Genomic DNA, 57,321 nt, shown 5'->3' on the forward strand with positions numbered 1-57,321 from the left:
GCCGGTCCGGGCATCGACACCACCCTGTCCGATGCGACCTTCATCGGCGAGACCTTCCACTTCGCGGTGACGACCGGCTGGGGGGCGCAGGTCAATGTCCGGCTTCCCGCGGGCGCGCCGATGGCCCATGAGCCGGTCATCGGCGAACGCGTCCGGCTGAGCTGGAACGCCGCCGACGCCCGCCTGTTCGCGGACTGAGTGCCGCGCCAGGACGCCGGTAGATCCCTGGTTAAAGGGGCGGGCGTGCCCGCCCCTCGCGGGCCTACGCCAGGGTGGGCGAGGTCTTCCAGTCGCGCAGCTTGTAGACCGTGCCGGGGCGCGGGCGTGGGGTATCGCCGCCTTCGCGCATGCGGCGCTTGAAGGAGTGGATGGGCGTGGCGAGATCGTCGATGCGGAACTCCACCACCGAGGGGCCGTCATAGGCGAAGGCCGCATCCAGAGCGGGGCCGATCTCGTCCGGCTTCTCCACATAGAACGCCTTCAGCCCCAGCCCGGCCGCCGCCTCGGCGAAGCTCGGGTGGCAGCTCTGGCTCTCCAGCAGCGCCGACTGGACGTTCTTGAAGAAGATCTCCTGCCAGAGCTGGATCCAGCCCAGCCGGCCGTTGTTCAGCACAATGTTGACCACGCGCTGGTTCTGCTGGACCTGCGTCGCCAGCTCGCCGATCGTGTAGGAGAAGGCGCCGTCGCCGGCCACCGTCACGATGCGCGCGTCGGGCCGCGTCGCCGCCGCGCCGATGGCCGCCGGGGTGGAATAGCCGAGGCCGCCCTGCCCGCGCGCATAGAGGAACTGGCGGCCGGCCTTGCGCGCCGGCAGGAAGTTGGCGATCCAGCCGGCCGAGAAGCTGGCGTCGGAGACCACGATGTCGTCCTCCGACAGCCGCTCGGCGAGCGCCGCCATGACGCGGGGCGGGTTGAGCGGCAGCTGCTCGCTGGCGATCTCCTCGCGCTTCTGCGCCTCGCCGGCTTCCTTGACCTCGGCGATGCGCGCCATCCAGGCGGGGTGGCTCTGCGGTTCGAGCGAACGGTCGATCAGGCGCAGGGCCTCGCGCACGTCGCCGAACAGCGAGACGGTCGGCCTGAAGGTGCGGCCATGCTCGTTAGGGTCGGCGTCGATGGTGATGGTCGCCTGCTCCGGCAGCGGCAGCGTCCAGTTCATCGCCGTGTTCTGGCTGGCCTTGGAGCCGCACCAGATCACCAGATCGGCTTCCTTGATCAGCTCGATCGCCGCCCAGGAGCCGAGCGGGTTGAGCGTGCCGGCGGCATAGGGCAGCGTCTCCGGCACCGAGCCACGCCCGGTCAGGCTGGTCACCACGAGCCCCTGCAGCTTCTCGGCGACCCGCCCGACCTCCGCCGTGGCGTCGGCCCCGTGGACGCCGCCGCCGCAGACCAGCGCCGGGCGCTTCGAGCGCGCGATCAGCGCCACGGCGTCGGCCACCGCCTCGCCGGTCGGCGCGGCGCGCACGAAGGGCGCCTGGATCGCCCTGTCGTCGATGGCGACCTTGACGAGGTTCTCGTCCCATTCGGCGTCGAAGATGTCGTGCGGGATGATCAGCGCCACCGGGCCCGGCCGCGGCGAGGTCGCTACCCGGAAGGCGGTGCGGATCATCTCCGGCAGGGCCGTCACCGAGGGAACCAGCCAGGAATCCTTGGTGATGGTCTTGAAGAAGGAGAGCTGGTCGAAGCCCTGGCTGGCGATGCCCTTCTCCTTCAGCGTCAGCCAGTCGAGCGGCAGCTCGCCGACGATGCCGATCATCGGCACCGAGGCGTTGAGCGCCTCGATGAAGCCGGCCGGCAGCAGGTTGGCGCCGGGACCGACGGTCACGTCGCACACGCCGGGCTTGCCGGTGAGCCGCGCATAGGCGTCGGCGGCATAGGCGGCGTTGCGCTCGTCGCGCATCAGCACGTGGCGGATGCGGTTGCTCCGCCGCGAAATGCCGTCATGCAGCGCCGTGGTCTGCCCGCCCGGCATGCCGAAGACCAGCTCGACGCCGTATTGCGCCAGCATTTCGGCGACCAGATCTCCGATGTGAGCCATGTGTCCTGTACTCCAGATAGGGACCGTTGCCGTCCGGGTCGGACGGGAGGGATAGGGATGGGCGACGCCGGCCGGGAGGGGCCGGAGGGATCAGGCCGGCACGGCGCGCTCGCGCACCTTGGCGTGCATGAGCGGGGCGAGCGCGACATGGGTCGCCCGGTAGTCCTCGAAGATCGAGGCGTAGCGCGCGCCGGCCTCGCGGTCGGGCTCGATCACGAAATCCTCGCGGACCATCGCTCCGGCGCCTTCCGGCAGGTCGCGGAACGCGCCGCCCCCGACCGCCGCCACGATGGCCGAGCCGAAGGCCGACGCCTCGCTCACCTGCGGCACGTTGATCGGCACGCCGCTGACATCGGCGTGCATCTGCAGCAGGAAGCGGCTGCGCACCGTGCCGCCGCAGGCGGTGAGGGAGCTCACCGCGATGTCGTTGGCCGACAGCGTGCGCAGGATGTTCTCGGTGCCGTAGGCGACGGATTCGATCAGCGCCCGCAGGATGTGGTCGGGCGAGTGCTTGAGCGTGAGGCCCCAGATGGCGCCGCGCAGGTCGTAGTCGGTGTAGGGGTTGCGGTTGCCCTGCCAGAAGTCGAGCGCCACCAGCCCCTCGGCGCCGATCGGTATGCCGGCGGCGCGCGCGATCATCGCGGTGTAGGGATCCTCGCCATGGCACAGCGCGGTGCCGAAATGGTCGTGCCACCACTTGATGATGGAGCCCGAGGAGACCTGCCCGCCCTCCAGCACATAGAGACCGGGAACCACGCAGTCGGGATGCGGGCCGAACAGACCCGGCACCTCGCCGGGCTGGTCGGTCACGCTCAGCACGAGATGCGACGATCCGGTGATGAAGGCGGTGCGGCCGGGCCGGCACACGTCGAGCCCGACCATCGCCACATAGGCGTCGGTGCCGCCGCAGACCACCAGCGTGCGGCGGCCCAGCCCCATGGTCTCGGCGACGTCGGCCGCCACCGGCCCGATCGGCGCGCCGAGCGCCAGCACGTCGGAAGGAAAGCGTTCGGTGATGCCGGCGAGCCCGATGCGCTCGAAGAAGCCGGTCGGCCAGCCGCCGGCGAGGCCGCCGTGGAACCAGCGGTTGCTCGCCTGATTGAGGCCGAGCGTCAGCCGCCCGGAGAGACGGTAGGCGATGTAGTCCGCCATCTCGACGAACCAGCGCGTGCGCGCGAACAGCTCCGGCTGGTTCTCCTTGATCCAGAGGATGCGGGGGATCATCCACTCCGCGCTCACCCCCGCCCGGCAGCGGGCCAGGGCCGGATCGCCGCATTGGGACATGCGGCGGGCCTGGGCGGAGGCGCGGGTGTCCATCCAGAGAATGGCCGGGCCGAGGGGCTGGCCGGCTTCGTCGAGCGCCACGAGGGTGCTCGACGTGCCGTCGGCCGAGATGGCGAGGATGTCGTCCGGTGCGGCGCCGGCGCGCGCCACCGCCTCGCGCACCGCGGCGCAGGCGGCCTCCCACCAGTCGGCGGGGTTCTGCTCGGTCCAGCCCGGCCTCGGGTGGGTGGTGGGATAGTTGCTCGTCGCCGTGCCGCGCACATGGCCGGCGAGATCCGACACGATGGCGCGGGCGCCGCCGGTGCCGCAATCGAGCCCCACCACGAGGGGACCGGTCGCCCGGGGATGCATGTTCATGACCGTCCCCCCTTGGCGAAGCCGTCCAGCGCCCGCCCCATGCGTACGGCCATGGCGACGCCGGCGAGCAGCAACGCGCCCTTGATGATCTCGCGCTGATAATCCGGCCATCCGAGCAGGGCGCCGCCGCTCACCAGCACCGCCAGCAGCAGCACGGCGGTGGCGGTGCCGATCACGTTGGGCCGGCCGATGCGGATCATCATGCCGCCGAGGAAGACGGCGGTGAGCCCGTCGATGAAGTAGGAACTGCCGATCATCGGCTGGCCGGAGGACAGGCTCGCCGCCAGCAGCACCCCCGCGACCGAGGCGCAGACGCCGCTGATCAGATAGACAAGCACCAGCAGGCGGTGGACGGGGACGCCGACATCGACCAGCGCCTCCTCGTTCTGCTCGGCGGCGTAGATGTAGTGGCCGAAGGTCAGCCGCTCCTGCATCCACCACGCCACCGCGTAGAGCACGGCGACGAAGAGCGCGATGAGCGGCACCGGGCCGAGACGGGCGGCGAGGAAATCGCCGAGCAGCCCGGTATCGTCGATGCGGATCGAGGTGCCCGCGCCGATGGCCGCCGCCGCGGAGGCGCACACGCCGCCGGTCGCGATGGTGGTGATCAGCGGGGAGAGGCGCATCCGGCCGACGAGGACGCCGTTGACCAGCCCCACGACGGCGCCGATGGCGATGCCGCACAGCGCCGCCAGCGCCCAGCCGCTGCCCTGCGCGAGCAGGCCGGCAGTCGTCATGTTGGCGAGGGCGGCGATCTGCATGAAGCTGACGTCGATCTTGCCGGCCGCGATCACCCAGGTCAGCCCGAGCACCATGATCGCCATGATGCTGGCACTGCGCAGGATGGTGACGATGTTGCCGCTGTCGAGCATCTGCGGCCGCCCCGCCGCGAAAGCGAGAAGGCTGGCGATCAGCGCGAGCAGCAGCCACCAGCGGCCGATGGCTCTGAAGCCGGCAAAGGACATCTGCGGACGCATGGGCGAGGAAATCTCGGTCACGGGTGTGTCTCCCCGATCTTTCGGCCGAAGCCGAGGAAGGTCATGAGGAAGGCCGCCTCCCGCCGCAGGCGCTCGTCGAACAGGACGACACCCGCGAGCAGGATCAGGCTCACCACGCCGTCGCTGTAGTAGTAGGGCACGCCGAGCAGCGAGAAGCCGTCGAGCAGGATGGTGATCAGCGCGGTGCCGGCCAGAGTGGCCGGGATGGAGGCGCCGCCGAGCAGCGCCGCGCCGAGGAAGACGGCGGCATAGGCCGGCATGAGGAAATTGGCGCCCTCATTGGTGTCGGCGGTTCCCGATTCCGCCAGGATCAGCACCACGGCCAGCACGGCGGTCGCCGCGCAGACCGCGAAGGCACCCATCGTGTAGAGCCGGACGGGGATGCCCGACAGATGCGCCGAGACCGGGTTCTCGCCGGCGGCGCGGAACGAGGCGCCGAACCGCGAATGGTGCAGCACCAGATAGGCGACGCCGTAGATGGCGATGAGGAAGTAGAACGAGGCGTTCAGGCCGAGGAAGCGGATATCGTTGAGGTCGATCAGCCCCGAGGTCATGAAGTTCTGGAAGATCGTCCGCCCGCCCGTATAGAGGAAGGCCATGCCGCCGACGATCGAGCCGGTCGCGATGGTGGTGACGATGTCCGGCAGCCGGCCATAGGCGACCGCGAAGCCGTTCACGAGGCCGACCGCGATCCCGACCCCCAGCCCCGCCGCGATGGCGGCGCCGAGCGAATATCCCCCGGCGATCAGGAAGCCGATGGTCATCGCCGCGAAGGAGGCGATGCCGGGGAAGGACAGGTCGTATTTGCGCACCACCACCACGAAGGTGAGGCCAAGCGCGGCGAGCCCGTTGGCCGCCATGTGCCGGGTCACGGCGGTGAGGTTGCGCATGGAGAGGTAGCGCGGCTCGATCAGCGCGAAGATGGCGACCACCGCCGCCACGAGGGCGAGGAAGGCCAGCACGCGGTAGAAGCCGGAGGGAAGGCGCGAGGTCGCCGTCATCAGTGCAGGCTCCCCATGATCCCGGCGGCGAGGAGCCGGCCGCGGGTGATGTCGCCGGAGGGCTGGCCGATCTGCCGGCCCTTGTAGAGCGCGAAGGTGCGGTCGGAGAGACCGTGCACCTCGTCGCAGTCGCTGGACATGACGATGACCGCCGCGCTCTCGGCGAGGTCGCGCATCAGCCCGTAGAGGCGCGAGCGGGCGCCGATGTCGACGCCGACCGTCGGCTCGACGAAGATGTAGAGGTCGGCCCCGGCGAAGAGCCCCTTGGCGACCACGATCTTCTGCTGGTTGCCGCCGCTGAAATCGCTCACCGCGCGGTCAAGCAAGGGCGGGTGCAGCGTCACCTTCTCCGCCAGCGCCGCGCTGGCGCGGCGGTTCCGCCCACGGCGCAGCAGGCCGGCGAGGCCGGACGCCTTGCCCAGATTGGCGAGCGTCATGTTGAAGACCGAAGCCTGGCTGAGCGTCAGCCCCTCGGTGCGCCGGTCGCCCGGCACCAGGAAGATGCCGTTCGCCAGCGCCTCGCGCGGCGTGCGCGGGGCGATCTCCCGCCCGCCCAACCGCATCTTGCCTTCCGCCGGCCCCATGGCGCCGAACAGCACCTTGGACAGTTCGTCGAGCCCGGAGCCGACGAGCCCGAAGACGCCGACGATCTCGCCGCGCCGCACGTCGAAGCGGATGTTGTCGAGCACGCCCGGCAGCCGCAGCCCCTCGACGGAGAACACCACCTCGCCGGCGCCGGCATCCTCGCGCCGGGGCGGATAGACGTGATCGAGCGTCTCGCCGAGCATCAGCTCGGCCAGGGTGACGCCCTCGGCGCGGGCCGCCTCGACGCTCATGGTGGTGATGCGCCGGCCGCCGCGGAAGACGGTGAGGCGGTCGACGATCTCCATCACCTCCTCCAGGCGATGGGTGATGTAGATGATCGAGATGCCGAAGGCGCGCAGATGCGCCATCAGGCGGAACAGCACGCCCTTTTCCACCTCGGTCAGCGTCGAGGTCGGCTCGTCGAGGATGAGGACGCGGATGTTCTCGCGCGACAGCGCCTGCAGGATGGCGACGATCTCCCGCTCCACCACCGACAGGCTGGAGACCCGGCGCGAAAGGTCGATCTCCACCGGGAAGCGGGCGAGCAGCGCGTCGGCGCGCCGGCGCATGGAGGCGCGGTCGATGCGGCTCCAGAAGCCGCGCCGCCCGCCTTCCATGCCGAGGAAAATGTTCTCGTAGCCGGTGAGGTCGCCCACCAGCTCGGGATGCTGCTGGACGGCGGCGACCCCGTGGGCGATGGCGTCGCGCGGCGAGCGGAACTCCACGCTGCGGCCGTCGATCTCGATCGTGCCTTCGTCCTTGGTGTAGACGCCCGACAGGATCTTGATGAAGGTCGACTTGCCGGCGCCGTTGACGCCGAGCAGCGCGTGGATCTCCCCCTGCTCCAGGGTGAAATCCACCTCGCCGAGCGCCTGCACGGGGCCGAAGCGCTTGGCGAGCCGCGATATGGTCAGGACGGGTTGGGCCACGACAGGCCTCCTCACGGATATCGGCATCGGTGCCGGCGGAAGCCGGGGGCGTGGCCCGCCCCCGGCACGGCGGACGGTCAGACGGCGCGTACCCAGCCCATCTGCTCGGCGCGGCCCGGCACGTCGTAATCGTCCGGCAGCCCTTCCTTGAGCATGTCCTGGGTGACGGCGTAGGCGGGGGTGATGACCGTGCGCGGCGTCTTGCGGCCGGCGAGATGCTCATGGGCGTAGAGCACGTCGAGATAGGCCATCTCGTAGAAGGACTGCGCCATGGACAGCTTCAGCTGCGAGCCGGCGGCGATGTAGTTGAAGGCCTGCGAGCCGCCGTCGATGCCGGTGATGATGAGGTTCGGGCGGTCGGCCGCGCGGGCGGCGAGGGTGCCTTCCACCGCCGCCCCGTCCCAGGCGCACCACACCGCCGCCAGGTCGTCATGCGCGGTGAGGATGTTGTCGACCGCCTGCCGGGGCGTGACGTTGCCGGCGAGCGCGAAGGCCCAGCTCGTCACCACCTTGATGTCGGGATAGCGGCGGAGCGCCCATTCCATGCCGAGCGTGCGCTGGTCCCAGCTCTCGTTCTGCGGCAGCAGCACGCGGGCGATCGGGCCCTTGCCGTTCAGCTTCCGGGCGATGAAATCGCCGGTGTAGAAGCCCATGCCGAAATTGTTCGACATCGCCGTGGTGTTGACGGCGACGCCGGGGATCATGCTGTCGGCGGCGAAAACCGGGATGCCGGCGCTGATCGCGCGCTGCACCGCCGGGGCGATGGCCACCGCGTCGGCCGGGGTGACGAACAGGGCGTGCGGCTTGGTGGCGATGAGCGAGTCGATCTGGTCGGACTGCTTCTTGGCGTCGAAGCCGGCATCGGTGGTGGTGAGCGTACCGCCCAGCTCCTTCACCGCCGCGGTGAAGCCGTCCTGCAGATGGCGGCCGGAATCGTAGGTCGTCCAGCCCAACGCCGCGGCGAACTTGTAGTCGGCGGCGAGGGTCGGGCGGATGTTGAGATACTGCGCCGCCATCAGCGTCGTGCCGGCGGTCAGCAGCATGCGGCGCGACAGCTTGAAGCCGCCCTCGCCCGCTCCGGCGGGCGCCGCGTCGTTCGATGCGAAATCCGTCATTGGGTCGTTCTCCCTGGTCGAAGATGTCCTGGTCCACCGTCGGGGGCGGAGCGGCTCTTTCGTTTTCGAGTGGCTCCCGACCGAAGCGCCGGGAGGCTGGCGTTGGTTCAGACGTGGTCGGCGTCAGGCGTGGCCATGCAGCGCCATCGAGGCGTTACGGACGGGAGCGTAGAGACCCCGCCACTGCGCGAAGGCGTCGCGGTAGCTCCCGGCGAGCGCCGGATCGGGCTCGATCGTGCGGGCGATCTTCGGCCGCCGCAGCACGTCGCGCGGCGGCGCGTTGGTCGCCGCGATCATGCCGAGGCGGGCGGCGCCGAAGGCCGCCCCGAGCTCGCTCGCCTCGGGAATGTCGATGACGCAGTCGAGCGCGTTGGCAACCATCGACATCCAGAGCGGCGAGCGCGACCCGCCGCCGATGCCGAGCAGCCGCTCGAAGCGCGCGCCATTGTCGTGGAAGCCGTGGGCGGCGTCGGTGAGGGCGAAGGCGACGCCCTGCAGCACCGCATGGGTGAGCGCCCGCGCATCCGTGCCGTGATCGAGGCCGACGAAGGCGCCGCGTATCTCGGCATCGTCCTGCGGGCTCCAGCAGCCGTCGAGGAAGGGCAGGAACAGCAGGGAGCCGGCGGGCCGGGGCGTGTCGCCGAGATCGCGGACGAGTTCGGCCGCCGGTCGCCCGAGCAGTCCGGCGAGCCAGTTGAGGCAGGAGGTCGCCGAAAGGATCACCGACATCTGGTGCCAGATGCCCGGCACCGCGTGGCAGAGCGTCTCGATCGCGTGGTCGCGGCTCGGCCGCGCCTCGTTGGTGGCGACGAACAGCACGCCGGAGGTGCCGAGCGACACCGTGCCGGCACCGGGTTCGATGATGCCGCTGCCGCAGGCGCCGCAGGCATTGTCGCCGCCGCCGCCCGCCACCGCCGGCCGGTTCACCATGCCCCAGCGGTCGGCGAGGCCGGGGGTGAGCAGGCCGCTCGGCTCGGTGCCTTCGACGAGGCGGGGCATCTGCGAACGGTCGAGATCGGTCGCCGCCAGCAGCCGGTCGGACCAGGCCCGGCGGGTGACGTCCATCCAGAGCGTGCCGGAGGAATCCGCCATGTCGGATACCTTCTCGCCGGTCAGCTTCAGGCGGATGTAGTCCTTGGGCAGCAGGACGGTGCGGATGCGGGCGAAGTTCTCCGGCTCGTGCCGCTGCACCCAGATCAGCTTGGGCGCCGTCACGCCGGGCGTGGCGCGGCGGCCGGCGATGGCCCGCAGGTCCGGCTCGCGCTCCTCGAGCCGGCGGCATTCGGCGGTGGAGCGCGTGTCGTTCCAGAGGATGGCCGGCCGGATGGGCCGGTCCGCGTCGTCGAGCAGCGTCGCCCCGTACATCTGCCCGGAGAGGCCGATGCCGCGCACGGCGGCCATCTCCCTGGGGTGACGATGGGCGAGGTGGTCGAGCGCCTCGCAGACCGCGTCCCACCAGATCTCGGGGTGCTGCTCGGACCAGCCGCGATGCGGCCGGTCGACCGACAGCGGCCGCGACGAGCCCTCCGCGAGGATGCGCTGGTCCTCATCCATCAGGATGGCCTTCACCCCGGACGTGCCGAGGTCGATTCCCAGATACATGTCGTCACCCGCTGTTACGGTGTGAGTGACCTGGGGAAATCCCCAGGGGCGTCTTCTCCCGTGGCTCCGGCCTTTTTGGCCGTCCGCCGATGGGCGGCTTGTGCCGCCCTTCTTGTGTCGTCACGGCTGGCTGGGCCGCGTAGGCGTGGTGTCTGCGTCTTCCTTCTGCGTTCAGGCACGTTGTCTTGCAGGCCCGCTCTTGCGAAGCGTGTTCCTGCCGTCAGGCGACCTGCGAAAGGCCGCCCATGTACCGGTCCATGTCCCGGACCTGCTCGCGTGTAAGATGCAGGCCCAGCTTGCTGCGCCGCCAGAGAATGTCCTCGCTGGTCGTCGCCCATTCGTTGCGGCGCATGTGCTCGATCTCCGCCTCGGTCAGCCCGGCGCCGAAATGGCGGCCGAGATCGGACGGCTTCGATGCCTTGCCCAGGATCGCCGCCGCCTCGGTGCCGTAATAGCGGGCGAGGCGCTCCGCCTCGCGCGGCGCGAGGAACGGATAGTCCTCGCTCAGCTCGCGCCGGAGCGCGTCGAACCCCTGCATCGGGAAGTCGCCGCCGGGCAGCGCCGCGCGGCCGGTCCAGCCGCGCCGGGCGGTGATCTGCGCACGCTGCGGCGGCGCGTAGAGCGGGGCGATCCTGTCGAGGACGGCTTCGGCGAGGCGGCGGTAGGTGGTGATCTTGCCGCCAAAGATCGACAACATTGGCGCTCCGCCGGCCGCATCGAGTTCGAGCACATAGTCGCGGGTCGCGGCCTGCGCCGCGCCGGCGCCGTCGTCGTAGAGCGGGCGCACGCCGGAATAGTGCCACACCACCTCGCGCTCCGACACCGGCCGGGCGAAATAGCCGCTCGCCGCCCGGCAGAGATAGGAGACCTCCTCCTCGCTCGCCCGCACCTGGGCGAGGTCGCCGGTGTAGTCCCGGTCGGTGGTACCGATGAGGGTGAAGTCCTGCTCATAGGGAATGGTGAAGACGATCCGCCCGTCGCCGTTCTGGAAAATGAAGCAGCGGTCGTGCTGGTAGAGCTTGCGCACCACGATGTGCGAACCCTGCACCATACGCGTCCGCCCCTTGGGTGAACGGCCGGCGAGGTGCCGCACCACGTCTCCCGCCCACGGCCCGGCGGCGTTGACCAGCACCGGCGCGCGAATCTCCCGCCGCACGCCGCCTTCGCCCTCGACGGTCAACGTCCACCCATGAGCATCCGAGCGCACCGCCGTGCAGGCGCTGCGGGTGACGATCTGCGCGCCCTTGCGCTCGGCGTCGCGGGCGTTCAGCACCACCAGACGGTTGTCCTCCACCCAGCAGTCCGAATATTCGAAGCCCACGGACAGACCCGGCTTCAAACCCTCGCCGATCGGGCTGGAGGCGAAGTCCACCGTGCTCGTGCCCGGCAGCGCCTTGCGGCCGCCGAGATGGTCGTAGAGGAAGAGCCCCGCCCGCAGCATCCAGCGCGGGCGCATCTGCGGCACGTGCGGCAGCACGAAACGCAGCGGGCGGACGATGTGCGGGGCGATGCCCCACAGAACCTCGCGCTCCTCCAATGCCTCGCGCACCAGCCGGAACTCGTAGTGCTCGAGATAGCGCAGTCCGCCATGCAGCAGCTTGGTGGAGGCGGAGGAGGTGGCGCCGCCGAGATCGCCACGCTCGCACAGGAACACCTTCAGCCCGCGCCCCGCCGCGTCGCGCGCGATGCCGCAGCCATTGATGCCGCCGCCGATGATGGCGAGGTCGTAGACGTCCGTCCTGCCGGTGAGCGCCGCCTCAGCCATGGCCGTGCACTCCGGGAGCGCGGGTACCCTGCGCGCCGTCGCGGGCCGCGAGAACCAGATCGGCGACCTCGACGAAGCCCTCGCCGCCGCGTCCGCGGGCGACGAAGCTCGGCAAATGGGGCACCGCGTCCTTGAAGTCGAGCACGTTGGCAACGCCGAAGGAGAGCGGGAAGAAGTCGAACATCGGCCCGTCATTCGGGCTGTCGCCGACGAAAACGATGCGCTCGCGGTCGTCGTCGAGGTCAAGGCCGAGGATGTCGTGGGCGAAGATCCGGCTCATCGCCAGCTTGTCGTAGTCGCCGAACCAGCCATTGACGTGGATCGAGGACAGCTTGGCGATGGCGCCCGCCGAGGTGAACAGGTCCAGGACCCGGTCGACCGCCTCCTTCGGGAGCGGGGGAACGTCCTCGCAGACGTCGATGGCGAGGTCGGCCTCGCGGTAGAGCTGGTCCGAGGCGATGCCGGTGCCCGGCACCTCGCGCAGGATGATCTCCCGCAATTCGGAAAGCCGGGCGCGGTTGCGTCGGCGTTCCTCGTCGGTGGCGAAGAAGCGCTGGACCATGCGCCTCTCTTCCCGGCGATAGGAGAAATAGAAGGCGCCGTTCTCGCCGACGACGCCGGCCACCGGCCAGAACCGGGCGATCATGTCGCACCAGCCGGCGGGGCGGCCGGTGATCGGCACCACCGCGAGGCCGGCGGCGTCGAGCCGCTCCAGCGCCTCATAGGCGGCGGCCGGCAGGCGGCCCTCGCAGGTCAGCGTGTCGTCGATGTCGGTGAACACCGCGGCGATGCCGGACAGGGACGAGGCATCGAGGGTGGCGAGCGGGCGCAGGCTCATCGTCCCTCCTCCGCGATGAAGTCCTCGAGGATGCCCATACCGGCCGCCAGATCGAGGAAGGAGTAGCGGTCGCGCATCTCCGGGCTGTAGCGCAGCGCGTCGCGGTAGAGGTCGAGGTCGATGCCGAGCTCGCCCGCCGTCGCCGCCCCGCCCGCCGCGTGCATGTGCCCGGCGAGCACGGCCGAGGGGACGGCCATGTCGAGAAGCCGCGCCCGCAGGTCCGGCCAGAGCAGAGCGAGGCGTGCGTTGAAAGCCTCGCACCCGGCCTCGTCGAGCGCCTTGGCGCGGCTGGCCGCGATACAGGCGTCGACCGCCGCCGCCGGATAGCGCCGGCGCAGGGCCTCCTCGTCGACGGGAACGGGACGGACGACCGGCGCCTGCTTCTGAGACAGGATCCGCTCCTGCAGCCGCGCCATGGTGACGGAGGTCACGCCCACCTGCTGACCGTGCACCGTGCCGGGGTGGCGGTCGCCGGCGAAGCTGTCGATCCAGTGGGAAATCTGGTGCTCGCCCATGGAGCCGGGGTGGCTCATGCGGGCGACGGAGATGCCGAAGCCGGTGAGGGTGAGCACGCGGTGCAGGTAGCCCACCGCCTCGCGGTCGCCCTGCGCGAGAGCGGCGGAGCGGGCGAGAAGCGCGCTCTCGTCGGCATCCTGCAGCGCATAGGGCGCCTCGCAATAGGTGGTGCCGAACATCCGGTTGGAGAAATACCAGTCCACCTGCGCGGTGGAGCGGCACAGGCTGTCGCCGAGCCCGGCGGCGATCAGATAGGCGGGCGCCGCGGCGTTCACCGCCAGATCGATGAAGACGCCGCGCGCCGCGTGGGCGTTCTGCGTGGTCTTCAGGCCGGAAGCCAGGGTGATCGAGGCCGTCGTCGAGGTGTAGCCGTTCATCGAGGGCGCGGTGCCGAACACGCAATAGGGCCGGCCATCCCGGGCGGTGGCGTATTTGCAGAGGTCATTGATGGTGCCTGAGCCCACCGCGACCAGCGCATCGACGCCGCGCGTCTTCTCCTGCAGGGCGGCCACCTGCGCCTCGTCGGCGTGGGGGTGGTCGAGCACGACCGCGCGGGCCGAGGAGCCGAGCGTGGCGGCGACGGCGGCGCCTTGCGCGTCCCAGGTGTCGCGGTCGGCCACCACCGCATAGCTCGCCGCCGGCATGTTGGTGCGGACGAGATCGGCATGGGCGCCGTCGAGATCGTCGGCGATCACCACGCAGGCGAAGGGAACCTCGGCGGGACGGCCGGTATCGGGGCTGATCCAGCGGCCGGCGATCACGTCGTCGATCAGCTCGGTCCAGGGCGCGCGCGCGGTCTCGCGCACCATAACGGGGCGATTCATGCCGGTGTTCCCTCCCAGGGAGCGTTCTTGTCTTGTTGTTGGCATATTTCAATTGACTATGACGTTTGTCAATATCGTTTTTCACGACTATCTGACAAATGCCGGAACGGTGCCGAAAGGCCGGAAATCCGTTAGAAGAAGCAGCAAGGAATCGCGACGCCGCCGTCACCCGCCGGGGGATGACGGCGCGGCGCGGCAAGCGAGGGGGCATAGATGGGCGAGCCACATGAGACGCAGCTGCGCCGTCCGCGGCGCCAGCCCGCCGTGCCGGCGGAGTTCGGCCTCGATCCGGTCCTGTGGGCGGCGTGGCTCTATTACGAGGAAGGGCTGAAGCAGGACGACATCGCCGAAAAGCTGGGCGTCTCGCGCGCCTCGGTGTTCAACCTGCTGCAGCGCGCCCGCGACGAAGGCGTCGTCAACATCAAGATCGACCCCTCGCGCATGGAGCGGGTGAGCCTGGCGCGGGACATCGAGGCCGCCACCGGCATCGACGAATGCTTCATCATCCCCGACGAGGGTGCCGACGAGCCGCTGCACGACCGCATCGGCCGCTTCGGCGCGCGGCTGCTGGAACAACGCCTGACCGGCGAGGACGTGCTCGGCGTCGCCTGGGGCCGGACGGTCATGTCGCTGTCGAAGGCGCTGACGCCGCTGCATCTGCCCGGCGCCTCCATCGCGCAGGTCACCGGCAGCTCCATCGCCACCTACGACTTCTCGCCGGAGCTGTGCACCTCGAACATCGCGATCCGCGTCGGCGGGCGCTGCATCAACCTGCACGCGCCCGGCATCGTCTCCAGCGCGAAGATGAAGCAGCTCCTGATGGAGGAGCCGATCATCGAGCAACATTTCAAGCTGCTGCGCACCTGCACGCGGACGCTGTTCGGCGTCACCCATGTCGGCAGCGAGACGCTGCTCAAGGACAGCGGCTTCATGTCGGAGCCGATCCTCGCCGAGTACCAGCGGCGCGGCGCCATCGGCTTCGTCTCCGGCTACTTCTTCGACAGCCAGGGCAACCCGGTGCTGACCGAGATCGACGCCCGCCACATCGTCATGCCGCTGGAGGACTTCCTGAAGGTGCCGGAACGCATCTGCATCGGCGGCGGCATGGAGAAAGTCGAGGCGATCTCCGGCATGCTGAAGGGCGGCTACGCCAACATCCTCGTGACCGACGCCGCGACCGCCGGCGCCGTGCTGAAGAGCTGCTGAAGCCGCGCCCGCGAACGGGCGGGATCGGGTGGCGAGCCCGCTCCGGAACGGGGACCTTCCGTCGCGCACTGGCCCATTCCGGCCAGATCGGCTATCCAGCGGCCCCCGCCTCGCGGTGGGTCACAGGTGGCAGGGCAGGACGGAAGGACGGCCGACATGGATACGGCAACGAGCCCGACCCGCCCGCCGCAGGCGACGCCCCGCGACTGGATCGCCCTCGCCGTCATCGCGCTGCCCTGCCTCGTCTATGCGATGGACCTCACGGTGCTGAACCTCGCCGTTCCGCACCTCGCGCTCGATCTCGCGCCCTCGGCCTCGCAGTTGCTCTGGATCATCGACATCTACGGCTTCATGGTCGCCGGCACGCTGATGCTGATGGGCACGCTCGGCGACCGCGTCGGCCGCCGCAAGCTGCTGCTGATCGGCGCGGCCGCCTTCGCCTGCGCCTCCGTGCTGGCGGCGATGGCGCGCAGCGCCGAGCAGCTCATCCTCGCCCGTGCCCTGCTGGGTATTGCCGGGGCGACCCTCGCCCCCTCCACCCTCTCGCTGATCCGCAACATCTTCCTCGACCAGCGCCAGCGCACCTTCGCCATCGGCGTGTGGATCGCCTGCTTCTCCTCCGGCGCGACGCTCGGCCCGCTCGTGGGCGGGGTGATCCTCACCTATTTCGCCTGGGGCGCGGTGTTCCTCGCCGCCGTGCCGGTGATGATCGGCCTGCTCATCGCCGGGCCGCTGCTGCTGCCGGAGTTCCGCGACGAGAACGCCGGCCGGCTCGACATCGTCAGCGCGGTGCAGTCCATCGTTGCCTCGCTGGCGCTGATCTACGGCATGAAGCGCACCGCCGAGAGCGGCTTCGGCTGGGAGGCGGTGGCCGCCATCGCGCTCGGCCTCGCCGTCGGCGCCCTCTTCATCGGCCGGCAGAAGCGGCTGGCCGACCCGATGATCGACCTTGGCCTGTTCCGCCACCCCGGCCTCGGCGCGGCGCTGGCGATCAATGTCACGGCGATGCTGGGCGCGATGGGCATCTTCGTCTTCATCTCGCAGTATCTCCAGCTCGTGCTCGGCATGAGCCCGATGGAAGCGGGGCTGTGGACCGCGCCTTCCGGCGTGTGCTTCGCCATCGGCTCCATGGCGACGCCGCAGCTGGTGCGGCGCTGGCGGCCGGTCGACGTGCTCTCCTGCGGGCTGGTGCTGGCCTCGCTCGGCTTCCTGCTGCTCACCCGGCTGGGGGAAAGCCAGTCGCTGCCGGTGCTGATGGGCGCGATCCTGATGATGTGCCTCGGCCTCTCGCCGGTCGGCACCATCACCACCGACCTGATGATGCGCATCGCCCCGGCGGAACGGGCGGGCGCCGCCTCGGCCATCTCCGAGACCAGCTTCGAGTTCGGCGGCGCGCTCGGCATCGCCGTGCTCGGCAGCCTGGTGGCGGCGAGCTACCGGGTGGCGATGGCGGACGTCCCGCTGCCCGGCATTCCGCCCGAGATCCTCGCCCCCGCCCGGCGCACGCTCGACGCGGCGGCAATCGCCGCCGACAAGCTTCCCGAGGCGCTGGCCGCGCCCCTGCGGGAAGCGGCCCACGCCGCCTTCGCCCACGCGCTCGACCTCGCGGCGCTGGCCTGCGTGGGCGCGACGCTGCTCGCCCTGATCATCGCCCGCACGCGCCTCAGCCGCTCCTGACGGAGCCGCGAACCACCGCTCCCCTCAAAATTACCGACAGCGCCGGGGCGCCCCCGGTGCCTCCCTGATCGTCTTTCGCAACCGCCCGCCCACGGGCGCGTTGAACCGCTTGGGCGGTGCATTCCCGCCATCGCGTTCGTTCTGGGTATACGGCGTGCCGGCGCCTCCGGTCAGCTGAGCGGGCAACCGCCTCGTTCCTCACATCCACGGAGGAGAGGCCGCTGCCGCGCGCCGCGTCGCACCGGCCTCTCCTCCGGCACAAACCGCAGGAGTTCGATCGCATGAACGAACAGCAACCTCCCGGCGCGCGGTACCGGCTCTGGCCGCCGCACCCGCGCGCCCTCGCCGGCCTCGGGGCCACCGGTCTCGTGCTGGCCGGCGTCGCCGGCGCCTTCGCCTATACTGGCGGCTTTCTCTCGCCCGGAAAGCTCACCCAGTCGCGGTTCATCGACCGCTTCCAGGCGCTCAACGGCGTGCATCCCGGCTTCCGGCGCAACCATGCCAAGGGCGTCTGCGTCACCGGCAGCTTCGCCAGCAACGGCGCCGGCACCCGGCTGTCGCGCGCGGCGGTGTTCGCGCCCGGCAGCGTGCCGGTGATCGGCCGCTTCGCCGTCGGCATCGGCAAGCCTTTCATGCCGGACAACGAGACGGAGGTGCGCAGCCTCGCGCTCAGCTTCCGCCCCGCCGGCGGCGAGGAATGGCGCACCGGCATCAACGACATTCCCGCCTTCCCCGTGCGCACGCCGGAAGCCTTCTACGAGCTGATGGGTGCCTCCGCTGCCGATCCGGCGACCGGCAAGCCGGATCCGGCCCGCATGCAGGCCTTCCTCGCCGCGCACCCGGAAAGCGCCCACGCCCTCGGCCTCATCCGCGCGCGGCCGTTCTCCACCGGCTTCGCCAATGCCAGCTACAATAGTCTCGACGCCTTCCGCTTCGTGAATGCGGGGGGCATCTCGACGCCGGTGCGCTGGACCCTGGCGGCGGTGGACCCCTATGTCGCCCAGACCCCGGCGCCGGATGCGCCGCGCGACCCGAACTACCTGTTCGACGCGCTCATCGCCCGCATGCAGCAGGCGCCGCTGCAGTACCGGCTCGTCGTCACCATCGGCCGGCCGGGCGACCCGACCAACGATGCCACCCAGCCCTGGCCGGCGGATCGCGAGCGAGTGGAAGTCGGCACCCTCACCCTCGACCATGTCGAGGCCGAAGGACCCGGCAATTGCCGCGACATCAACTACGACCCTCTGGTGCTGCCGGACGGTATCGCGCCGTCCGACGACCCGCTGCTGAGCGCCCGCTCGGCCGCCTATTCCGTCTCCTTCACCCGCCGGGCTGGCGAAGAGAAGACGCCGAGCCAGGTACAGGTCCCCGAGACGCAAACGCCCAGCGCGCAAGCCCCCGTCACACCCTCCGACACCGGAAAAGGAAGCTGACCATGACCGCACAGCGCTTCCCCGCCTTCTCCCGCCTGCTGCACTGGCTCATGGCGGCGATGATCCTCGCCATGCTGTTCATCGGCATCGGCATGGTCGCCTCGCTGGCCGATTATCACTGGCTGCTGTCGATCCACCGCCCGCTCGGCGTCGCCATACTGGTGCTGGTCGCGGTGCGGCTGGTGAACCGGCAGATCAACCCGCCGCCGCCCCTGCCGGCGGACATGCCGGCGCATCTGCGCATCGCCGCGCATGCTTCGCACGGGCTTCTCTACGCGCTGATGTTCGCCGTGCCGCTGGTCGGCTGGGCGATGCTGTCCGCGGCGCGCTACCCGATCGTGCTCTACGGCGCGTGGCAGCTGCCGCCGATCCTGCCGCAGAACGACATGTTCTATGCGTGGCTCCGCAGCGCCCACACCGTGCTGGCGCTGGCCTTGTTCGCCGTCTTCCTGGCGCATCTCGCCGCCGCGCTCACCCACGCTTTCGTCTTTCGCGACGGCGTGTTCCAGAGCATGGCCTCGGTGCGCAGGGCCAAGGCGTGACGCTCCCCCGGGTGGCTTGGCCACCCGGGCTTCCCGGCCAATCCCTCCTGCCATTGACGGCTCGGCCAAAAAAAACCCCGGCTCGCGAGAGCCGGGGTTTGAGGAAGGCTTCCGGGGACGAAGCCTCAGGGGAAGTGGAGAGGGGCAGACACGGAACGGGGTTCGCCTGACGCGATGCGCGCGGCTCAGTTGCGAACGCGGTTGGCGCAGCGCCACTGATAGGGGGTGTCGCCGACGAAGCGGCGGAACACGGTAGTGAAGTGGGCCTGGGTCTGGAAGCCGACCGCGAGGGCGATCTCCACCAGCGGATCACGGGTCTCCAGCAGCATCTCCTGGGCCCGCTCGATGCGCCGGCGCAGCAGATATTCGTGCGGGCGCATGCCGGTGGCGACACGGAACTGGGCGGCGAAGTGCATGCGGCTCAGGCCCGCGGCGGTGGCCATGCCGGCCAGCGTGATGGCCTCTCCGAGGTTCTCCTCGACATAAGCGGCCACGCGCTTGAAGCGCCACTTGGGCAAGCCGGACTTGGGACGGCGCGGCGCGGAGGCCGGATCCTCGGCGGGCGAGGTCTCGATCGGCTCGATCGACGGACGGAATGCGCGGTCGTCGCAGTCCGGCTCGGTCTTGGCGAAGCCGGGAACGCTCAGCAGCCGGGTGACGATGGCGAGGCGCAGCGCGTCGGCATAGAGCCCGCCGAACTCCCGCCCGTCGTGCTCGGCCGCTTCCAGCGCCTGCGAAAGGCGGCTGACGACCGGATCGGCGGCATTGGCGACCGTGCTTCCGGCAAGGACGCCGGCGCAGCGGCGCACATCCTCCGGCGCGACCTCGAGGCGGATCGTCTCGCCGCTCTGGTCGAGCGCATCGGCGCCGCCGACCGGCGAGGAAATGGCGACCACCACGCCCATATGGCCGAGGCGAACCGAAAAACCGTCATCCGGCAGGCCGGCGGAGCGGGGCACGGCCGGCGCGGGGACCGGAGCGAAGGGATAGGAGGCAAGCGGCGCATCGGCGCGGGCCGACCGGAAGCTGCCGGAGAAGGGCGAGACGTGGATCGACATGGCTTGGACTCCGTGGTCCTCGAATTGGGAGGAAGCCGCTGGAAGCCCCGTGGGCGGTGGTCGTCGGCCCGAATACTTGCCTCGGCAACACCAGGTCTTGCCGGGGTAAATACCGCGCTGACCTCCTCTGTCGCTCGGTGCGTCCAGAACATCGGCTGGCGATGAGGACAGAGTATCGGCCGGGCGCAATCTCTCCATTCTACCAGGGTTTGCACCCGTATCTGATGAGTTTGCCCGTCTCATACCTAGGTATGGCGGCACGCCGGAAAGCGGTTGCCGGAAGCCCCGGCCGGCGCTTCGGCAAGCCTTGCGGCGATCGCGAAAGACCGCCGACGCGACGCGGCGCAAGGTACGGGCCGTCCGCCACCGCAGCCCTGCCGCTGGCGGCCCCTTGCTCGAGGGCACAGGTCATGCCGGAACACACCAGCGCGCCCGGACCGGCGTATCCCAGATCAACGCTGCGCCACGCTTCGCTGCTGATTCTCGTCCTCACCCTTGCGGGGGCCGGCTATCAGGTCTGGCGCCATACCGATGCGCCTGCGCCCGCCGCCGCCGCGCCGCCGGCCGTGCCGGTCGAGGTGGCGCCGGCCGCCCGTGCCGACGTTCCCGTCCATCTCACCGGCATCGGCACGGTGGAGCCCTACAACACTGTGACCGTGCGCTCGCGCGTCGACGGCGAGTTGCAGCAGGTGCTGTTCCAGGAGGGACAGGACATCAGGAAGGGCGCGCTGCTCGCGGTCATCGACCCCCGCGTCTTCCAGGCGGCGCTCGAACAGGCGAAGGCCAAGCTGGCGCAGGACGAGGCCTCGCTGGCGAATGCCAGGCTCAATCTCGGCCGCGACACCCGGCTCGGCAAGGACGAATTCGCCAGCCAGCAGATGATCGACAACGAGAGCAGCGCCGTCGACCAGCTCACCGCGCAGATCGCCCAGGACAAGGCGATGATCGATTCGGCGGCGACGCAGCTCTCCTACACCTCGATCACCGCGCCGATCGACGGCCGTGCCGGACTGCGCCTCGTCGATCAGGGCAACATCGTCCATGCGGGCGACCCGAACGGTCTCGTCGTCATCAACCAGATCCATCCGATCAGCGTGATCTCGACGCTGCCCCAGCGCGACGTGCCCGCCATCCGCGCCGCCCTCGACCACGGCAAGGTGGAGGCGCAGGCGCTCTCGCGCGACGACGGCTCGGTGCTGGACATCGGCACGGTCGAGCTGATCGACAACCAGATCGACCCGCAAAGCGGCACGCTGCGCGTGAAATCGAACTTCCCCAATGCGAGCGACCGGCTGTGGCCCGGCCAGTTCGTCGACGTCGAAGTGCGCGTGAGCACGCTCGCCGGCGCGGTGACGGTGCCCTCCGATGCCATCCAGCGCGGCCCCGACGGCGACTACGTCTTCGTCGTCGGCCCGGACGACATGGTGGCGCAGATGCCGGTGAAGGTCGGCCAGATCGCCGACGAGATCGCCGTCATCGAGAGCGGGCTCGCGCCGGGCGCGCGCGTGGTGACGCATGGCCAGTACCGCCTCGCGCCGGGCACGCGGGTCTCGGTCGGAACCGGCGCGGAAGGCTAGGCTCATGTCCGCAACCGCGCCCGGTCCCGCCGCATCCCAAGCCCCGTTCGAGCCGCCGGCACCGCCGCGCGCCTCGCTCTCCTCCTGGTTCATCCGTCATCCCATCGGCACCTCGCTGCTGATGGCGGGGCTGTTGGTGCTCGGGCTGGCGGCGTTCCCGCGCCTGCCGGTGGCGCCGCTGCCGGAAGTCGATTTCCCGACGCTGCAGGTCTCGACCCAGCTTCCCGGCGCCAGCCCGGAGATCATCGCCTCGTCCGTCACCCAGCCGCTGGAACGGCAGTTCGGGGAGATTCCCGGCCTGTCGCAGATGACGTCGGTCTCGACGCTCGGCAATTCGTCGATCACGCTGCAGTTCAGCCTCGACACCGACATCAACGCCGCCGCGCAGGATGTGCAGACGGCGATCAACGCCGCCGGCGGCCAGCTGCCCACCGACCTGCCGGCGCCGCCGACCTACCGGAAGGTGAACCCCGCCGATCCGCCGATCCTCGTGCTGTCGCTCACCTCGCGCTCGCTGCCGATCATCAAGGTCGACGACTTCGCCGAGAACGTGCTGGAGCAGCACATCAGCCAGATCGACGGCGTCGGGCAGGTGCTGGTGTTCGGCCAGCAGAAGCCCTCGGTGCGCATTCAGGTCGACCCGGCCAAGGTGGCCAATCTCGGCCTGTCGCTGGAGGATCTGCGACAGGCCATCGTCTCGACCACGGTCAACGGCCCGAAGGGCATCGTGAACGGTGCTCGCCGCACCTTCACCCTCTACGACAACGACCAGCTCACCTCCGCCGCCCCGTGGCTCGACGCCATCCTCGCCTTCCGCAACGGCGCGCCGGTGCGGGTGCGCGACATCGGCACGGCGGTCGACGCGCCGGAGAACGACCAGCTCGCCGCCTGGGCCAATGGCGAGCGGGCCATCGTGCTGCCGGTCTTCAAGCTGCCGGGCGCGAACGTCATCGACACGGTCGATCAGATCAAGGCGCAGTTGCCGGCGCTGCTGGCCACCGCCCCGGCGGGCATCGAGGTCAAGGTGCTGAGCGACCGCACCGAGACCATCCGTGCTTCCGTGCGGGACGTGGAGACCACCCTCGTCATCACCGTCGTGCTGGTGGTGGCGGTGATCTTCGTCTTCCTGCGCAGCCTGTGGGCGACGCTGATTCCCTCCATCGCCGTGCCCCTGGCGGTCATCGGCACCTTCGGCGCGATGTACGCGCTCGGCTACAGCCTCGACAATCTCTCGCTGATGGGCCTTTCCATCGCCGTCGGCTTCGTGGTCGACGACGCCATCGTCATGCTGGAGAACATCGAGCGGCATCTGGAAATGGGCAAGACACCCCTTCAGGCAGCGCTCGACGGCTCCGCCGAGATCGGCTTCACCATCCTGTCGATCAGCCTCTCGCTGATCGCCGTCTTCATCCCCCTGCTGCTGATGGGCGGGCTGGTCGGCCGGCTGTTCCGCGAATTCGCCGTCACCGTCACCATCACCATCGCCGTGTCGGCCTTCGTCTCGCTGACGCTCACCCCGACCATGTGCGCGCTCTTCCTCAGGCCGAAGGGGGAGGAACGCCCGCACGGGTGGCTGTACCGCTGGTCGGAGCGCGGCTTCGACGCGCTGCTCGCCGGCTACCGCGTCACGCTGGACCTCGCGCTCGATCATCGCCGGGCGACGCTCGGCGTCTTCCTCGCCGCGGTCGCCGCCACCGGCGTGCTGTTCTACGAGATTCCGAAAGGCTTCTTCCCCTTGCAGGACACCGGGCTGATCATCGGCGTCTCGGAAGCGGCGGAGGATGTCTCCTTCCCCGACATGGTCCGCCACCAGCTCGCGCTCGGGCGGATCGTCGCCGCCGACCCTGATGTCGCCACCGTCGGCATGGCGGTCGGGGCGGGCGCGGGGCAGACGGTGAACAATGGCCGCATGTTCATCACGCTCAAGCCGCGCGACAAGCGCCGCGCCTCCGCCTTCCAGATCATCGACCGGCTGAACGCCAAGCTCGCCACTGTCGAGGGCGCCGCGATGTTCCTGCAGGCGGCGCAGGACCTGAATGTCGGCGGCCGCGTCGCGCGCACCCAGTTCCAGTACACGCTGCAGGACGGCGATATCGCCGAGCTGAACGCATGGGCGCCGAAGATGCTGGCGAAGCTTAAGATGCTGCCGGAACTCACCGGCCTCGCTTCCGACCAGCAGACCGGCGGTGCCACGCTGACGCTGACCATCGACCGCGACCAGGCCGAGAGGCTCGGCATCAGCCCGGCCGACATCGACAACACGCTCTACGACGCCTTCGGCCAGCGGCAGGTGACGCAGTATTTCACCCAGCTCAACAGCTATCACGTCATCCTCGAGATCCTGCCCGAGCTACAGAAGTCGCCGCACGCGCTCGACCAGCTCTATGTGAAGTCGCCGCTCACCGGCCAGCAGGTGCCGCTCGGCGTGCTCGCCCGCTGGACCTCGGAGCCGACGAGCTTCCTGTCGATCAATCACCAGTCGCAGTTCCCCGCCGTGACGCTCTCCTTCAATCTCGCTCCCGGCGTCGCGCTGGGCGATGCAGTGGCGGCCATCCACAAGGCGGAGGCCGAGATCGGCAAGCCGGCCACGCTGACCGGCACCTTCCAGGGCAATGCGCAGGCGTTTCAGGATTCGCTCGCCAGCGAGCCCTGGCTCGTCGCCGCCGCGCTGCTCGTCATCTACGTGATCCTCGGCGTGCTCTACGAGAGCTACGTCCACCCGGTCACCATCCTCTCGACCCTGCCCTCGGCGGGCCTCGGCGCGCTGATCATGCTCTGGATGTTCGGCTTCGACTTCTCGATCATCGCGCTGATCGGCGTGATCCTGCTCATCGGCATCGTGAAGAAGAACGGCATCATGATCGTCGACTTCGCCATCGAGCGGGAGCGCGTCGAGGGCATGTCGCCCCATGACGCCATCCGCGAAGCCTGCCTGCTGCGCTTCCGGCCGATCCTGATGACCACCTTCGCCGCGCTGCTGGCCGGCGTGCCGCTGATGCTCGGCCACGGCACCGGCTCGGAACTGCGCCAGCCGCTCGGATACGCCATCGTCGGCGGGCTGATCGTGAGCCAGCTGCTCACCCTCTACACCACGCCGGTCATCTATCTCTATCTCGACCGGATCGGCCGGCGCCGCGCCCATGGCCCCGTATCGGCCACCGGCGCCGCCTGAACCCCGCGGCCGGCTCACGGGAGAGGTGCGATTGCGAAAGCCGCGTGGCGAGCGGGAATACCCGCCGGCCGATCGGCGCGATGGTTGACGCAATGTCCAACCTTCCTGCGCGGAGCGCCCCGATGAACGTCGCCACGGATCCTGCCAAGCTCGATGCCCGGCCGCTCGCCGATCCGCCGGCCGGCCCGGCGGCACCGGCCGCCGCCGTTCCTCCCACACCGGCACGTCGGGCCTCGCCCCTGCGGCGGCGCCTGATCGAGGCGGTGGCCGGCCTCGCCCTGCTCGCCGGTGCCGCCTATGCCGGCTACGAGTACTGGACCGACTGGCGTTTCGAGGAATCGACCGACGACGCCTATGTGCAGGCCGACATCGTGCCCATCGCGCCGCAGGTCTCCGGCTATCTGATCACCGTCAACGTCACCGACAACCAGCCCGTCCGGAAGGACGACGTGCTCGCCGTCATCGATCCGCGCGACTATCAGGCGGCGGTCGCGCAGGCGGAGGCCGACGTCGCCGAAGCCAAGGCGACGATCGACAGTCAGGTCGCCCAGCTGAACGAACAGCAGGCGGTGATCGCCGAGGCCAGGGCGCAGATCGATTCCGATCAGGCCGCGCTCACCTTCGCGCAGCAGAACGACGTGCGCTTCACCAAGCTGGCCAAGGACGGTTACGGCCCGGTGGAGACCGCGCAGCAAACCGCCTCGCAGATCGCGCAGGCGCAGGCGACGCTCGCCCACGACACGGCGGCGCTCGACGCCGCGCAGAAGCAGGTCGCCATCCTCGACGCGCAGCTCGCGCAGGCCAGGGCGTCGCTCGGCCACAACGAGGCGGCCCTCGACACCGCGAAGCTCAATCTCGGCTACACCGAGCTGAAGGCGCCGGTGGACGGCGTGGTCGGCGCCCGCACGCTGCGCGTCGGCCAGTTCGTCGAGCCCGGCAACCAGCTGCTCGCGGTCGTCCCGCTGCAGGCGACCTACATCATCGCCAACTACAAGGAGACCCAGCTCACCGACGTGAAGCCCGGCCAGCCGGTCTCCATCGCCGTCGACACCTTCCCGGGCGTCACGGTGCGCGGCTTCGTCACCAGCCTGGCGCCGGCCAGCGGGCAGGAATTCGCCCTGCTGCCGCCCGACAACGCGACCGGCAATTTCACCAAGATCGTCCAGCGCATCCCGGTGCGCGTCGATCTCGACCCCACCGATCCCCTCGCCGGGCAGATCCGGCCGGGGATGTCGGTGACGACGACGATCCGCGTCGATCAGGACGCCACTCCCGCCAAGGCCGGGTGAGGAGGCCGAGATGGACGCCGCCGCCACCCTCCCCGCCGCTCCGGCGGCTTCCGCAAGCCCGCAGGGCGCCAGCCTCATCACCTGGATCTCGGTGTGCGGCTGCATGCTGGGGGCGCTGATCGCGGTGCTGGACATCCAGATCACCAACGCCTCGCTGCCGCAGATCGAGGGCGGCATCGGCACCGGCGTCGACAACGGCACCTGGATCTCCACCTCCTATCTGATCGGCGAGATCATCATGATCCCGCTGACCGACTTCTTCGCCCGCGTGTTCGGCTTCCGCCGCTTCATCCTGAGCTCGACGGTGCTGTTCCTGGTCTTCTCGGTCGGCTGCGCCTTCGCCACCACCCTGAGCCAGATGATCGTCACGCGCGGCTTTCAGGGCTTCTTCGCCGGCTGCCTCATACCGCTGGCCTTCACCATGGTGCTGACGCGCCTGCCGCGCCACCAGCAGCCCATCGGCCTCGCCGCCTTCGCGCTCACCGCGACCTTCGGCCCGGCCATCGGGCCGACCATCGGCGGCTACCTGACCGAGCAATATGGCTGGCCCTACATCTTCTTCGTGAACCTCATCCCCGGCGCGGTGATGCTGGGGCTGCTCTACCCCACGCTGGAGAAGAGCCCGCTGCGGCTGGACCTGCTGCGCGAGGGCGACTGGTGGGGCATCGCCTTCATGATCGTCGGCCTCGCCAGCCTGCAGACGGTGCTGGACGAGGGCAACAAGGACGACTGGTTCGGCTCGCCCTTCATCGTGCATCTGAGCATCGTCGCCGCGGTGTGCATCGCCGCCTTCATCGCCATCGAGTTCTATGTCGAGAAGCCGGCGGTGCAGCTTCGCCTGTTCGGCCGCCGCAACTTCGCCCTCGGCACCATCGCCAACACCAGCGTCGGCTTCGCCCTGTTCGGCTCCGTCTACGTGCTGCCGACCTATCTCGACCAGGTGCAGGGCTACAATGCCGAGCAGATCGGCGCGGTGCTCGCCTGGGTCGGCCTGCCGCAGCTCGTCATCATCCCCTTCATGCCGGCGCTCCTGAAGCGCGTCGACGCGCGCGTGCTGGTCGGCATCGGCCTCACCATCTTCGCGGTGAGCTGCTTCATGAACACCCATCTGAGCTTCGACGACGCCGGCGACCAGTTCATGATGACCAACATCGTCCGCGCCATCGGCCAGGCGGTGATCCTCTCGCCGCTCGCCGGCATCACCATGATCGGCACGCCGCCCGAGCTCTCCGGCCAGGCCTCCGGCCTGTTCAACATGATGCGCAGCATGGGCGGAGCGGTGGGCACGGCGGCGCTCGCCACGGTGATCACCAAGCGCGAGCAGTTCCATTCCAACATCATCGGCCAGTCGGTGACGCCCTATGGCGACACGGTGCACGCCTTCCTGACCGAAAGGCAGCACTACTTCATGCAGCACGGCATGGCCGACGCGGCGGGCGCCTATCATCAGGCCGAGATCCTCCTCGGCAAGCTGGTGGCGCAGCAGGCGCTGATCATGGGCTTCTCCGATACTTTCGCCGTGCTCGGGGCAATCCTGCTGGTAGCTGCCATCGCCGTCGCCTTCACCCGCAAGCCCGCCTAGCCTGCCCGCCGGCCGCCCCGGCGCCGGGGCGTCGGCCGTGCGAATCCGAAAAGAGACAGGCTCCTGCCGGCTACTGGGAAAGACCGGCCCCGTCTCCACCGGCAACCTCGCGCGAGCGCCTGTGCTCGCCTAGAGTGCCGATCCTCGGAAAAGCTCGACGGCCCTGCCGGCAAGCGAGGCGCGATGTACGCATCAAGGGACGTTATCTTGAACGACAAGCCGACGAATCGGTGGCTCATGCCGGTTATCGCCGCGCTGCTGGCGGCGGCGATCTTCATCATCGACACCTTCTCGTCGCTCGATATGGCGATCGCGGTGCTCTACGTCGTCGTCGTGCTGCTGTCGGCCAACTATTCCGACCGCCGGGGCCTGCTCGCCATTGCCGGGCTGTGCGTCGGGCTGACGATCCTGTCCTTCCTCGTCATGCACGCGGGGAACTACGACCTCTCGGCCGTCATGCGCGGCCTGGTGAGCATCGCCGCCATCACGGTGACGACGCTGCTGTGCCTCGAGAACCAGACCGCGACCCAGTCGCTGCGCGGACAGGCGGACCTGCTCGACCTCACCCACGACGCGATCTTCGTGCGCGATATCGCCGATACGGTCCTGTACTGGAGCGATGGCGCCGAGCGCCTCTATGGCTGGCCACGCGAGGAGGCGGTGGGGCGTCCGGCGGCGAGCCTGCTGAAGACCGTGTTTCCCGCTCCCCTCGCCGACATACGCGGCGAGCTGTTCCGCACCGGGCGCTGGGAGGGGGAGCTCGTCCATACCCGGAAGGATGGCTCGAAGGTCACGGTCATGAGCCGCTGGTCGCTGCAGCGCGACGAGAAGGGGCGTCCGCTGGCGGCCATGGAGACCAACAGCGACATCACCGAGCGCAAGCAGGCCGAGAACGCGCTCAACCAGACCCGTGCCGAGCTCGCCCATGTGACCCGCGTCACCACCATGGGCGAGCTCACCGCCTCCATCGCGCACGAGGTCAACCAGCCGCTGGCCGCCGTCGTCACCAATGGCGAAGCCTGCCTGCGCTGGCTCGGCCGTGCCGAGCCCGACATCGGCGAGGCGCGGGCCTCGGTCGAGCGCATGATCGCCAATGGCCGCCGCGCCAGCGACGTCATCGCCCGCCTGCGCGCGCTCGCCCGGCGCGACGAGCCGCTGCAGGCGCCGGTCGACGTCAACGAGGTGATCGACGAGGTGCTGCCGCTGATCGAGCGGGAGCGTGCCACCCATGGCGTGGCGCTCGACGTGGCGCCCGGCGAGCGGTTGCCGGTCGTCCTCGGCGACCGCGTGCAGCTTCAGCAGGTGGTGCTCAATCTCGCGCTCAACGCCGTGCAGGCCATGGCGGCGGTGCCGGATGGCAGCCGACGCCTACAGATCGCCACCCGTATCGACGGGCAGGAAGACCGCGGCTGCGTGCTGATCGAGGTCCGCGACACCGGGCCGGGCGTCGATGCCGAAAGCCTGCCTAAGCTGTTCAACGCCTTCTACAGCACCAAGAAGGACGGCATGGGCATGGGGCTGTCGATCTCGCGCTCGATCATCGAGGCCCATGGCGGGCGCATCGCCGCCGCGCCCGGCGAGGATGGCGGTATGCTGTTCACTGTCGCCCTGCCGAATCCCGGAAAAGACGCTTCCGGCGACAGTCTGCCTGAGGAAAGAAGGCCCTGATGAACCGCCCGCCTGCCAGATCGCCCGCCCCGCCGGCCGAGCCGCTCGTCATCGTCGTCGACGACGACGAGGCGCTTCGCGAGGCGCTGTCCAGCCTGTTCCGCTCGGTCGGGCTTCAGGTGGAACTGTTCGCCTCCGCCGGCGACCTGCTCACCGCCAGGCTGCCGGACGTACCGCGCTGCCTGGTGCTCGACATCCGCCTGCCGGGGGTGAGCGGCCTCGACTTCCAGGGCCAGCTCGTCCGGCTGGACATCGAGATGCCCACCATCTTCATGACCGGCCACGGCGATATCCCGATGACCGTGCGGGCGATGAAGGCGGGCGCCGTCGACTTCCTCACCAAACCCTTCCGCGATCAGGACATGCTCGACGCCGTGGCCTCCGCCATCGCCATCGACCGCGAGCGGCGCGAGGCGCGCAAGGCGGTGTCGGGCGTGCAGTCGCTCTACGAGACGCTGACCCCGCGCGAGAAACAGGTCATGGCCCTCGTCACCTCCGGGCTGATGAACAAGCAGGTCGCCGCCGAAGTCGGCCTCAGCGAGATCACGGTGAAGATCCATCGCGGGCACGTCATGCGCAAAATGGGCGCGCAGTCGCTCGCCGATCTCGTGCGCATGGCCGAAACGTTGGGCCTGTCCACTGCCAAGAGATGATTCGGCAAACCTGCGTATAATTCGAATCCGGGGATAATGAGAGCTATATGGAGACCAGTCCGGCGTCGCAGCGTCATGCCGGAGAATATCTTGAGCGAGGTGCCTCGAAGTGTCCCCCACCCCGATGATCACGATCATCGACGACGATGAATCCGTGCGTGTCGCCACCGAAAGCCTGGTGCGCTCGCTCGGTTTCTCGGCCCGAACCTTTGCGTCCGCCGAAGATTTCCTCAACTCGCCGCTGCTGGGCGAAACCGCCTGCGTCATCACCGATGTGCAGATGCCGGGAATGAGCGGTGTCGAGTTGCAGAGTCAGTTGCGCGCCCGGGGCGACGAGACCCCGCTGATCTTCATCACCGCCTTCCCGGAAGAGCGCATCCGCCGTCAGGTCCACGCGGCCGGCGCGGTCGGCTTCCTTGCCAAGCCGTTCGATGGCCATGCCATGATCGAGTGTATCGACCGCGCGCTCGGCGAACGCGGCGTCGCCATGGCCGGCGCCTGAATTCTCCCGGCCCTGTCCGCCGGCATCATGGATCGGCGCTTCTCGCTGTCCATTCGCCGGGCCAGGTCTGCCGGGGCAGGTGAATTCCGCCGCTCCCGGACGCCCGCACCCGCGTTCGGCTCGCTCACGGCAAGGCCGCTCTCACATCGCTACCCGGCAATGACTCCCGCCTGGGCAGGGGGTTATAGCGATCGCGCCATCGGCAGTGCCTACCGGAAGAGTGGCTCGCCTTGCCAGGGAGGCCGGACGTTCAGGCGGCGCATGCGACGATGCACGGTCGTGCGATCCAGACCGAGATCGCGCGCGGCCGCCGAAATATTCCACTGGCGGGCGGTAAGCGCGGCGATGAGATGGTCACGGTCAGATGCGCTACCGGGCATCGCGGCGGTGCCCGCAAATCGCATGGCCGCCGGCGGAAGCAGGGCGGCGCCCGGTATTCCCGGCTCCATCTGCGGCGTCCTGCGCACGATGTCGGGCAGGTCCTCCGGCCGGATGATTCCATCGCTCGCCACCGCGCAGGCATAGTCCAGCGCATTGGCCAGTTCGCGGATGTTGCCGGGCCAGGAATAGTGGCGCAGCGCGCGGATCGCCTCGTCGCTGAGATCGATGCGGCCGCCAGGCGGCGTACGCTCCGCCAATAGCTGGCCGACCAGCCAGCCGAGATCGGCCCGCTCGCGCAGCGCCGGCAGCATGAGAACCGCACCGCTCAGCCGGAAATAGAGATCCTCCCGGAAGCGCCCGGCCTTCACCTCGGCGACGAGGTCGCGATGGGTGGCGGCGATGACGCGGATATTGACCGGTAGCGGCTTTGAGCGCCCCAGCGGGGTGACCTCGCGCTCCGCCAGCACGCGCAGCAGCCGCGTCTGCAGGGTGAGCGGCATGTCGCCGATCTCGTCGAGGAAGAGGGTGCCGCCATCGGCCTCGACGACGAGCCCCTTCTTGCCCTTGGCGGCGGCGCCGGTGAAGGCACCCGATTCATAGCCGAACAGTTCGCCCTCGATCAGCGATTCCGGCAGGGCGGCGCAGTTCACCGCGATGAAGGGCTTGCCGGCGCGCCCGCTGGAGGCGTGGATCGCCTTGGCGAGATGCTCCTTGCCGCTGCCGGTCTCGCCGCAGATCAACAGGCTCATCTGCGCGTTGACCAGCTTGGCGGCGCGGGAAACCACATGCTGCATCGCCGGCTCGTCGCGGAACAGCGCCCGCAGCGGTCTTGGCAGAGCGGGCGTCGCAGGCTCGCCGACGGGGGCGCCGGGGCGGCTCGGCGGCGCCACGCTCTGGGCGAACAGCGGCGTGCCGCTCGCCGCCAGCCGCACCATGCGCTGCGTGGCGGGCGATGACGGGGCGAAGCGTGGCAGGTCGTCGACCGTCAGGTCGAAGAACTCCGTCAACGAACGCCCGACCAGCGGACGATCGTCGGTCCGGTCCCCGCTCTCGCGCTGCAGCAGCTTGCGGGCCATGGAATTGAAACCGAGGATCCGCCCCGACCCGTCCGCCGCCAGCACATAGGCCGGCTCGACATCGGCGAATTCCGGCGAGGCGGCGAGCCTGATGATCCACTCGCGGCGGAAGCGGTTGATGAGATGGGCGGTCTCGATCTTGTGCGCGAAGGACTTCACGACCTGCAGCGCCAGGAACTGGCTCTCCTTCGGCCCCGGCGAGCGCAGGGCGGAGATGTCCAGCACCGCAGCGAGGTTCCCGGCCGGATCGAAGAGCGGCGAGGCCGTGCAGGTGAGGGGAATATGGGTGGCGTCGAAATGGTCGGTCTGGTGCACGACCAGCGCCTGCCCGGTGGCGATGCAGGTGCCCACCGCGCAGGTGCCGGCATGCTGCTCGTTCCAGTCGGCGCCCAGATAGAGCCCGGCGCGCATCAGGTTGTTGTCGAAGGTCGGATCGCCGATGAAATCGACCGTGATGCCCTTCGAGTCGGTGAGCAGCATCACATAGCCGAGGCCGGTCACCTGCCGGTACAGCGTCTCCGCCCCGAAGCGCGCGGTGTAGAGGAACTCCTCCATCGCATCCTGATGTTCGCGCAGCTGGGCGCGCGTGACGATGCAGGGATCGCGGAGGATCTCCGGGGCGAGATTGTGCTCGCTGACGCAGCGCCGCCATGAATCATGGATGATGGCGTCGCGCCGGGTCGCATAACCATTCGCCGCCCGCACAAGCTCATCTATGTGCGCGGCCTGATCATGTCGCATGGGCGTCCTCCCGGATGCCGATCTTTCTTTTTATGCCGGGGAGTGTCGCGCCGTTCGGGGGCGCCTGCAAGCACCGCAGTCGCGAGGTCCGCCCGAAAGGGCGCCTTCCTCTACGTCATCCGCTCGCCACAACTGTAGCGCCACACGCCACACCTGTGGCGGCTCTGCCGCAACGCAAGCACAGGCGTCGCGAATTTGCGGATCAATCATATCAACAACTTAGCCGGATCCCGGCGCTTGGCCCGCCGCTTGCGGAGAAGAGCGTCAAAAAGAAAACGCCCAGGGAAGGAAGCCGGATGACGCCGAAGGTCGGCATTATCGCCAATCCGATTTCGGCGCGGGACATACGCCGCGTCGTCGCCAGCGCCAACAGCGTGCAGATCGCCGATCGTGCCAACATCGTGCAGCGGGCGCTCGCCGCCCTCTCCGCCTGCGGCATCGAGGAGGCGGTGATGATGCCGGAGCGCGGCGGCATCGCCAGCCATCTCCTGCGCAGCATGGAGCGCTCGTCCAACCAGGGCGAAGCACGTTTTCCGCGCCTCGGTTTCCTCGACATGAAGGTCACGGGCACGGTGGAGGATACGCGGACCGCCGCCCGGATGATGGCGAGCGCGGGTGATGTCGCGGCGATCATCGTGCTCGGTGGCGACGGCACCCACCGCGCCGTGGTGAGCGAATGCGGCGCGGTGCCGATCGCCGGCATCTCCACCGGTACGAACAATGCCTTCCCCGAGCATCGCGAGCCGACCATCACCGGGCTCGCCACCGGCCTCGCCGCCATGGGCCGGGTGCCGCCGGAGATCGCCTTCGCCGCCAACAAGAAGATCGAGGTCAGCATCGATGGCGGCGCGCCGGAGATCGCGCTGGTCGATGTCGCCGTCGTCACCGACCGCTTCATCGGCGCGCGCGCGCTGTGGCGGCCGGAGACCTTCCGCGAACTCTATGTCGCCTTCGCCGATCCGGAAGTGATCGGCATGGCCGCCATCGCCGGGCTCGTCGAGCCGGTGACGCGCGCCGAGGCGGGCGGTCTCGCCGTGACCCTCGCCCCGGCCGGGCAGGGCGCGATGGAGGTGCGCGCGCCCATCGCCCCCGGCCTCATCGAGACCATCGGCCTGGAAAGCTGGCGGCGCATGCCGGCCGGTACGGTCCACCGGCCGTCTCTGGCGGCCGGCTCCATCGCCCTCGACGGCGAGCGCGAGCTGTTCTTCGACCCGCATCAGGACGTCGCGATCACCCTCATCGACCGCGCCTTCCGCACCGTCGACGTCTCGGCGGTGATGCGGTTCGCCGCGCGGCAGAAGCTGCTCGTCGGCGGCCTGACGGCCGCAAGGCCGCTGGAAAACGCCCACTCATAACGACCACCAAGGAGGAAACCGACGCCATGACGAACAACCCCTTCCCCCTGTCCCGGGATCAGCTGCTCGCCGCCTACCGCACCATGCGCACCATCCGCGATTTCGAGGAGCGGCTGCATGTGGAATTCGCCAAGGGCGACATTCCCGGCTTCGTGCATCTGTATGCCGGCGAAGAAGCCTGCGCGGCGGGCATCATGATGCACCTCACCGACATCGACCGCATCGCCTCCACCCATCGCGGCCACGGCCACTGCATCGCCAAGGGCGTCGATGTCCACGAGATGATGGGCGAGATCTACGGCAAATCGACCGGCGCCTGCCGCGGCAAGGGCGGCTCCATGCACATCGCCGACCTCTCCAAGGGCATGATGGGCGCCAACGGCATCCTCGGCGCCGGGGCGCCGCTGATCTGCGGCGCCGGCCTCGCGGCGAAGTTCCGCGGCGATGGCGGCGTGGGCATCACCTTCTTCGGCGATGGCGCCTCGAACCAGGGCACCGTGCTGGAGAGCATGAACCTCGCCGCGATCTGGAACCTGCCGGTCATCTTCGTGGTCGAGAACAACGGCTATGCCGAATCCACCTCGGTCGAATACGCCACGGCGGTGGATTCCTATGTCGATCGCGCCGCCGGCTTCGGCCTTCCCGGCGTGACGGTGGACGGCACCGACTTCTTCGCCGTCTACGAGGCCGCCGGCGAGATCGTCCGCCGGGCGCGCGAGGGCGGCGGGCCGGCGCTGCTGGAGTGCAAGACCGTGCGCTTCTTCGGCCATTTCGAGGGCGACGCCCAGACCTACAAGGCCAAGGGCGAGAACGACTTCAACCGCGCCAACCGCGACTGCCTGAAGATCTTCGCCAGCCGCGTCACCGCCGCCGGCGTGGTGAGCGAGGCGGAAATCGCCCTTGTCGACCGGGAGGTCGCCTCCCTCATCGACGCCGCCGTAGAGAGCGCCAAGGGCGCGCCCCTGCCGACGCCGCGCGAACTCCTGACCGACGTCTACGTCGCCTACTGAGCCACGTCGAACGAACAGAACAACACCGGAGGAAACCAGAATGGCCCGCAAGATCAGCTACAAGCAGGCGATCAACGAGGCACTCGATCTCGAGATGCGCCGCGATCCCACCGTGATCGTGCTCGGCGAGGACATCGTCGGCGGCGCCGGCGCGCCCGGCGAGATCGACGCCTGGGGCGGCGTGCTCGGCGTCACCAAGGGGCTGCACGCCAAGCACGGCAACCGGCTGATGGACACCCCGCTGTCGGAGAGCGCCTATATCGGCGCCGCCATCGGCGCGGCCGCCTGCGGCATGCGCCCGGTCGCGGAACTCATGTTCCTCGACTTCATGGGCGTGTGCTTCGACCAGATCCTCAACCAGGCGGCGAAGTTCAAGTACATGTTCGGCGGCAAGGCGAAGACGCCGGTGGTGATCCGCGCCATGGTCGGCGCCGGCTTCCGTGCCGCCGCCCAGCACTCGCAAATGCTCACCCCGATGTTCACCCACGTGCCCGGGCTGAAGGTGGTGTGCCCTTCCAACGCCTATGACGCCAAGGGCCTGTTGATCCAATCGATCCGCGACGACGACCCGGTGATCTTCTGCGAGCACAAGGCCCTCTACGGCGCCGAATGCGACGTGCCGGAGGAAAGCTACGCCATCCCCTTCGCCGAGGCGAACATCGTGCGCGAGGGCAAGGACGTGACCATCGTCAGCTACGGCCTCACCGTGCACCGCGCGCTCGACGCCGCCGAGAAGCTGGCGAAGAGCGGGGTGCAGGCGGAGGTGATCGATCTGCGCACCCTCTCGCCCATCGACTGGGACACGGTGGTCGAGAGCGTCGAGAACACCGGCCGGCTGGTGGTGGTCGACGAAGCCAATCCGCGCTGCTCCATCGCCTCGGACGTCGCCTCCTACGTGGCGCAGAACGCCTTCGGGGCCCTGAAGGCCGCACCGCAGATGGTGACGGCGCCGCACACGCCGGTGCCGTTCTCGCCGGTACTCGAAGACCTCTACATCCCCTCGGCCGACGCCATCGCCGCCGCCGTCAACAAGACCACTGCCCGCGCGCTCGCGGCCTGATGACCGCCGCGAAGGAGACCGGAATGAACGAACGCATCAAGCCGATCGTCATGCCCAAATGGGGGCTGTCGATGTCGGAGGGCAAGGTGACCGGCTGGCTCAAGCCAGCCGGTACCAGGGTGTCGGTCGGCGACGAGATCGTCGAGGTCGAGACCGACAAGATCGCCGGCGTGGTCGAGGCCAACGAGGCCGGCACGCTGCGCCGGGTGATCGGCGCCCCGGACACCATCTACCCGGTGAAGGCGCTGATCGGCGTCATCGCCGATGACGATGTGCCGGACGCCGATATCGATGCCTATGTCGCCGAATACGCCACCCATGCCGCGGAGGAGGACGACGCGCAGGAGGCGGGACCGCGCTACGAATTCGTCGAGACCCCGGCCGGACGCCTGCGCTACGCCAGGCGCGGCGAAGGCGAGCCCAGCGTCATCCTCATTCACGGCTTCGGCGGCGACCTCGACAACTGGCTGTTCAACATCGACGCGCTGGCCGAGGCCGGCACCGTCTACGCGCTCGACCTGCCCGGTCACGGCCAGTCCGACAAGACGGTACAGGAGGCCTCGCTCGCCGGGCTTTCCGCCGCCGTCACCGGCTTCATGGACGCGCTGGGCATCGCCTCGGCGCATCTCGTCGGCCATTCCATGGGCGGGGCGGTCGCGGCGCGCACCGCGCTCGACCATCCCGACCGGGTGGCCTCGGTCACGCTGATCGGCTCGGCCGGGCTCGGTGAGGAGATCAACAGCGGCTACACCGACGGCTTCGTCGCCGCCGCCTCGCGCCGCGACCTGAAACCGGTGCTGGAGCAGCTGTTCCACGATCCCGCGACCGTCACCCGGCAACTCGTCGACGACCTGCTCAAATACAAGCGTCTCGACGGCGTCGACGCGGCGCTCACGGCGCTCGCCGCGGCTCTCTTCGCCGGCGGGCGGCAGAGCGCGGTGCTCGCCGAGGCCCTGAAGGCGACGGAAACCCCGGTGCTCGTCATCTGGGGCGAGAGCGACCAGGTGATCCCCGCCACGCATGCCGGCGTTCTCGGCACGCGCGCCAGGGCCGAGATCATCAGCGAGGCCGGCCACATGGTGCAGATGGAGAAGGCCAACCGGGTCAACGAGCTGATGCTCGCCCATATCCGGACCTGACACCCCGCCTCATCGACCCACAATCAGGCCGCCGGACCCACGGACGGCCAGGGAGGAATCATGCCTATTCTCACGAACAAGAGCATCGTCATCACCGGCGCGGCCGGCGGCATCGGCGCCGCCATCGCCACGGCGCTCGCCGCCGACGGCGCCCATATCACCGTCGCCGACCTTTCGCAGGCCGCCGCCGACAAGGTGGCGGGGGAGATCGCCAAGGCGGGCGGCAAGGCCGTCGCGGTGGCGGTCGACGTACGCGAACGCGCGCAGGTCCGCGCCATGATCGACCGCGCGGTCGAGGCGTTCGGCCGGCTCGACGTGATCTTCAACAATGCCGGCGTCGCCCAGACCAGGCCCTTCCTCGACATCACCGAGGAGGACTGGCGCTTCATCACCGACGTCAACGCGCTCGGCGTGCTGATCGGCATGCAGGAGGCGGTCAAGACCTTCAAGCAGCAGGGCGGCGGCGGCAAGATCGTCAACACCGCCTCCATCGCCGGCAAGCAGGGCTACGAGCCTCTGGCCCATTACTGCGCCTCGAAATTCGCCGTGGTGGCGATGACGCAGGCCGTCGCCCGCGCCTTCGGCAAGGACGGCATCACCGCCAACTGCTTCTGCCCCGGCGTGGTGGCGACGCCGATGTGGGACACCATCGACAAGGGCTTCCGCGACAGCGGCCTCACCCACAAGGTCAACGAGGCCTTCGACAGCTTCGCCGCCGGCGCCGTGCTGGGACGCCCCTCGCGCGCCGACGATCTCGTGGGCGTCGCGCGGTATCTCGCCTCCTCCGACTCCGATTTCATGACCGGCCAGTCGCTGCTCGTCGACGGCGGCATGGTGTTCATCTGAGAGGGCGACATGGCATCGACCGAGAACATTACGCTTGAGCTCAAGGCCATGAACCAGCGCTTCAGTGCTCTGGCCAAGGCCGCGCCGCAGACCATGGTGGCCTATCGTTCGCTGATGATGGAGGCGTCGAAGCCAGGTCTGTTGCCGGCAAAGCTCAAGGAGCTCGTCGCCGTGGCCATCGCCGTCCATCAGGGCTGCGGCGACTGCATCCTGTTCCACGTCGCCAACGCCGCGAGCCACGGCGCCTCGCGCGAGGAACTGGCGGAGGTTCTGGCGGTGAGCATCGAAATGGGAGGCGGCCCCTCGACCGTCTATGCGGGACGCGCGCTCGAGGCGTTCGACGCCCTCGCCGGGAAAGCCTGATCAAGGAGGACACAGATGAAAGCCGCCCGCTTCCACGGCAAGCGCGACGTGCGCGTCGAGAACCTGCCCGAACCCGACCGGGACACGCTCGGCCCGCACGAGGTGCTCATCCGCAACCGCTTCTGCGGCATTTGCGGCACCGACCTGCACGAATACGCCGCCGGCCCGATCTTCATCCCCACGCAGCCGCACCCCTACACGGGCGCGAAGCTGCCGCAGGTGCTCGGCCATGAATATGGCGGCACCGTCATCGCCGTCGGCCCGGAGGTGAGCGATGTCGCTCCGGGCGACAAGGTGTCGGTGCAGCCGCTGGTGTCGCCGCGCGACGACTATTTCGGCCGGCGCGGCCTCTACCAGCTCAGCGACAAGCTCGGCATTGTCGGGCTGATGTGGCCATGGGGCGGCATGGCGGAATACTCGGTGGTCAACGACTACAACGTGTTCCGCATGCCGGACTCGGTGAGCGACGAGCAGGCCGCGCTGATCGAGCCGACGGCCGTGGCGGTCTATGCCGCGGACCGCGGCGGCGTGAAGCCGGGTTCCAGCGTGCTCGTCACCGGCGCGGGACCGATCGGCCAGTTGCAGGTGCTGGCGGCGCGCGCGGCGGGTGCGAGCCGGATCTTCCTCTCCGACACCAACGACAACCGGCTCGCCATGGCCCGGCAGCTATTGCCGGATGTCATCACCCTCAACCCGAAGTCCGACGATGTGGTGGAGGCGATCCGCGACCAGACGGAAGGCCATGTCGGCGTCGATGTCGCGCTCGAATGCGTGGGCGCGGAGGCGGCGCTCGCCACCTGCATCGAGGCGGTGCGGCGGCAGGGCGTCGTCGTGCAGGTCGGCCTGCATGTCGGAAAGCCGGCGGTCGACGGCTTCACCGTGACCTTCAAGGACATCGATGTGCGCGGCTCGTGGTGCTACTCGACGCTGATGTGGCCGCGCGTCGCCTCGATGATCGGTGCCGGCATCCTGCCGGCGGAGAAGGTGGTGACGCGGCGCATCCGCCTCGACGACGTCGTTCGCGACGGCTTCGAAGCCCTGCTCAGCCCCGCCGGCACCGAACTGAAGATCCTCATCGATCTCCAGTAGACGCGGAACGCCGTCACCCTCCCACCTTGTCGGGGTCGGCCGATGGTCTGACCCCGCTCCTTCCCCGGAGGGACGGGGAACCCTCACCGACCGGCCGCAGCGCACCCGCCGGCGGCACGCCGCGCGTCTCGCCTACCAGGGCCGCTCCGCGTCGAGCACGGAGTGGATCGACGCGACGAACCGTTCGACGGCCTTGCGCGCGATACGCCGCGCGCCCAGCGCCATGACCAGCGAGACCTTCAATTCCGGCTCGAACGGACGAACGGCCAGACCCTCGGCGGCCGCCCCGATCATGGTGAACTCGTCGACCAGCGTCGCGCCCATCCCCTGACGCACCAGATGAACGGCAATCGAATATCGGTTGGTTTCCGTCGCCGACTGCTGACGATTCAGGAAATCGGGAATGCCGGCCGCCAGCAGCATCACCAGCCGTGCGTCGGTCGTGATGTAGATCAGCTCGGCGGGATCGATCTCCTCCCACCGTATGGCGACCTGCGCAGCCAGCGGATGGGCGGTTGGCAGCACGCCCACGATCCGCCCGCGCCGGACGACCGTCAGTTCCTCCCTTTCGTCGGCTGTCGGTATCACGGCCAGCCCGAGATCGTACTGGCCGCGTTCGACCAGACCGGCGATCTCGTGGTTGAGATGCATGTCGAGCGCGAGGCCGAAGTCTGGCAGGTCCCGACGGAACATCGCCGCCGCGAGCGGCAGGAGGTTGAGGGCGAGAGCCGGCGTCGCGGCCACGCGCAACTGGCCGGCCCGCAGGTGACGCACATCGTCAAGATATCGGTCGAAGCGGGCGAGTTCGTCCTCGATCCGCAGGGCCTCCTCCAGCACCAGGGCCGCCTGGGCGGTGGGTATCAGCCGTCCCCGTATGCGCTCGAACAGGGGAAAGCCGAGGCGATGTTCCATCAACGCGATGGCCTTGCTCACCGACGGCTGGGCCATGTCGAGCGCGGTGGCCGCCGCGGTGACCGAGCCAAGCCGCATGACGGTGGTGAAGATCGTCATCTCACGCCTGTCCATCTCATTCCTTCAGGCTATGAATCTTGAAAGATTTGATATTGGACAGAATGAGAAGCGCGCGCCACCCTTTCGGTACAAGCCAGAAAGGCGCTTCCGGCAATCGCTCAACGGCCGGACGATCCAGACCAGAGGACGGACAATGCAGTTCATGCGAAGCTTGACGCGTCGATTCCTGCCGGTTGCCCTGGCGGCGGTGACATATGCCGGCCTGGCAAGCCAGGACGTGCAGGCGCAGGTGCCCAGCGACTATCAAAGGATCGTCGACGCCAAACTGGTACGCGTGGGCGCCGTGCAGGCTCCGCCATGGTACGAGAAGAACCTCGCGAGTGGCGACTGGGGCGGCCTGGTGCCCGACGTCATGGACGCGATCTTCACGAAGATCGGCGTGAAGATCGAATACGTCGAAACCCAGTGGGGTACGGCGGTCGCCGGGCTCCAGTCGGACCGCTTCGATCTTCTCGGCGCCTATAACGCGACGCCCGAGCGCGAAAAGGCGATCGACTTCACCGAGCCGATGGGCGAGCTCAAATTCGCCATCCTCACGCTGAAGGGGCCTGCCGAGGCTTACGCCACCTGGGAAAAGATCGACACCGCGTCGATCCGCCTCGCCGCGGTGGACGGGGCGGGCGCGACCCGCGCGCTGCAGCCTCTCATGCCCAAGACCAACTGGTCGATCGTGCAATCCAGCGACAACATGTATCTGGAACTGCAGAGCGGGCGCGCCGATGCCCTCGTCACCAGCGACGTGCAGATCGGCCAGTATCTCAAGGCCCGCAAGAACGGCATCATGGTCATTCCGACGCCCATGCGCACCCAGCCCACCAATATCGGCCTGCGCAAGAGCGACGACAAAACCCTGCGGGACTGGCTCGACGGCCAGCTCGACACGCTGCGGGCCGATGGCACGCTTGAGAAGATCTGGGCGAAGTACGTCCCGACCTCCCAGTGAACGCCCCGACGCATGAGGCCAGACCGATGAGCGCCGTCAGCCCGCCCGTTTCCGCGGATGTGCCGCTGCTTGTGGTGGACGATCTGCGCAAGTCCTTTGGTGCGCACGAGGTGCTCAAGGGCGTGTCCCTCTCGGTGAAGCCCTCGCAGGTGGTCGGGCTGCTCGGCCGCAGCGGATCGGGCAAGTCGACGCTGCTGCGCTGCCTCAACATGCTGGAGGTGCCGAGCGCCGGCCGCATCCTGCTCGAAGGCGAGGAGATCGGCTTCGAGACCGGCGCTGGCGGGCGCCGCCGGCCGCTCCCGGCCGCGCGCCTCGCCCGCCAGCGGGCGGCGATGTCGATGGTGTTCCAGCACTTCAACCTGTGGCCGCACCGCACCGTGCTCGGCAATGTCACGGAGGGACCCGTGCAGGTGCTCGGCATGTCGAGGGACGAGGCCGAGGCGCGCGGGCTCGACCTGCTGGAGCGTGTCGGTCTGAAGGACAAGGCGGACAGCTATCCGATCCGCCTGTCCGGCGGCCAGCAGCAGCGGGTGGCGATCGCCCGCGCACTCGCCATGCAGCCGAAGATCATGCTGTTCGACGAGCCGACCTCCGCGCTCGATCCGGAACTGGTCGGCGAGGTACTGCAGGTCATGCTCGATCTGGCCAGGAGCGGAACCACCATGGTGGTCGTGACCCACGAGATGAGTTTCGCGCGCAATGCGTGCGACGAAGTGGTGCTGCTGGAGGGCGGCCAGATCGTGGAGCGCGGCGCACCCGATTTCGTCATGAGCCGGTCGGAGAACCCGCGCGCGCGACAGTTTTTCGCCAGTCACCGTCAGGAGAATGCGGGAGGCGCGGCGTGACCTACGAGTGGGATTTTTCGATCTTCAACGAATATCGCGGCCTGCTCCTCAATGCCGCACTGGTCACTTTCCAGCTCGTGGTGCTCTCGGTAGGCCTCGGCATCCTCGTCGGGCTCGTGCTGGCCCCGTTCCGCATGGCCGAACGCCGCCTGCTGCGCTACCCGGCGACGGCGGTCATCGAGGTGGTGCGGTCCATCCCGCCGCTGGTTCTGGTGGTGTGGTGCTATTACTGCCTGCCCATTCTGACGGGGCTCGCCCTTCCGGCGTTCTGGACCTGCGTCTTTGCCATCGCGCTCTATTCCGGCGTGTTCTATGCGGAAATCTTCCGGGCCGGCGTGCAGGCGGTAGACCGCGGCCTCATCGAAGCGGGACTGTCGGTCGGCATGCGCCCGGCGACGGTGATGCTGCGCGTGACCGGGCCGCTCGCCTTCCTGCGTGTGCTGCCACCCTTCACCAGCCAGTGCGTCATGGCGATCAAGAACTCGGTGCTCGGAAGCTACATCGCGGTCGGCGAAATTCTCTACGAAGGGCAAAGGCTGTCGATCCACACCTTCCGCCCGCTGGAAGTCCTCACCATGGTCGCGGCCTTCTTCGTGGCGGTGATCCTGCCGCTGACGCTGACCGCCGGCGCCATCGAGCGACATGTCTTCCTCAAGTACTTCCGTCGCTGAATCCGCGCTGTTCCCGGCTTCCATTCCCGACATGATCATGGCCAAGCATCCGGCATCGCGCGATGCCTCCCACGACCCGTCGGCCCATCATGGGCCGGGCAGCGACCACGTCACCCGGGAGGTCGCGGGCTTTGCCGCGCAACTCGACTACGACGCGATCCCCGCAACCGTGCGCCATCGCATCAAGCTGCATCTCCTCGATACGATCGCCTGCGCCCTCGCGGGAGCCGGTCTCGACATCGCGCGCAACGCGCGGGCGGTCGCCGCACGCATGGGACCAGGGGGGACGTGCCGGGTCTTCGGAACGGCGGAGCGCTTCGCCCCGGTCGCCGCGACCTTCGCCAACAGCGTCATCGCCAACGCGCTCGACTATGACGACGGCTTCGAGGTGAATGGCAAGGGCATGGGGCACCCGAGCGCGAGCATCGTGCCGGCGGCGCTCGCCGCGCTAGGCGCAAGAAGGGTTTCCGGCCGCGAGTTTCTTGCCGCCCTCGCCGCCGCCTATGAGATCAACAACCGCCTGATCCTCGCCATGCAGCCAACCGCGCGCCGCTTCCGGCAGGTCTACGGCGTCGGCCAGCATCAGACGATCGGGGCCGCCGTCGCATTCGGCAGGCTCTCCGGCTTCGACGCGGAGGCGCTGCGCAATGCCCTCGGACTGGCGGGTGCGCTGACGCCCCTGCCGAGCCTGCACAAATACAACTGGCGCACGCGGCCGATCATTTCGCTGAAGGATGGCGTCGCGCCGGCGGCGCAGGCCGGCGTGCAGGCGGCGATCATGGGAGAGGAAGGGTTCGTCGGCAGCGCCGACCTGTTCGACGGACCCCAGGGCTACTGGCGGATGATCGGTTCGGATCGGTTCGACACCTCCCTCGTCACCGAAGGCCTCGGCAGGCAGTGGCTGGCCGGCAAGGGCAGCTTCAAGACCTATCCGGCATGTCGATGGCTCGCTCCGGCACTGGAGGCTTTCGAATCGGCCTACCGGCACGCCGGCCTTGCCGCATCGGACATCGTCGCGATCCGGATCGCGACTTTTGGCGTGGTGGCGGACAAGCTGATGGAGCGTCGCCCGGTCAATCCGATCGACGCGCAGTTCAGCCTGCCCTTCCTCATCGGGGCCATCGCAACCGGCCGTGCAGCCGGTACCGGATGGTTCACAAGCGACGCCTTCGCCGATCCGCGCCTGCATGCCATCGCCGACAAGGTGGAAGTCGCGATCGATCCGGCCATGGACGACCTGATGAACGGGAGCCGGCGCCGCCCGTCCGCCACCGCGACGGTGGTGGCAACGGACGGCCGTGAATTCCATCGTTCGATCGAGGCGCCGTTGGGTGGCGAACTCAGGCCCGTCGACGACGATCTCGTAATTGGGAAGGCCACCGAGAATATGAGGCTCGCCGGCATCGATCCGGCCAGCCTCATCTCCTCGATCCTCGATATTGATCGCGTCGCCGACGTCGCCGGAATGCTCGAGCCATGCTTTGCGTGAGCCCGGATACGTCGACGCAGCCGCCGCCACCGCGGACGGGCGGGAACCTCACCGGGCGGGTCGTCCCATGAAGTGGTGGCATTCGGGAACGCGGCCGGATTATCGCTTCTCGCTCGCCAATGAGCGGACCTTTCTGGCCTGGATCCGGACGGCGCTGGCGCTGATCGCCGGGGCCGTCGGGATCGACCAGTACGCCTCCCACCTCGCGACACCGCCGCTGCGACTCGCGCTGTCGCTCTTCCTGCTGGTTGTCGGCGGTCTGCTCGGCGGCTTCGCCTATCGCCACTGGGCGGGAGCGGAACGCGCCATGCGCCACGCGCAGGATCTGCCCAGAAGCCTCATGCTGCCGCTGTTGACGCTGGTCGTCACCGCGATCGCCGCCATGCTGACCGGGCTCATCATCATCGGGTGAGGATACCATGATGGATGACAACCCGAGACACGCGCCCTCGCCGGCAAAGGACAGCGGCCTGCAGTTCGAGCGGACGGCCCTCGCCTGGCTGCGTTCCGGCTTTCTCGCCATGCTCGTGGCCGCCCTCACCGCGCGCAAGGCGCTCATCGCCTGGAGCCTGCCGCATCTGGCCTCGGCCACGCTGCTCGGCGTCCTCGCAGGCTGCCTTTTCTGGGTTGGCTATCAGCGGGGGCATTATCCGACCGAGCGTGGCGCCTATGCCATGCGGGAGCCTCGGAATGCGCCACGATGCGTCGGCCTGCTGTTGGTCGCCGCCGCCGCCGCGCAAGCCGCGATCACGCTTGGCGCGCTGATCTCCCTCATGCCGGCCTAGCCCTCTCCGCGGGAGCCGGCCGGCTTTGTCTCCGGGATTCGGGCGACGATCTCGGATCAGAACCTGACGGTCAGGTCGGCCTTGAAGCCGTTCTGCCGGGCATCGGAGGCGAGCTGGCCGTTATAGGCGATGCCGAGCGTCGCCTGCGGCGTCAGGCTGACATCGAGGCCCGCCTCGACGACGGCGGCATTGCGGGCGATCGGCACACCGGCGACGGTGAAGGGATCGCCACCGGCGAAGGCCTGCGTCGACAGCGGCGTGGTGTCGCCGAAGGCATGACGCCAGCCGAGCGTGCCGCGCGCCGTCACGTCCATGCCGCCGATATCGAGCCCGGCCGCGATACGCAGGCCGAGCGTGGTGAAGGTGGTGTCCGTGGTCTGGCCGCCGGCATGGAGCGCCGCCGCACCCCATTGCTCGGTGAAGCCGTCGCTATCGAAGCTCACATAGGCGAGGTTGGCGAAGGGCTCGAACGCCACGGACCGCACGTCGAGGCGGTAGCCGAACTCGCCGAAGGCCTGGAAGGTCGCCGCGTCGTAGCTGCTCTTCAGGTTCTCGCCGAAGCCCGGAAAGAGGACGGAGCGGCTGGTGTCGATCGCGTGCCACGTATAGGCGAGGCCGGAGCGAAAGCCGAGATTGCCCCATTGCGTGCCGGCATAGAGGCCGAGTGGATAATTGTCGCTGCTGCCGGAGGAGGCGCGGTCGTCGACGTCGAAATTCGTCCGGCTGTATCCGGCGAGGATGCCGAGCCGCCAGGTCTCGAAGATCGGCATATCGGCACCGATGAAGAAGCCACCGGTCGAGCTGTCGAGATGCGCGGCGTTACCGTCGCTGTCGAACTGGCCCCAGGAGCCGAAACCCTGTCCCCAGACGGCGAAACGATCGGTCGTCGGCGCCGCGAGCTGCGGTCCGCCCTCGCCATAGGCCATCACCGGCGGCGAAGAGGCGCCGACGCCGTCGAGCGCCGCCCGGAGGCGATCGACGGCCGCCTCGCGGACGAAGCGGCTGTCGTCGATCAGCACGCTCTTCGCCGAGGCGTGGACCTCGCCCGAGAGCTGGTCGAACGCATAGCGCGCCTGGCCCTGCGAGAGGCCGAGCACCGCATCGTAGACCGGATTGCCGAGGCCCAGGTTCTCCACGCCGAAGCCGGTGGCGATCTGGTTGGGCGTCCAGCCGACGCTGCCGAAGCCCACATCGTTGCGGATGAGCGTGAGGTAGACGTTGTTGGGATCGTAGCTCAGCGTCGGATCGAGGAAGGCGAAGTCGGAGGTGACAGCCGTGAACGTGCCGTTCACGCCGCCATCGGCGGCAATGATGGTGTAGCTCTTGAACGGCGCATAGGCACCGCCGAGGCCGACATGCTGCACCGTGCCGCCATTGATCGTGACGGTGCCGGTGGCATGGATCCGGTCGCCGGCCGTGCTGTTCGGATCGACCTCGACCTCGTAGAGGCTTCCGGCCTCGAAGGTTGCATTACCGGCGACGTTCAGCGTGCCGATGGAGTTTCCCGGTGCGATGACGGCGCCCCCGCCGATGTGCGTCGAGCCGACCGTGCCGGTGCCCTGCAGACGCCCGGCGAGAACGTCCAGCGTGCCGCCGAGAACCCCGTTCACCGAAAGAGTGCCGCCACTGACCGTCGTCGCGCCGGCGAAGCCGCTGGAATCGCCGGTCAGCACCGTGGTGCCGGAGAGAACGTCGATCGCGCCCGTGCCGCTCATACCGACGGAGAATTGATAGTCGGTCGAGCTGTGATTGAAGACGATGGCGCCGGCGCCCGGCCCGAACGTGATCGCGCTCGCCGCGAGCGTGCCCGGCGCGACGGCCGCCTGCCCTTCGGCGGCGCCGATGTTCAGCGTGCCGGACGAGGCGGCCCCCGCCGCGATCTGTGTCGTGCCACCGACCTCGACCCGGCCGCCTTCAGCGAGGGTAAGCACGCCGGTCCCGTCGGCGCCGATGACGAGATCGCCGCTGTTCATCCAGGTCGCGCCGGCAACCGTCGCCTCGCCGATGCCGCCGGTCGAGGCGCCGATGGCGGCGACCACCGAATTCACCTGCCCGCCATTCTCGACGAACATCACCCCGTTGCCTTCCAGGCCGACGAGCAGGAATTCGTGGCTGGTGAGCGAGGAGCCGGCGCCGGTTATGGAAGCGCTGCCGCCGGAGCCGATTTCGCGCCCGAGAAGGACGCTCTGCGCCTCGACCGCGCCACCGGCCGTGATCGACACCGCGCCGGTGCCCTCGTCGCCGATCAGCATGTTCCCGGTGTTGACGAAGCTCGACCCCCCGCCCTCGACATTAAGGATGCCGACGCCGGTAGCGAAACGACCGACGAGCGAATCCAGCGTGTTCACCGTGCCCCCGGCGGTGACGTTGAGCGTGCCGAGACCGGAGTGCCCAACGGTGAAGGTCGAGTTGCTCGTCCAGTTGGCGCCGCCGGTCACGTTCGCGGTGCCGATGCCGAGGAGCGCGATCGTCGCTCCGTCGCTGGTCACGCCGGCGCCATCGGCGACGGTCAGCGTGCTCTCGCCGCTGGCGCCGACGAAGATGTTGCTGCTCGCCGTCAGGCTCGATCCCACTCCGGTGACCACGCCGGAGCCGGTGGAGAGCGAGAGGCTGACCGTGCCGAGCGCCGCCCCGGCCTCGATGCGCAGATGCCCCACGCCGTCGCTGCCGATGCCGGTGCTCGCCGTCGTGGTCCACGACGTGTCCGCGCCGGTGAGGGTGACGAAGCCCAATCCGGTCGACCCGAAACCGAGCACGAGGGTCTGCGATTCCACCGTGGCGCCGCCGGACACCGTGACGGTGCCGGTACCCTCGTCGCCGACCGTGAACTCGCTCGAGGCGATCCAGCGCGTCTCGCCGCCGCTTATGTCGAGGATGCCCTCCGAGCCGTTGCCGGCGCCGACGGTCACCCGCTCGGTGTTCACGGTGCCGCCCGTGTCGACATTGACCGTGCCGCTACCGAAATTGCCGACGATCAGGGGATCGGTCACGTTCCAGGTCGAATCCGTGCCGGTGACCGTCACGAGACCCGAGCCGACATTGCCGACGAAGGAATCGTTGCTGGTGACCTCGCCGCCATTGGCGATCATCAATATGCCGTTGCCCTGGTCGCCGACGTAGAAGTCGCCCGTATTCGCCCAGGTCGAATCCGCACCGACCACCGTGACGGCGCCGGTCGAGCCGAGCCCCCGGCCGAGATAGCCGGTCGTGGTCAGCAGCACGCCGCCATTTTGCACCACCAGCGAACCGACCGCGCTGTTGCCGACCGTGAGGTCGCGCGCATTGGCGCCGATGGCGAACACGGCGGGGGCATTGATCGCGATGTTGTCGATCTCGGCGTCGGTGACATTGTTCGGCAGCCCGGCACTCCAGTTGCCGGGGTCGAACCAGTTGTCCGAATTGGCGCCGGTCCAGGCCGTTTGCGCCCCCGCGGGCGAGGCATGGCCGAGGGCGATGGCGGCGGTTGTCGCCAGCAGGGCGGCGGGGAGGCGCGCAAGCCGGACCGACCCCGATGGCAACACCGGCCGAGGTGCTGACCGGAACTGAAATGCCCCAGCGGTCCGCCCCTTTCGAAAACCCAGCCGCACCCGTGCCATTGATACCCCCCCGAAACGCATGGCATCGCCGAGGCAGGCCGAAAAGGCGCTCGCGCTTCACCTGTACGAAGCGTGCGACGCCCTTCCGGGAACCTGCCTTCCCGGCAACGCGGGCGACTTTGGGTCAGGCATTATTGCGCGTGCAAGGAAATGAACGGCGCCGATCGCAAATGTATCCGGGGCTGCCGAATCCGTATCCGGCCGTGCAAATCCCACGACTATCTTGGTGGAATCGAGATGATCCGCATCTCTCGAATCGTATTGCGGCTGCCACGTCCGCCGATCTGCTCGGACTGTTTCACCGAAGCTGGCGGATCCAGTGCCACATCGTGGTGTCGTCGCCGGGATCATCACGCATGCGGCGCCCCTCGGCGGCGTGCGCCCGCACCTCGCGCGGGGTGATGCCGAAGAGCTTGCGGAAGGCACGGACGAAATTGGTGCGGTAGGCGAAGCCGTGGAGCTCGGCGATATCCGCGATGCTCCGGCCCTGCTGGGCGGGATCGGCAAGCATCTTTCTCGCCCGCTGCAACCGCCCCCGCGTGACGTAGGACGCGACACCGCCATGCGCCTCGAACAGATAGTAGAGCTTGCGCGTCGAAATGCCGAAGGCAGCCGCGATCTCCTCGCTGGCGAGCGCCGGGTCGAGGAGACGCTCGTCGATGTAGCGGCCGATCTGCCCCGTCAGGGCGAGCTGGACGGCGGCGGCATTTTCCTCCGCTACCGAGGCATTGAGCGCGGCAGCGGCAAGCTCGATCGTCGGCTGGACGATCGCTTCGGCCTCCTCCGGGCTCATCCGGCCGGCACCGGCGTACAGGCCGCCCAGATGATTGCGCAGCAGCGCGGCGAGCGGTGCATCGCCCCGGATGCGGCGCAGGTTCTGCTCGTCCGGCGCCTTGAGCAGCGGCGCCAGCAGGCGGCGGGGTATGGTCAAGTTGAGGCTGTCGAACTCCGCCGTCGTCGCGGTCGCCTGTGCCTGCGCGAGATCGGCAATGAAGAAATCGCCCGGGTTGGCCTGATCGGCCGATCCGCCGTCCCGCCTTCCGTGGCCGCCCCTGAGGCAGAGCTGGAGCGTGATGTGATCGAGCCCGTCCCGGCCGATCCGGGCGCGTGTGCGGTCGAAGCTGTGCGCCACGCAGCGATAGCCGGTGAGCACGATCTCGCCGAGATGAAAGGCGTCGGCACTGAAGCTGAAGGGGTCACCCTTGCTGCGCTGGCGGACGTCGTAGAGAACGCCGATGCTCTCCTGCCAGGCGGCGACCGCCTCCTTCTGGCCGAGCCCCCGCGTGTCCATGACGACATGCCGAACCCGCGACGCGGCGGTCATGGCTGCGGTCGGGTTGGAATTCGCGCCTTCCGCCATGCGGGCTCGCAGATGTTGCTGATGAACGCGGCTGCTCGACGTCCTTACCATAGGGCAGTCGGCAAGCATATGCTGTCCGCGACCCCATTATTGCTGCGGCTAAACTTGTGCCGTCGTTCCGCGCGCGGAGCGGTATGTCAGAACCGCTACTGGTTGATCTCGGGTTCGACCAGTCTTGCCAGATTTCGCAACGACTCCTGCCAGCCGAGATAACAGGCCTCGGGTGGAATGACGTCGGGGATGCCGGCCTGCACGATATCGAGATCGGTGCCGACCGAGACCTTCTTCAGCGTCACCGTCACCTGCATTTCCCCCGGCAGGTTGGGGTCGTCGAATGTGTCGGTGTAGCGCAGGCGCTCGCCGGGGACGAGCTCGACATATTCGCCGCCGAACGCATGGCCATGCCCGGTCGTGAAGTTCCGGAAAGACATCCTGAACGTGCCGCCGACCGTCGCCTCGAGATGATGCACGGTGCAGGTGAAGCCGTTGGGCGGCAGCCATTTCGCGAGGGCGTCGGCCTCGACGAACGCGCGATAGACCTTCTCGGGGCCGGTCGCGAGAACGCGGTGCAGGCGTACGGTGCTTGGCATGGGCGCTTGTCCTCCTGACATATCCGTCGTGCTCCAAGGACGCGCCCGACTTGCCAAAGCCGACACCGCGTCTCAGATTTTTCCAGAGGGCAGCTCCGCTCGCTGCGCCTCTCGACAGGACCCGCCCGAGGACGACCGGCGGGCGAAAGCGGCGCGAAGAACGTGCCGCGGGCGTGCCGGACGAAATTTCCGCGGTGATGTCGGCTCAGGCTTTCCCCATTCGTCCTCGTCTCGTCGATGTCGATGGCCGCGGATCGGCCAAGGGAGGAAATCCAATGAACGTGCAGGCTTATCTGATGTTCAACGGCCGCACCGAAGAGGCCATCGAATTCTACAGGAAGGCGGTCGGCGCGGAGGTCACCATGCTGATGCGCTTCCGCGAGGCGCCCGATCAGCCGCCGCCGGGCATGGTCCCCGACGATTGGGGCGACAAGATCATGCATTCGAGCTTCAAGATCGGCGACGCCGAGCTGATGGCCTCGGACGGCTGCCAGTCCGACGGCGCGGCGTTCTCCGGCATCTCGCTGGCGCTCTCCGTCGCCTCGCCCGAGGAGGCGGAAGCGACATTCGCCGCGCTCGCCGAGGGCGGACAGGTCACCATGCCGCTGACAAAGACCTTCTTCTCCCCGAGCTTCGGCACGCTGACCGACCGTTTCGGCGTGTCGTGGATGATCGTCGTCTCCACCACCTGACGGGAGGGCGTCATGGCGAAGAAGGTCTTCATCCTCGTCGGCACCCGCAAGGGCGCCTTCATCCTCGAGAGCGACGCCGCGCGCCGCTCCTGGGAGGTGCGCGGTCCGTTCTGCGAGACGTGGCCGACCAACCATGTCGTCGCCGATCCGGGAACCGGCACCCTCTATGCCGGCGGCGGCAATGAATGGTTCGGCCCGGCGGTGTGGAAATCGACCGATTTCGGCCGGACATGGAGCCATTCGAGCCAGGGCCTCGCCTATGAGGGCGGCGACGCGCCGGTGAAATCCGTGTGGAGCCTCGCCGCCGGCGCGGACGGCAGCCTCTATGCCGGCGTCGAGCCGGCCGGCCTGTTCCGCAGCACCGATGGCGGCGAGAGCTGGACCCATGTCGAAGGCCTGCAGAAGCACCCGACGCGACCGGAATGGAATCCCGGCGGCGCCGGGCTGATCCTGCATTCGCTGGTTCTCGACCCGGCGGACGAGAAGAAGATCTGGGTCGGCATCTCCGCCGCCGGCGTCTTCGCCACCGAGGATGGCGGCGAGAGCTGGGAGACCCGCAACCGCGGCACCCGCGCCGACTTCCTGCCCGAGGACCAGAACTATCCCGAGTTCGGCCAGTGCGTGCATTGCCTCGTCATGGCGCCGGGCGGCGGGGCGCGGCTCTACCAGCAGAACCATTGCGGCATGTACCGCTCGGACGATGGCGGCCGGCACTGGGAGAGCATCGAAAAGGGCCTGCCCTCCTCCTTCGGCTTCCCGGCGGCAGCGCATCCGCGCGATCCGGACGGCCTCTACCTCATCCCGCTGAACGGCGACATCAAGGGCCGCTTCATGCCGGAAGGAAAGACCGCCGTCTGGCGCACCCGCGACGGCGGGCAGAGCTGGCAGGCCATGCGCGAGGGCTTGCCGCAGGACAGCGCCTATTTCAACGTGCTGCGCCAGGCGATGGCGACCGACACGATGGAGCCGGCCGGGGTCTATTTCGGCACCAATGCCGGCGGCCTCTATGCCAGCATCGACGAGGGCGACACATGGGACTGCGTCGCGCCATATCTGCCGACCATCACCTCGGTCGAGACGCTGGTGATCGAGCGGTGAATGCCATGGGCGAAAAAGCGGTGCGGCAGCCGATGGACGCGGTCCCCGTCCTCGTGCGCCTGCCGCCGCATCTCGTCGTGCTGTTCCCCGGCGCCGACCGGCTCGTCGCCCTGCCCGCCCGCAGCGTCGCCGAGATGGTGGACGGGCTCGACGCGCTCTGGCCCGGCATGCGCGAGCGCATCTGCGACGAGACGCCGGCGATCCGGCGCCATATCAACGTCTTCGTCGACGGCCGCCGCGCCAGGCTCTCGACACCGCTGGCGCCCGGCGCCGACGTCTTCGTCATCACCGCCATCAGCGGCGGCTGATCCTCACGCACCCCAGGAGGCCGCCCATGCTCTACGCCCTGCTTTGCTACCATCAGGAAGACGTCGTCTGCTCGTGGACCAAGGAGGAAGACGACGCGGTGATGGCGCGGCTCGCCGTGGTCCACGAGAAGCTGGCCAGCGCCGGCAAGCTCGGCCCGGCAGCACGCCTGCTGCCGACCACCGCCGCCACCACGCTGCGCAAGGACCAGGACCCGCCTCTCGTGCTGGACGGCCCCTTCGCCGAGACCAAGGAGCAGCTGCTCGGCTTCTACACCATCGATTGCGCCGATCTGGAAGAGGCGCTGTCCATCGCCCGCGAGCTCGCCCGCGCCAATCCCGGCGGCGCCTATGAGGTGCGGCCGGTCAGCCTCTTCGTGCCGGGCACCTTCGCGCCATGACATCCGAGGAAGCGCACTGGATCGGCTCGACACTGACGGCCGCCCGACCGCAGGCTGTCGCCGCGTTGCTGCGCTATTTCCGCGATCTCGACCTCGCCGAGGAAGCCTTTCAGGAAGCCTGCCTGCGCGCGCTGAAGACCTGGCCGCAGAACGGCCCGCCGCGCGATCCCGCCGCCTGGCTGATCTTCGTCGGCCGCAACGTCGCGCTCGACACGGTGCGCCGGCAGGCGAAGCAGACCGAGCTGCCGCCCGAGGAAGCGTTTTCCGACACGGAGGACACCGAGGCCGTGCTTGCCGAGCGCATAGACGGCGCGCATTACCGCGACGACGTGCTGCGCCTCTTGTTCATCTGCTGTCATCCCGACCTGCCCGCGACCCAGCAGATCGCGCTCGCCCTGCGCATCGTCTCGGGCCTGTCGGTAAAGCAGATCGCCCGCGCCTTCCTTGTCAGCGAGGCGGCGATGGAGCAGCGCGTCACCCGCGCCAAGGCGCGCATCGCCAAGGCCCAGAGCGGAGGCTCGGGCGTGCCCTTCGAGGCCCCGGGCGCGGTGGAGCGCGCGGAGCGGCTCGGCGCCGTCGCGGCCATGATCTATCTCGTCTTCAACGAGGGCTATTCCGCCGCCCGCGACACGTCCGCCGCCCGCGAGCCGCTCTGCGAGGAGGCGATCCGCCTCGCTCGTCTGCTGCTGCGCCTGTTCCCGGCGGAGCCGGAGATCATGGGGCTCACCGCGCTCATGCTGCTGCAGCATGCCCGCGCCGGCACGCGTTTCGACAAGGACGGCGCGGTGATCCTGCTCGACGATCAGGATCGTGGCCAGTGGAACGGTCCGATGATCGCCGAGGGGCTCGCCTTGCTCGACAAGGCGATCCGCCACCACCGGCCGGGGCCCTATCAGGTACAGGCGGCGATCTCGGCCCTGCATGCCCGCGCCCCGACCCCCGAAGACACCGACTGGGGAGAGATCGATCTGCTCTACGCGACGCTGGAGATCATGCAGCCCTCGCCGGTAATCACGCTCAACCGCGCGGTGGCGGTCTCGAAGCTGAGGGGCGCGGAAGCGGCGCTCACCATGGTCGAGCCGCTGGGTGACAGGCTGTCCGGCTATTTCCATTATCACGGCCTGCGCGGAGCGCTGCTGATGCAGCTCGGCCGCACAGGCGAGGCACGCGAGAGTTTCCTCACCGCCATCGGCCTCGCCACGAGCGCGGCGGAGGCCGCTCACATCCGTGCCCATCTGGACGGCTTGAAGAGAGAGGCCTAGGCGGCGGAAAACGACGTGCGGCATCGCAAGACCGGGCCTGTCCATGGATGACCCCATCCGCGATCGCGCGCATCATCGCGCCGCCATGACTGATCCGATTCTCTCCTCCAACACGCGTCGGCGCCGTCATCCCCTGCGGGTCGCGCTCGGCTTCGTCTTTCGCGCGCTGTGCGCCGTCGTCATCATCCTCGACGAGCTGGTGCGCCCGATCTATCGCCCGCTCATCGCCCGGATCGCCGCGCTCCGGATCATGCACAGCTTCGAGCGCTGGGTCGGCGGCCTGCATCCACTGGTGATCCTCGTCCTGCTCGCCATTCCCTACGCCATCGTCGAGCCGCTGAAATTCGTCGGCCTGCTCTGGATCGCCAACGGCGCCGGACGGTCGGGGACCGTCCTGTTCCTCGCCGCGCATCTGGTGAGCTTCGTGCTGATCGAGCGCATCTTCAGCGCCGGCCGGAGCAAGCTCATGACCATCGGCTGGATGGCGTGGGTGATCGACACCGCGAACGCGGTGCGCCGGCGCATCACCCTCGCGCTGCACCTCGACGAGATGAAGGAAAGCCTGCGCCGCATGGCCCATCGGCTGCGGCTCCGGCTGCGGGCGCTGCTGCGCTGACCAGCCGTCAGCGGCGACCGGCCGGACATTGCCGGGCGCGGCTCATCTGGCGAGCTGCGCGCAGTCGCTGGGAGGACGGGCACCCGCCAACCGGGCCGCGAGCCAGCCGCTGGCGGCCGCCGCGCTGTCCATTTCCGCGCCGCCATGCGAGGCGAAGGGAATCTCCCGGTACTCCAGCGCCACCCCGTCCCGGCAGAGCCGGCGGGCGTAGTCGCGCGTCGTCGACGGCTGCACCAGATCGTCGCCGTCGCCCTGCGCGAGGAACACCGGCACGCCGCGCGGCGTCGGCAGCGAATTGGCCGCGATCAGCCGGCTCCAGTCGGCATGACCGGTGGCATCCGGGCGCAGCGGCCCGGCCCCGCCATAGGCGAGGGTCGACAGGCCGACGGCGATCCGCTGGAACGGATCGAGGCTGCACAGCGTGGCGATATGTTCCAGCGTCGGCAGCACCTGCGGCTGGACCACCTCGCCGAGCGGCACGTGATAGGCATGGCTCCACGACCAGGCCGCGAAGGAGGCGACCACCTCGCCGGCCGGCGTGCCGATGTCGTTCCTCAGCAGGCGGCCGAGCTCGGTCGGCGCGGAGACCGCCGCCGCCCCTTCGAAGGTCAGCTCCGGCGCATAGCTGCGGGCCAGCGCGCCGGTGAACAGCGAAGCCTGCCCGCCTTCCGAGAAACCCCAGCTGGCGAAGCGACGTCCGGCACGCAGACCGGGAAGCTGCCGGGCGGCGCGCACGGCGTCGATCATCGCGTGCGCCTCGCTGGCGCCGACGAGATAGGGGTGAACATGACCAGCCCCGAGCCCCTGATAGTCGGTCGCCACCACGATATCGCCGTCGGCCAGCAGATCGTGCAGGCCGCCGATGCTCTCGAACGCATGGCGGGGAAAACGCGACGGCGCGCAGCCGGGCGCGATGCCGCTGGTGCCGTGGCCCCAGGTGACGACGGGCTCGCGCGCGGTGCCTTCCGGTGGGGCGGCGACCACGCCGGAAACCGCGACCGGCCGGCCGTCGGCACCGCGCGAACGATAGAGGATGCGGTAGGCGACCGCCGCGCCGGCGGGTGCCGGCACGGGCTCGGCGCGGATCAGCGTCCCCGGACGGCCGGCCAACGACGCTTCCGGCACCGCGTAGAAATCCGCCGGGTCGGCGGCGTGCACGGCACTGCTCCACGATGACAGCAGCAGCGCGCCGCCGCACAGCGCCGGAACGGCCCTGTCGCGCAGATACGCCATGACGGGGGACGCGACACCGATCCTCGCATGAATGCCGGAAGTCATCGCCGGGCCCTCGCCTTCGTCCGGCATGCGGCGCCCGGGAGCGCGCCGCCGGCGCATGCGCCGTCCCATCGACGGCCTGGCCATGCTGGCGGAGAAGGCGCCGCGCCTCTTTCGAAAGGGGGCGGATTTGTCCGGCCTGCCCGTTGGGAAGGCCCAGGACGGAAGGATTATCCGAAGATATGGGGTTGACCAAATCCATTCATAATCCGGCTAAGCACAGGCATGATTCCGGCGATGGGCTCCCACTCCTAGCTTGGTGACACGACCGGGCACCTTCCCTCGACCCGGCGTTCACACAGGAGAACCGCCATGAACAAGATCGTTTCGCTCGCCATCCTGTCGGCCACCATCGCCCTGGGCGCGGCTTCGGCCGAGGCCGCCACCTACAAGCCCGCCCCGCAGGCGCCCGTCGTGGAAGGCCGCAACGCCGCGGACGTTCTCGCCGCCCGCAACGCCGCGACCGCGATCCGCGAGCAGGTGGAGCTCAACTCCCGCTCCTCGCACTGACCTCCGGCCGGTACGCCGCCGCGCCTCGCGTGCGGCCATCATCGGCCCGGTCTCAGGACCGGGCCGAATGCGTTTGCGCCCGCAGCGCGCCCGGCGCCTGCCCGGTCACCCGCTTGAAAGCCCGGCTGAAGGCCGCCTGCGAGCCATAGCCGAGGCGGTGCGCCGCCTCCTCGATCGGCAGGTGGTCGCGGCCGATCCACTGCGCCGCCAGCCGCATGCGCAGCTCGGTGAGGTAACGCAACGGCGTCATGCCGGTGACGGTGAGAAAGCGCTCGGCGAAGACCGAGCGGGAGCTGCCCATCTCGGCGGCGAGCTCCGCCACCGTCCAGTCGCGGCCGGGATCGCGGTGCACGGCGGCAAGGACCCGGCCAAGGCGCGGGTCACGCAGCGCCTCGATCCAGCCGCTCGCCTCGCCGCAGCCGCATTCGACCCAGGCGCGGACGATGAAGGCGGACACCACATCCGCCAGCCGGGCGAGAATGCCGGCGAAACCCGCGCGCTCGCCGCGCGTCTCGCGCTCCATCGCCTCCAGCATCGGCAGTATCTCGGGATAGCGCGACAGCAGCGTGCCAGCGAACATCTG

Annotated in this window: 50 protein-coding genes (2 of these 50 only partly in view); 32 read left to right on the forward strand and 18 right to left on the reverse strand. The window is 69.1% G+C overall.

Translation table 11 applies throughout. The features are described from left to right. Positions 1-198: the final stretch of an ABC transporter ATP-binding protein gene (locus FO470_RS01545; protein ID WP_144341164.1), read on the forward strand. 882 nt of this gene lie to the left of the window's left edge; the window shows 198 of its 1,080 coding nt (coding positions 883-1,080); its start codon lies beyond the left edge, outside the window; it ends in the stop codon at positions 196-198. Between the two features lie 64 nt (positions 199-262). Here the strand turns inward: FO470_RS01545 and FO470_RS01550 are convergent, their stop codons facing one another. From FO470_RS01550 to FO470_RS01595, 10 genes are all read right to left on the reverse strand, one after another. After that, complete coding sequence (locus FO470_RS01550) at positions 263-2,035, reverse strand: thiamine pyrophosphate-binding protein (RefSeq protein WP_144341165.1); 1,773 nt, start codon at positions 2,033-2,035, stop codon at positions 263-265. Positions 2,036-2,125: 90 nt separating this feature from the next. Then, the gene (locus FO470_RS01555) at positions 2,126-3,676 is read right to left on the reverse strand and encodes an FGGY-family carbohydrate kinase (protein WP_186291796.1); all 1,551 of its coding nucleotides are present in this window, start codon (positions 3,674-3,676) and stop codon (positions 2,126-2,128) included. Further along, positions 3,673-4,674, reverse strand: coding sequence for an ABC transporter permease (locus FO470_RS01560; protein WP_246659437.1), 1,002 nt, complete (start codon positions 4,672-4,674; stop codon positions 3,673-3,675). The genes FO470_RS01555 and FO470_RS01560 overlap by 4 nt, the downstream gene beginning before the upstream one ends. Continuing rightward, on the reverse strand, positions 4,671-5,675 hold the full coding sequence (locus tag FO470_RS01565) for an ABC transporter permease (RefSeq protein ID WP_144341167.1): 1,005 nt from the start codon (positions 5,673-5,675) through the stop codon (positions 4,671-4,673). The genes FO470_RS01560 and FO470_RS01565 overlap by 4 nt, the downstream gene beginning before the upstream one ends. Next, positions 5,675-7,189, reverse strand: coding sequence for a sugar ABC transporter ATP-binding protein (locus tag FO470_RS01570; protein WP_246659438.1), 1,515 nt, complete (start codon positions 7,187-7,189; stop codon positions 5,675-5,677). Before FO470_RS01570 ends, FO470_RS01565 begins: the two co-directional genes overlap by 1 nt. Before the next feature lie 77 nt (positions 7,190-7,266). Further along, the gene (locus tag FO470_RS01575; protein ID WP_144341169.1) at positions 7,267-8,304 is read right to left on the reverse strand and encodes a sugar ABC transporter substrate-binding protein; all 1,038 of its coding nucleotides are present in this window, start codon (positions 8,302-8,304) and stop codon (positions 7,267-7,269) included. A 123-nt stretch (positions 8,305-8,427) separates the two neighbouring features. Next, positions 8,428-9,906, reverse strand: a complete 1,479-nt coding sequence (gene xylB, locus FO470_RS01580; protein WP_144341170.1) for a xylulokinase — start codon at positions 9,904-9,906, stop codon at positions 8,428-8,430. A 220-nt stretch (positions 9,907-10,126) separates the two neighbouring features. Next, positions 10,127-11,671: a glycerol-3-phosphate dehydrogenase gene (glpD, locus tag FO470_RS01585; RefSeq protein ID WP_144341171.1), complete on the reverse strand. Its 1,545-nt coding sequence runs from the start codon at positions 11,669-11,671 to the stop codon at positions 10,127-10,129. Beyond that, positions 11,664-12,503, reverse strand: a complete 840-nt coding sequence (locus FO470_RS01590) for an HAD-IIB family hydrolase (RefSeq protein WP_418655037.1) — start codon at positions 12,501-12,503, stop codon at positions 11,664-11,666. Before FO470_RS01590 ends, glpD begins: the two co-directional genes overlap by 8 nt. A 2-nt stretch (positions 12,504-12,505) precedes the next feature. Beyond that, positions 12,506-13,849: an iron-containing alcohol dehydrogenase gene (locus tag FO470_RS01595; RefSeq protein ID WP_144341173.1), complete on the reverse strand. Its 1,344-nt coding sequence runs from the start codon at positions 13,847-13,849 to the stop codon at positions 12,506-12,508. Between the two features lie 213 nt (positions 13,850-14,062). Between FO470_RS01595 and FO470_RS01600 the strand changes: the two genes are divergently transcribed. The 4 genes from FO470_RS01600 (at position 14,063) to FO470_RS01615 (ending at position 18,707) form a co-directional block, all read left to right on the forward strand. Then, on the forward strand, positions 14,063-15,055 hold the full coding sequence (locus FO470_RS01600; protein ID WP_144341174.1) for a sugar-binding transcriptional regulator: 993 nt from the start codon (positions 14,063-14,065) through the stop codon (positions 15,053-15,055). 156 nt (positions 15,056-15,211) lie between these two features. Next, positions 15,212-16,732 (forward strand): MFS transporter, encoded by a 1,521-nt coding sequence (locus FO470_RS01605; RefSeq protein ID WP_144341175.1) that lies wholly within the window; start codon positions 15,212-15,214, stop codon positions 16,730-16,732. A 281-nt stretch (positions 16,733-17,013) separates the two neighbouring features. After that, positions 17,014-18,165: a catalase family peroxidase gene (locus FO470_RS01610; protein ID WP_144341176.1), complete on the forward strand. Its 1,152-nt coding sequence runs from the start codon at positions 17,014-17,016 to the stop codon at positions 18,163-18,165. A 2-nt stretch (positions 18,166-18,167) separates the two neighbouring features. Continuing rightward, positions 18,168-18,707, forward strand: coding sequence for a cytochrome b (locus FO470_RS01615; protein ID WP_144341177.1), 540 nt, complete (start codon positions 18,168-18,170; stop codon positions 18,705-18,707). 185 nt (positions 18,708-18,892) lie between these two features. Here the strand turns inward: FO470_RS01615 and FO470_RS01620 are convergent, their stop codons facing one another. Next, a complete protein-coding gene (locus FO470_RS01620; protein WP_246659439.1) occupies positions 18,893-19,765 on the reverse strand; it encodes a helix-turn-helix domain-containing protein in 873 nt (290 codons plus the stop codon). A 410-nt stretch (positions 19,766-20,175) separates the two neighbouring features. On the opposite strand from FO470_RS01620, the gene FO470_RS01625 reads away from it, so the two are divergent. From FO470_RS01625 to FO470_RS01655, 7 genes are all read left to right on the forward strand, one after another. Beyond that, the gene (locus tag FO470_RS01625) at positions 20,176-21,342 is read left to right on the forward strand and encodes an efflux RND transporter periplasmic adaptor subunit (RefSeq protein ID WP_144341178.1); all 1,167 of its coding nucleotides are present in this window, start codon (positions 20,176-20,178) and stop codon (positions 21,340-21,342) included. A 4-nt stretch (positions 21,343-21,346) separates the two neighbouring features. Then, the gene (locus FO470_RS01630) at positions 21,347-24,514 is read left to right on the forward strand and encodes an efflux RND transporter permease subunit (RefSeq protein ID WP_144341179.1); all 3,168 of its coding nucleotides are present in this window, start codon (positions 21,347-21,349) and stop codon (positions 24,512-24,514) included. A 122-nt stretch (positions 24,515-24,636) separates the two neighbouring features. Further along, positions 24,637-25,803 (forward strand): HlyD family secretion protein, encoded by a 1,167-nt coding sequence (locus tag FO470_RS01635; RefSeq protein ID WP_144341180.1) that lies wholly within the window; start codon positions 24,637-24,639, stop codon positions 25,801-25,803. A 10-nt stretch (positions 25,804-25,813) separates the two neighbouring features. Further along, a complete protein-coding gene (locus FO470_RS01640; RefSeq protein ID WP_144341181.1) occupies positions 25,814-27,385 on the forward strand; it encodes a DHA2 family efflux MFS transporter permease subunit in 1,572 nt (523 codons plus the stop codon). A gap of 237 nt (positions 27,386-27,622) precedes the next feature. Further along, on the forward strand, positions 27,623-29,053 hold the full coding sequence (locus FO470_RS01645) for a sensor histidine kinase (RefSeq protein ID WP_246659440.1): 1,431 nt from the start codon (positions 27,623-27,625) through the stop codon (positions 29,051-29,053). Beyond that, on the forward strand, positions 29,053-29,706 hold the full coding sequence (locus tag FO470_RS01650; protein ID WP_144341183.1) for a response regulator transcription factor: 654 nt from the start codon (positions 29,053-29,055) through the stop codon (positions 29,704-29,706). Before FO470_RS01645 ends, FO470_RS01650 begins: the two co-directional genes overlap by 1 nt. A 124-nt stretch (positions 29,707-29,830) precedes the next feature. Continuing rightward, positions 29,831-30,208 carry a response regulator transcription factor gene (locus FO470_RS01655; protein ID WP_186291797.1) on the forward strand — a complete coding sequence of 126 codons (378 nt, stop codon included), beginning with the start codon at positions 29,831-29,833 and terminating at the stop codon, positions 30,206-30,208. A gap of 209 nt (positions 30,209-30,417) precedes the next feature. Here FO470_RS01655 and FO470_RS01660 read toward each other — a convergent pair whose 3' ends face one another. Then, on the reverse strand, positions 30,418-32,406 hold the full coding sequence (locus tag FO470_RS01660) for a sigma-54-dependent Fis family transcriptional regulator (protein ID WP_144341185.1): 1,989 nt from the start codon (positions 32,404-32,406) through the stop codon (positions 30,418-30,420). Between the two features lie 296 nt (positions 32,407-32,702). Between FO470_RS01660 and FO470_RS01665 the strand changes: the two genes are divergently transcribed. Genes FO470_RS01665 through FO470_RS01695 form a run of 7 tightly spaced genes read left to right on the forward strand, consistent with a single transcriptional unit; the run spans position 32,703 to position 39,268 of the window. Beyond that, positions 32,703-33,761 carry an ATP-NAD kinase family protein gene (locus FO470_RS01665; RefSeq protein WP_144341186.1) on the forward strand — a complete coding sequence of 353 codons (1,059 nt, stop codon included), beginning with the start codon at positions 32,703-32,705 and terminating at the stop codon, positions 33,759-33,761. Positions 33,762-33,787: 26 nt separating this feature from the next. Next, on the forward strand, positions 33,788-34,771 hold the full coding sequence (locus FO470_RS01670; RefSeq protein WP_144341187.1) for a thiamine pyrophosphate-dependent dehydrogenase E1 component subunit alpha: 984 nt from the start codon (positions 33,788-33,790) through the stop codon (positions 34,769-34,771). A gap of 40 nt (positions 34,772-34,811) precedes the next feature. Continuing rightward, positions 34,812-35,831: an alpha-ketoacid dehydrogenase subunit beta gene (locus tag FO470_RS01675; RefSeq protein WP_144341188.1), complete on the forward strand. Its 1,020-nt coding sequence runs from the start codon at positions 34,812-34,814 to the stop codon at positions 35,829-35,831. Positions 35,832-35,854: 23 nt separating this feature from the next. Beyond that, positions 35,855-36,970, forward strand: a complete 1,116-nt coding sequence (locus FO470_RS01680; RefSeq protein ID WP_144341189.1) for an acetoin dehydrogenase dihydrolipoyllysine-residue acetyltransferase subunit — start codon at positions 35,855-35,857, stop codon at positions 36,968-36,970. A gap of 60 nt (positions 36,971-37,030) precedes the next feature. After that, positions 37,031-37,816: a glucose 1-dehydrogenase gene (locus FO470_RS01685; RefSeq protein ID WP_144341190.1), complete on the forward strand. Its 786-nt coding sequence runs from the start codon at positions 37,031-37,033 to the stop codon at positions 37,814-37,816. 9 nt (positions 37,817-37,825) lie between these two features. Then, on the forward strand, positions 37,826-38,179 hold the full coding sequence (locus tag FO470_RS01690; RefSeq protein WP_144341191.1) for a carboxymuconolactone decarboxylase family protein: 354 nt from the start codon (positions 37,826-37,828) through the stop codon (positions 38,177-38,179). 15 nt (positions 38,180-38,194) lie between these two features. Further along, complete coding sequence (locus FO470_RS01695) at positions 38,195-39,268, forward strand: 2,3-butanediol dehydrogenase (protein WP_144341192.1); 1,074 nt, start codon at positions 38,195-38,197, stop codon at positions 39,266-39,268. Positions 39,269-39,400: 132 nt separating this feature from the next. On the opposite strand, the gene FO470_RS01700 is transcribed toward FO470_RS01695, so the two are convergent. Next, on the reverse strand, positions 39,401-40,279 hold the full coding sequence (locus FO470_RS01700) for a LysR family transcriptional regulator (protein ID WP_159600628.1): 879 nt from the start codon (positions 40,277-40,279) through the stop codon (positions 39,401-39,403). A gap of 163 nt (positions 40,280-40,442) precedes the next feature. Here FO470_RS01700 and FO470_RS01705 point away from each other — a divergent pair, with 163 nt between their 5' ends. From FO470_RS01705 to FO470_RS01730, 6 genes are all read left to right on the forward strand, one after another. Beyond that, positions 40,443-41,243, forward strand: a complete 801-nt coding sequence (locus FO470_RS01705; RefSeq protein ID WP_144341194.1) for a transporter substrate-binding domain-containing protein — start codon at positions 40,443-40,445, stop codon at positions 41,241-41,243. 26 nt (positions 41,244-41,269) lie between these two features. Beyond that, positions 41,270-42,088 carry an amino acid ABC transporter ATP-binding protein gene (locus tag FO470_RS01710; RefSeq protein ID WP_144341195.1) on the forward strand — a complete coding sequence of 273 codons (819 nt, stop codon included), beginning with the start codon at positions 41,270-41,272 and terminating at the stop codon, positions 42,086-42,088. Beyond that, positions 42,085-42,759, forward strand: a complete 675-nt coding sequence (locus FO470_RS01715) for an amino acid ABC transporter permease (RefSeq protein ID WP_144341196.1) — start codon at positions 42,085-42,087, stop codon at positions 42,757-42,759. The genes FO470_RS01710 and FO470_RS01715 overlap by 4 nt, the downstream gene beginning before the upstream one ends. Before the next feature lie 37 nt (positions 42,760-42,796). Further along, positions 42,797-44,248, forward strand: a complete 1,452-nt coding sequence (locus FO470_RS01720) for an MmgE/PrpD family protein (protein ID WP_186291798.1) — start codon at positions 42,797-42,799, stop codon at positions 44,246-44,248. A gap of 67 nt (positions 44,249-44,315) precedes the next feature. Continuing rightward, positions 44,316-44,660: a YidH family protein gene (locus tag FO470_RS01725; protein ID WP_144341198.1), complete on the forward strand. Its 345-nt coding sequence runs from the start codon at positions 44,316-44,318 to the stop codon at positions 44,658-44,660. Between the two features lie 7 nt (positions 44,661-44,667). Beyond that, a complete protein-coding gene (locus tag FO470_RS01730; RefSeq protein ID WP_144341199.1) occupies positions 44,668-45,033 on the forward strand; it encodes a DUF202 domain-containing protein in 366 nt (121 codons plus the stop codon). A 56-nt stretch (positions 45,034-45,089) separates the two neighbouring features. Here FO470_RS01730 and FO470_RS01735 read toward each other — a convergent pair whose 3' ends face one another. The 3 genes from FO470_RS01735 to FO470_RS01745 form a co-directional block, all read right to left on the reverse strand. Next, positions 45,090-48,554: an autotransporter domain-containing protein gene (locus FO470_RS01735; RefSeq protein WP_186291799.1), complete on the reverse strand. Its 3,465-nt coding sequence runs from the start codon at positions 48,552-48,554 to the stop codon at positions 45,090-45,092. Positions 48,555-48,927: 373 nt separating this feature from the next. Next, positions 48,928-49,953, reverse strand: coding sequence for a helix-turn-helix domain-containing protein (locus tag FO470_RS01740; RefSeq protein ID WP_186291800.1), 1,026 nt, complete (start codon positions 49,951-49,953; stop codon positions 48,928-48,930). Positions 49,954-50,135: 182 nt separating this feature from the next. After that, positions 50,136-50,579 carry an SRPBCC family protein gene (locus FO470_RS01745; RefSeq protein ID WP_144341202.1) on the reverse strand — a complete coding sequence of 148 codons (444 nt, stop codon included), beginning with the start codon at positions 50,577-50,579 and terminating at the stop codon, positions 50,136-50,138. 275 nt (positions 50,580-50,854) lie between these two features. Between FO470_RS01745 and FO470_RS01750 the strand changes: the two genes are divergently transcribed. The 6 genes from FO470_RS01750 to FO470_RS01775 all read left to right on the forward strand — a co-directional run bounded on the left by FO470_RS01750 (position 50,855) and on the right by FO470_RS01775 (position 54,953). After that, complete coding sequence (locus FO470_RS01750; RefSeq protein ID WP_144341203.1) at positions 50,855-51,271, forward strand: VOC family protein; 417 nt, start codon at positions 50,855-50,857, stop codon at positions 51,269-51,271. Positions 51,272-51,283: 12 nt separating this feature from the next. After that, a complete protein-coding gene (locus FO470_RS01755) occupies positions 51,284-52,369 on the forward strand; it encodes a WD40/YVTN/BNR-like repeat-containing protein (protein WP_144341204.1) in 1,086 nt (361 codons plus the stop codon). Between the two features lie 5 nt (positions 52,370-52,374). After that, on the forward strand, positions 52,375-52,677 hold the full coding sequence (locus tag FO470_RS01760; RefSeq protein WP_144341205.1) for a ubiquitin family protein: 303 nt from the start codon (positions 52,375-52,377) through the stop codon (positions 52,675-52,677). Between the two features lie 26 nt (positions 52,678-52,703). Then, complete coding sequence (locus FO470_RS01765) at positions 52,704-53,075, forward strand: YciI family protein (RefSeq protein ID WP_144341206.1); 372 nt, start codon at positions 52,704-52,706, stop codon at positions 53,073-53,075. After that, positions 53,072-54,337: an RNA polymerase sigma factor gene (locus FO470_RS01770; protein WP_144341207.1), complete on the forward strand. Its 1,266-nt coding sequence runs from the start codon at positions 53,072-53,074 to the stop codon at positions 54,335-54,337. The genes FO470_RS01765 and FO470_RS01770 overlap by 4 nt, the downstream gene beginning before the upstream one ends. 85 nt (positions 54,338-54,422) lie before the next feature. After that, a complete protein-coding gene (locus FO470_RS01775; RefSeq protein WP_246659441.1) occupies positions 54,423-54,953 on the forward strand; it encodes a hypothetical protein in 531 nt (176 codons plus the stop codon). Between the two features lie 42 nt (positions 54,954-54,995). Here the strand turns inward: FO470_RS01775 and FO470_RS01780 are convergent, their stop codons facing one another. Further along, entirely contained in the window at positions 54,996-56,186 is a 1,191-nt protein-coding gene (locus tag FO470_RS01780; RefSeq protein ID WP_144341209.1) for a lipase family protein, read from the reverse strand. 354 nt (positions 56,187-56,540) lie between these two features. Between FO470_RS01780 and FO470_RS01785 the strand changes: the two genes are divergently transcribed. Continuing rightward, positions 56,541-56,738: a hypothetical protein gene (locus FO470_RS01785; protein ID WP_144341210.1), complete on the forward strand. Its 198-nt coding sequence runs from the start codon at positions 56,541-56,543 to the stop codon at positions 56,736-56,738. 52 nt (positions 56,739-56,790) lie between these two features. Here FO470_RS01785 and FO470_RS01790 read toward each other — a convergent pair whose 3' ends face one another. Beyond that, positions 56,791-57,321 carry the 3' portion of an AraC family transcriptional regulator gene (locus tag FO470_RS01790; protein ID WP_144341211.1) on the reverse strand. The gene runs 477 nt beyond the window's last position, so 531 of the gene's 1,008 nt are visible here — the last part of the coding sequence; the start codon falls outside the window, past its right edge; the stop codon is at positions 56,791-56,793.

It is taken from the genome of Ancylobacter moscoviensis (genome assembly GCF_007559435.1).
Classification (GTDB): domain Bacteria; phylum Pseudomonadota; class Alphaproteobacteria; order Rhizobiales; family Xanthobacteraceae; genus Ancylobacter; species Ancylobacter moscoviensis.

Excerpts from the sequence above, each read along its gene's own strand:
- FO470_RS01550 (WP_144341165.1), bottom strand. The coding sequence starts at position 2,035 with ATGGCTCACATCGGAGATCTGGTCGCCGAAATGCTGGCGCAATACGGC.
- FO470_RS01555 (WP_186291796.1), bottom strand. The coding sequence starts at position 3,676 with ATGAACATGCATCCCCGGGCGACCGGTCCCCTCGTGGTGGGGCTCGAT.
- FO470_RS01565 (WP_144341167.1), bottom strand. The coding sequence starts at position 5,675 with ATGACGGCGACCTCGCGCCTTCCCTCCGGCTTCTACCGCGTGCTGGCC.
- FO470_RS01575 (WP_144341169.1), bottom strand. The coding sequence starts at position 8,304 with ATGACGGATTTCGCATCGAACGACGCGGCGCCCGCCGGAGCGGGCGAG.
- xylB (WP_144341170.1), bottom strand. The coding sequence starts at position 9,906 with ATGTATCTGGGAATCGACCTCGGCACGTCCGGGGTGAAGGCCATCCTG.
- glpD (WP_144341171.1), bottom strand. The coding sequence starts at position 11,671 with ATGGCTGAGGCGGCGCTCACCGGCAGGACGGACGTCTACGACCTCGCC.
- FO470_RS01595 (WP_144341173.1), bottom strand. The coding sequence starts at position 13,849 with ATGAATCGCCCCGTTATGGTGCGCGAGACCGCGCGCGCGCCCTGGACC.
- FO470_RS01600 (WP_144341174.1), top strand. The coding sequence starts at position 14,063 with ATGGGCGAGCCACATGAGACGCAGCTGCGCCGTCCGCGGCGCCAGCCC.
- FO470_RS01605 (WP_144341175.1), top strand. The coding sequence starts at position 15,212 with ATGGATACGGCAACGAGCCCGACCCGCCCGCCGCAGGCGACGCCCCGC.
- FO470_RS01610 (WP_144341176.1), top strand. The coding sequence starts at position 17,014 with ATGAACGAACAGCAACCTCCCGGCGCGCGGTACCGGCTCTGGCCGCCG.
- FO470_RS01615 (WP_144341177.1), top strand. The coding sequence starts at position 18,168 with ATGACCGCACAGCGCTTCCCCGCCTTCTCCCGCCTGCTGCACTGGCTC.
- FO470_RS01620 (WP_246659439.1), bottom strand. The coding sequence starts at position 19,765 with ATGTCGATCCACGTCTCGCCCTTCTCCGGCAGCTTCCGGTCGGCCCGC.
- FO470_RS01625 (WP_144341178.1), top strand. The coding sequence starts at position 20,176 with ATGCCGGAACACACCAGCGCGCCCGGACCGGCGTATCCCAGATCAACG.
- FO470_RS01630 (WP_144341179.1), top strand. The coding sequence starts at position 21,347 with ATGTCCGCAACCGCGCCCGGTCCCGCCGCATCCCAAGCCCCGTTCGAG.
- FO470_RS01635 (WP_144341180.1), top strand. The coding sequence starts at position 24,637 with ATGAACGTCGCCACGGATCCTGCCAAGCTCGATGCCCGGCCGCTCGCC.
- FO470_RS01640 (WP_144341181.1), top strand. The coding sequence starts at position 25,814 with ATGGACGCCGCCGCCACCCTCCCCGCCGCTCCGGCGGCTTCCGCAAGC.
- FO470_RS01645 (WP_246659440.1), top strand. The coding sequence starts at position 27,623 with ATGCCGGTTATCGCCGCGCTGCTGGCGGCGGCGATCTTCATCATCGAC.
- FO470_RS01650 (WP_144341183.1), top strand. The coding sequence starts at position 29,053 with ATGAACCGCCCGCCTGCCAGATCGCCCGCCCCGCCGGCCGAGCCGCTC.
- FO470_RS01655 (WP_186291797.1), top strand. The coding sequence starts at position 29,831 with ATGATCACGATCATCGACGACGATGAATCCGTGCGTGTCGCCACCGAA.
- FO470_RS01660 (WP_144341185.1), bottom strand. The coding sequence starts at position 32,406 with ATGCGACATGATCAGGCCGCGCACATAGATGAGCTTGTGCGGGCGGCG.
- FO470_RS01665 (WP_144341186.1), top strand. The coding sequence starts at position 32,703 with ATGACGCCGAAGGTCGGCATTATCGCCAATCCGATTTCGGCGCGGGAC.
- FO470_RS01670 (WP_144341187.1), top strand. The coding sequence starts at position 33,788 with ATGACGAACAACCCCTTCCCCCTGTCCCGGGATCAGCTGCTCGCCGCC.
- FO470_RS01675 (WP_144341188.1), top strand. The coding sequence starts at position 34,812 with ATGGCCCGCAAGATCAGCTACAAGCAGGCGATCAACGAGGCACTCGAT.
- FO470_RS01680 (WP_144341189.1), top strand. The coding sequence starts at position 35,855 with ATGAACGAACGCATCAAGCCGATCGTCATGCCCAAATGGGGGCTGTCG.
- FO470_RS01685 (WP_144341190.1), top strand. The coding sequence starts at position 37,031 with ATGCCTATTCTCACGAACAAGAGCATCGTCATCACCGGCGCGGCCGGC.
- FO470_RS01690 (WP_144341191.1), top strand. The coding sequence starts at position 37,826 with ATGGCATCGACCGAGAACATTACGCTTGAGCTCAAGGCCATGAACCAG.
- FO470_RS01695 (WP_144341192.1), top strand. The coding sequence starts at position 38,195 with ATGAAAGCCGCCCGCTTCCACGGCAAGCGCGACGTGCGCGTCGAGAAC.
- FO470_RS01700 (WP_159600628.1), bottom strand. The coding sequence starts at position 40,279 with ATGACGATCTTCACCACCGTCATGCGGCTTGGCTCGGTCACCGCGGCG.
- FO470_RS01705 (WP_144341194.1), top strand. The coding sequence starts at position 40,443 with ATGCGAAGCTTGACGCGTCGATTCCTGCCGGTTGCCCTGGCGGCGGTG.
- FO470_RS01710 (WP_144341195.1), top strand. The coding sequence starts at position 41,270 with ATGAGCGCCGTCAGCCCGCCCGTTTCCGCGGATGTGCCGCTGCTTGTG.
- FO470_RS01720 (WP_186291798.1), top strand. The coding sequence starts at position 42,797 with ATGGCCAAGCATCCGGCATCGCGCGATGCCTCCCACGACCCGTCGGCC.
- FO470_RS01725 (WP_144341198.1), top strand. The coding sequence starts at position 44,316 with ATGAAGTGGTGGCATTCGGGAACGCGGCCGGATTATCGCTTCTCGCTC.
- FO470_RS01730 (WP_144341199.1), top strand. The coding sequence starts at position 44,668 with ATGATGGATGACAACCCGAGACACGCGCCCTCGCCGGCAAAGGACAGC.
- FO470_RS01740 (WP_186291800.1), bottom strand. The coding sequence starts at position 49,953 with ATGACCGCCGCGTCGCGGGTTCGGCATGTCGTCATGGACACGCGGGGG.
- FO470_RS01745 (WP_144341202.1), bottom strand. The coding sequence starts at position 50,579 with ATGCCAAGCACCGTACGCCTGCACCGCGTTCTCGCGACCGGCCCCGAG.
- FO470_RS01750 (WP_144341203.1), top strand. The coding sequence starts at position 50,855 with ATGAACGTGCAGGCTTATCTGATGTTCAACGGCCGCACCGAAGAGGCC.
- FO470_RS01755 (WP_144341204.1), top strand. The coding sequence starts at position 51,284 with ATGGCGAAGAAGGTCTTCATCCTCGTCGGCACCCGCAAGGGCGCCTTC.
- FO470_RS01760 (WP_144341205.1), top strand. The coding sequence starts at position 52,375 with ATGGGCGAAAAAGCGGTGCGGCAGCCGATGGACGCGGTCCCCGTCCTC.
- FO470_RS01765 (WP_144341206.1), top strand. The coding sequence starts at position 52,704 with ATGCTCTACGCCCTGCTTTGCTACCATCAGGAAGACGTCGTCTGCTCG.
- FO470_RS01770 (WP_144341207.1), top strand. The coding sequence starts at position 53,072 with ATGACATCCGAGGAAGCGCACTGGATCGGCTCGACACTGACGGCCGCC.
- FO470_RS01775 (WP_246659441.1), top strand. The coding sequence starts at position 54,423 with ATGACTGATCCGATTCTCTCCTCCAACACGCGTCGGCGCCGTCATCCC.
- FO470_RS01780 (WP_144341209.1), bottom strand. The coding sequence starts at position 56,186 with ATGGCGTATCTGCGCGACAGGGCCGTTCCGGCGCTGTGCGGCGGCGCG.
- FO470_RS01785 (WP_144341210.1), top strand. The coding sequence starts at position 56,541 with ATGAACAAGATCGTTTCGCTCGCCATCCTGTCGGCCACCATCGCCCTG.